Consider the following 56,031-nt stretch of genomic DNA (forward strand, 5'->3'; position numbering starts at 1 on the left):
GTGCTGCGCATGGGCGCCGCCTATGCGGCCGTGTTCCTGGTGGTGCTGCTGGGGGTGGGGCTGGTCAACATGACTTTGTCGGCGCTCATTCGCACCACGGGGCTATCGCCCGCGGATCACGGCCTGGGCGGCCTGTTCGGACTGGTACGCGGCGCGCTGATCGTGCTGGTGCTGGTCACGGCCGCCGGCTACACGCCGCTGCCCCAGGAAGCCTGGTGGCGCGATGCGATGTTTTCCCATACGGCCACAGAAGCCGTCAAACATACCAAAGTGTGGCTTCCGCCGTCGCTGGCGTCGATGCTGCCGTATTGAACGTGGCCGCTTTGCCGCCATATCTCGGATAGAACGCAGTAGGATCAACAGGAAATTGCCATGTGTGGAATCGTAGGGGTCGTGGGGCGCGGGCCGGTCAACCAGCTGCTCTATGACAGTCTGCTGCTGCTGCAGCATCGGGGCCAGGATGCGGCCGGTATCGCCACCGCGCAGGGCAGCCAGTTCAACCTGTACAAGGCGCACGGCCTGGTGCGCGACGTTTTCCGCACTCGCAACATGCGGGCGCTGCCTGGCACCAGCGGCGTCGCGCAGGTGCGCTATCCCACGGCCGGCTCCAGCGCCAGCGAAGAAGAAGCGCAGCCGTTCTACGTCAACGCGCCCTTCGGCATCATGATGGCGCACAACGGCAACCTGACGAACTGGCGCGAACTGCGCGAATCCCTGTTCCGCGTCGATCGCCGCCACATCAACACGAATTCCGATTCGGAAGTCCTGCTCAACGTGCTGGCGCACGAACTGCAGTCGGCGGCCAACGGCATCTCCCTGGACGACGACGCGATCTTCCGCGCCGTCGCGGCGGTGCATCGCCGCGTGCGCGGCGCCTACGCCGTGGTCGCGCAGATCGCCGGTTACGGCCTGCTGGCTTTCCGCGATCCCCACGGCATCCGCCCGCTGTGCATCGGGCGCCAGGAAACGGAACACGGCGTGGAATGGATGGTCGCGTCGGAATCCGTGGCGCTGGAAGGCAGCGGCTTCATCTTCGTGCGCGACGTCGCGCCCGGCGAAGCCGTTTTCGTCGACCTGGACGGCAAGTTCTATAGCCGCCAGTGCGCGGAGAACGCCCAACTGGTGCCCTGCATTTTCGAGTACGTGTATTTCGCGCGTCCGGATTCGCTGATGGACGGCGTCTCCGTCTACGACGCCCGCCTGCGCATGGGCGAATACCTGGCCGACAAGGTGGCGCGCACCTTGCGCCTGGGCGACATCGACGTCGTCATGCCGATTCCCGACTCATCGCGTCCCGCCGCCATGCAGCTGGCCGCGCGCCTGAACCTGGATTATCGCGAGGGCCTGATCAAGAACCGCTACGTCGGGCGCACCTTCATCATGCCGGGCCAGGCCGTGCGCAAGAAATCCGTGCGGCAGAAGCTCAATGCCATCGGCCGCGAATTCCAGGGCAAGAACGTGCTGCTGGTGGATGATTCCATCGTGCGTGGAACGACCAGCCGGGAGATCGTCGACATGGCGCGCGCCGCCGGTGCCCACAAGGTGTTCTTCGCCTCGGCCGCGCCACCCGTGCGTTTTCCCAACGTGTACGGCATCGACATGCCGACGCAGCGCGAACTCATCGCCACCGGCCGCAGCGACGAGGAAATCGCGCGCACCATCGGCGCCGACGCGCTGGTCTACCAGGATCTGGGCGATATGCAACAGGCGGTGCGCGATCTGAACCCCGCGATGTCGCGCTTCGAGGCATCCTGCTTCGACGGCGATTACATCACCGGGGACATCACGCCCGAATACCTGGAACGGCTGGGCCAGAGCCGCGGCGAATCGGACGAGGAGTCCCGCGGCGGCCTGTTGTTCAATATGGGCTACGCCGCCAACGACGCCTGATCCACCGCCGTCCCAATACCCTGCTGTTCAGGCGCGGCGCAGTAGCGCGCGCAGGCTCAGCAGGGCCAGGATCACGAACAAGGCCAGGCTCCACAGGGCGTACTCGACGCCCAGCACCTTCACCGTCGCATCCGCGCAGGTGGCGTAAATGCCGAACACCGACGGCATCGCAGCGTCCAGCCCGCTACCGGCGATGACCTTGTCGGCGAAGGTCTGCGCGCATGACAGCAGCCGCGACGCGACGGTGTACTGGTAATAAGCCGCCCAGATGCCGCACGCCGCCAGTACCAGGCCCAGCAGGGCTCCGAGCCGGCGTAGCGTGGGCCCCAGGAATGCCAGCACCAGGCAGACGACCCCGATAACGACATAGATCAGGCGTTGCAGCACGCACCAGGCGCACGGTTGCAGGCCGAAGGCATATTGGGACACAAGCGCGATGCCGACGGCGCCGAAGGCCAGGACGGCGATCAGGGCCAGGGTGCGTTGCGATGTCGATGGCATGGCGGTTCTATCCTGTGGCGGAAATGGAAGGTAAGGGCAGCCCACGTACACGCCGGGCGCGTACGGTCCAAGGCGCGGGCAGGGCTACTTCACCCCCGCGGCCGACGCATGGTTGACCGCTTCGACCAGCACGCCCAGCAGGAGTTCATGCACGCCATCCCAGACGATCTGTACACCCAGGCACAGCAGCACGAAGGCGGACAGCCGCATGAACACGGCCGTACCGTTATCTCCCAGCCGGTACAGGAACTGGGCCGCGAAGCGCAGGCAGCCGTAAAGGATGATCGCCGTTATCAGGATGCCCGGCAGCGATCCGGCCAGTTTGATCAGGCTGACGAGGCGGTCCGGCTCGCTTAGCGAGGCGCCCACCGTGATGGCGGCCGCGATGGACCCGGGGCCGCAGCTGATAGGGAAGGTCAGGGGGTAGAAGGCCCGCGCCTTGGCCATTTCCGGCGTGAAGGATTCCGCCGCGCGCGCGGCGTTCTGTGCGCCGCCATCAGGCGAATTCACCAGGCGCCACGCGCTGGTGATCACGAGAAGGCCGCCTCCCACGCGCACGATTGCCAGCGACAGGCCGAAGAAGGTCAGAAGCACGTTGCCGGCGACCATCGCGATGGTCAGCATCACGCCCACGTTGATGGCGACGCGCTTGGCCAAGGCCACCCGCGTCGCGCTGGACGCGCCTTCGGTCAATGTCCAGAAGATCGGTGCAACGGCAGGCGGGTTCAGGAAGGGCAGCAGCGTGGCCAGCGCAAAGAGGAAACTGCGGCCAAATACCAGGAGATATTCGTGCACGAGCATGAGAGGGAAGCCTGGCCGATAAAAGGAGCATCGATTGTAAGCGTGCGGCAATATTCCGGGGCATGTCAGCGCGAAGGTAATCCCGCGTCCGATGCGGTAATGTCGCGTCGGATTTCATCCCCATGCTGCCCCGGCATGTGCCGTATCGCGGTTCATGCGGCCGCGCGCTGCGCGCCGTCTCCCGCCAGCGCGTCCAGGATCGCCCGCTCGAATTGCATTTGCGCGCGCGGCCTTTCCAGCGTTTCGCCTTCGATGATGAAAACGTCCTCCACGCGGTCGCCCAGGGTCATTACCTTGGCCATTTGCAGATTCACGCCGTGGCCGACGAAGACCCGCGCCAGCGCATGCAGCAAACCCGGCCTGTCCGTCGCCGTGACGGACAGGCGCCAGGATTTGCTGCGTTCGTCCGGCTGCAGCTCGGCCTGCGGCGGCACGGGAAACACGCGCGACATGCGCGACTGTCGCGATCGGCCATAAGGCGCCGCCACGCCCGCGCCGCCTTGCGAAAACGTCGCGGGGTCCTTCAGTCGGGCGGCTAGTTCGTGTTCCACCAGGGCCGCCTGCGCGCGCAGGTCGCTGGCACCGTCGGGTAGCAGCACGATAAAGCTATCCAGCGCCCAGCCGTGGCGCGTCGTGTGGATGCGCGCATCCTGAATGCTCAGCGATTTGGCGTCGAAATAGCCACAAATGGCGGCGAACAGGTCGGCGGCGTCCCGCGTATAGACCATGACCTGCAAGCCTTCTCCCTGCTCCGTGGGCCGCGCCTTGACCACCGCCTGTTCCGGCGCGGGCCGATAGTACAAATGCCGCGTATGCCAGGCGATATCCGACGCATCGTGGCGAAGGAAGTACGCCACGTCCAGTTCTTTCCAGAAGGCTTCGCGCGCGTCGTCGCGCAGGCCGGCCAGGCGCGTCAGCCGGGCGGCCTCCGCCTTGCGGTGGTTGAGGACGGTATCCGCGTCATGATGGGCGCCGCCCAGGGCGCCCAGCGTCAGGCGGTACAGGTCTTCCAGCAGCTTGCCTTTCCAGGCATTCCAGACCTTGGGGCTGGTGCCACGGATGTCGGCGACCGTCAGCAGATACAGGGCGGTAAGGTGGCGTTCGTCCTTGACCGTGGCGGCGAACGCGCGCACGACTTCGGGATCCGACAGGTCTCGCTTCTGGGCCACCGTGGACATCAGCAGATGCTGGCGGACCAGGAATTCGACCAGCTCCGCGTCCTCGGCTGCCAATCCGTGTTCGTGGGCAAACTTGCGCACTTCACGGGCGCCCAGTTCCGAATGATCGCCGCCGCGGCCCTTGGCGATATCGTGGAACAGCGCGGCGACGTAGAGCAGCCAATGGCGGTCCAGTTCGGAGATCAGCTGGCTGGCGAAGGGATACTCCTGCGCGTGCTCCGGCATGGTGAAGCGGCGCAGGTTGCGGATCACCGTCAGCGTATGCTGGTCCACGGTATAGACGTGGAACAGGTCATGCTGCATCTGGCCCACGATGCGGCGGAACACCGGCAGGTAGCGCGGCAGGATATTCAGCATGGTCATGCGGCGCAGTTCATGCACGATGCCGGCGGGCTGCTGCAGGATTTGCAGGAAAAGCCGCCGATTGACCGGATTGCGGCGAAACTGCGCATCGATGCGGTGGCGCGCGTGCCAGATGGCGCGCAGCGTGCGCGCCGACATGCCTTTCAGGTGCGGATGCTGCTGCATCACCAGGAAGGCGCGCAGCAGCAGGGTGGGATTGCGTTCGAACCCGTCGTCGCGGATGACGTCCAGCCGGTCATGCAGGCTGCGGAAGTCATCGTCGATGTCGCGTGCGTCGGACGCCGGACGGGGAAACAGCCGTTCCTCGATGTTCTGGACCAGGATGGAGTTCAGCTGCGTCACCAGCCGCGCCGCCCAGTAATACCGCTGCATCATCAATTCGCTGGCGCGCCGGGTGGCGGTCGCCTTGATGCCATAGACCTCGGCCAGCGCGGGCTGCAGGTCGAAGAGCACACGGTCTTCGCGGCGCTTGGACATCAGGTGCAGTTCGATGCGCAAGCGCTTGAACGCCTGTTCGGCGCGCCGCAGGCCGCGTGCCTCCGATGCGGTAAGCAGTCCCGCCTTGGAGATTTCGCGCCAGCTCTCGCCGAAGCCCGCGGCGCGCGCCATCCACATGATGACTTGCAGGTCGCGCAGGCCGCCGGGCGATTCCTTGCAATTGGGTTCCAGCGCGTAAGGCGTGTCCTGGTAGCGGGCATGGCGCTGCTGCATCTCGACCCGCTTGGCCCGGAAAAACAACGCCGGATCCAGGCGCGCGCGCATGGCGGTGTCGAAGGTCTTCATCAGGGCGCGATTGCCCGCCAGCCAGCGCGATTCGAGCAGGGCGGTTTCGACGGTGATGTCGGCATCCGCCTCGTGCTGGCAGTCGGCGATGGTGCGCACGCTGTGACCGGGCTCCAGGCCCAGGTCCCAGAGGGCCGCCACCAGCCGTTCGATGGCCGATTCCTCGTCGCGCGACGGGGCATGCGGCAGGAGGATGAGCAAGTCGACGTCGGAGTGCGGATACAGTTCGCCGCGCCCGTAACCGCCCACCGCGGCCAGCACTGCCCCCGCCGGCAGGGGGCACTGCTTGATCAGCTCGCGCAGCGTCTGGTCGGTGATCCGTCGCAGCTCGTGCAGCAGCGGATCGGGCCGTTCGTGTTCGCGGAAGGCCGCGATTGCGGCGTCGCGCCGGGCACGCATGCGGGCGCGCAGCGCCGGCAGGTCGGCGGCGGCCGTGTCGGCGGCGGCCGTGTCGGCCGCTGTCGCGGTGGAAGGTTCGGCTTGCGTACTCATACGGCGGTCCTTCCGGGTTCGGCGGGCGCTAGGCGGCGGGCACGGCGATGCTTTCGGTGACGAAGCTGGGCGGGGCCGGCATCCCCGGCGAGACCGTCAGGACTTCGTAGCCGGATTCGGTGACCAGCACCGTGTGTTCCCACTGGGCCGACAGGCTGTGGTCGCGGGTGACCACGGTCCAGCCGTCCGACAGCTGGCGGATTTCACGCCGTCCGGCATTGATCATCGGTTCGATCGTGAAGATCATGCCCGGGACCAGCTTCACACCCGTGCCCGGCTTGCCGTAGTGCAGCACCTGCGGGTCTTCATGGAAGCGCCGCCCCACGCCATGGCCGCAAAATTCGCGCACCACCGAAAAACCGTTGCCTTCGGCGTGCTTCTGGATGGCGTTGCCGATGTCACCCAGGGTGGCGCCGGCGCGCACCTGGCGGATGCCCAGCCACATGCATTCATAGGTGATGTCGGCCAGGCGGCGCGCCAGGATGGACGGCTCGCCCACATAGAACATGCGGCTGGTGTCGCCGAACCAGCCGTCCTTGATGATGGTGACGTCGATATTCAAAACGTCCCCGTTTTTCAGCACCTTGTCGCCCGGGATGCCGTGGCAGACCTGGTGGTTGACCGAGGTGCAGATGGCGCCCGGGAAGGGGGGGTAGCCCGGCGGCGCGTAGCCGACCGTGGCGGATTTGACCTGCAGCTCCTTGGTCAGGTAGTCCAGCGCCAGGCGGTCCAGTTCGCCCGTGGTGACGCCGGGCTTCACGAAAGGCGCCAGGTAATCCAGTACGCGCGCGGCGTCCTGGCAGGCCAGGCGCATTTTGTCGAGATCGGCGGGGTCGGTGACTATGCCCATGTATCAGCTTGAGGATTGGCTTGGAAAAATAGTAGAATTATAGGCTTCCCTGAAAAAGCAGGGGGAAGTCCCTGGTGCGTGGTGGGTAGTGAAGGTGGATAGTGAAGGTGGATAGTGAAGTGTATGGGTAAGGGTGGAGTGAATAAGCCCCGCCCTGAAAGTTTCCCGAGGTTCACCGACGCCCACCAAGACACACCAAGAGCCAGGTTGTTGAATCTGTTAAGTCTATAGCGACTGCTTTGAATCGCGCGCCACGCCAACGAGGGTGTCGCCGGCAACGCTGGAAACCCGGTCCCAGGACCGATAGCGTGCCGGAGGATGCGGGCCTGGCGCAAGTCCAAACCCTTGGAGATAACTATGTCCCTCATGCGTGAAATGCTGGAAGCCGGCGTCCATTTCGGCCACCAGACCCGTTACTGGAATCCGAAGATGGCTCCCTTCATCTTCGGTCAGCGTAACAAGATCCACATCATCAACCTCGAACAGACGGTCGGCAAGTACGTCGAGGCCACCAAGTTCGTCAAGCAGCTGGCTGCCCGTGGCGGCAACATCCTGTTCGTCGGCACCAAGCGCGCGGCCCGCGAGCTCATCGCCGCCGAAGCCGCCCGTTGCGGCATGCCCTACGTCGATGCCCGCTGGCTGGGCGGCATGCTGACCAACTTTAAGACGGTCAAGACCTCGATCAAGCGCCTGAAGGACATGGAAGCGGTGGTCACCGAAGGCGGCGCCGAGCGCATGATCAAGAAAGAAGGCCTGCTTTTCCAGCGTGAACTGGAAAAGCTGAACAAGTCCATGGGCGGCATCAAGGACATGACCGGCCTGCCGGACGCGATGTTCGTCATCGACGTTGGCTATCACAAGATCGCCATCGCCGAAGCGCGCAAGCTGGGCATTCCGGTCGTGGCGGTGGTCGATACCAACCACTCCCCGGACGGCATCGACTACGTCATCCCGGGCAATGACGACTCCACCAAGGCCATCGCGCTGTATGCCAAGGGCATGGCCGACGCCGTGCTGGAAGGCCGCGAACAAAACCTGAGCGGTCTGGTCGAAGAAGGTGGCGAAGGCCAGGAAGAGTTCGTCGAAGTGCAGGACGGCCAGGCCTGACAGGCCTGATCAGGACAGGGCGCCAGGCGCGTTGCGCCGGCCCGGTCCTGCCGGCGCCCGACGGGCGCGCCCCCGTATCGAAATCACATGCCCCGGCTTGCCGGGGCGTGCTTTAGCAAGAATGGAGCGAACATGGCTGAAATTACCGCCTCGATGGTCAAGGAATTGCGCGAAAAGACCGACGCGCCCATGATGGAATGCAAGAAGGCGCTGACCGAAGCCCAGGGCGATCTGGCTCGCGCCGAGGAAATCCTGCGCGTCAAGCTGGGTAACAAGGCCAGCAAGGCGGCCGCGCGCGTCACCGCCGAAGGGCTGATCGGCCTGTACATCTCGGCCGATGGCAAGCAGGGCGCCGTCATCGAAGTCAATTGCGAAACCGACTTCGTGGCCAAGAACAACGACTTCATCGCCTACGTCAACACCCTGGCCGAAGTGGTCGCGACCAAGAACCCGGCCGACGTCGCCGCGCTGTCCGACCTGCCGCTGGAAGGCGGCACGGTGGAAACCGTCCGTACCGGCCTGATCGGCAAGATCGGCGAAAACATCTCCATCCGCCGCTTCCAGCGCATGGAAACCGCCAACAAGCTGGCCAGCTACGTCCATGGCGGCAAGATCGGTGTGCTGGTCGATTTCAACGGTGCGGACAGCGTCGGCAAGGACCTGGCCATGCATATCGCGGCGACCAAGCCCAAGGCGCTGAATGCCGCCGGCGTGTCGCCCGCGGACATCGCCACGGAGCGCTCCGTCGCCGAGCAGAAGGCCGCCGAATCGGGCAAGCCGGCCGACATCGTCGCCAAGATGGTCGAAGGCTCGGTGCAGAAGTTCCTGAAGGAAGTCACGCTGATGTCGCAGCCCTTCGTCAAGAACGACAAGCAGACCGTTGAGCAGATGTTGAAGGCCGAAGGCGCCGGTATCGCCGGTTTCGCGCTTTTCATCGTCGGCGAGGGCATCGAGAAGAAAACCACCGACTTCGCCGCGGAAGTCGCCGCCGCCGCTGCCGGCCGCGCCTGATAAGCGCCCGTAAGCGCCTTATCCGTTCGCATTGCAGCTTTTTTATTACAGGCCGGCGACTGACCGGCCTATTTCTTGTCTTACACTTCCGTCGGATCGTTTCTAGGGATATCGCTCATGGCCAGCAGATCGTATAAGCGGGTTCTTCTCAAACTGTCCGGCGAAGCGCTGATGGGAGATGATGCATTCGGCATCAACCGCGGCACTATCGCGCGGATGACGGAGGAAATCGCCGAAATCGTCAATCTGGGCGTGGAGCTGGCCATCGTCATCGGCGGCGGGAATATCTTCCGCGGCGTCGCGCCGGGCGCCCAGGGCATGGATCGGGCCACGGCCGACTACATGGGTATGATGGCCACCATCATGAACGCGCTGGCCCTGCAGGATGCCCTGAAACACCGTAGTGTCGATACGCGGGTGCAGTCTGCCCTGAATATCGAACAGGTCGTCGAACCCTATATCCGTCCCAAGGCCCTGCGCTACCTGGAAGAGGGCAAGGTGGTGATCTTCGCCGCGGGCACCGGCAATCCGTTCTTTACGACGGACACCGCGGCGGCGCTGCGTGGCGCCGAAATCGGGGCGGAGATCGTCCTGAAGGCCACCAAGGTGGATGGCATCTACAGCGCGGATCCCAACAAGGATCCCACCGCCACCCGCTATTCCCGCATCAGCTTCGACGAGGCCATCGTGCGCCGGCTCGAAGTGATGGACGCGACTGCGTTCGCGCTATGCCGCGACCAGAAGCTGCCGATCAAGGTCTTTTCCATCAACAAGTCGGGCGCGCTGAAACGCGCGGTGACCGGCGAAGATGAAGGTACCCTGGTACACGTTTGAATTGAAGGAGTCGCAATGAGCGTCGCAGACATCAAAAAATCGGCCGAGTCCCGGATGGCCAAGTCCATCGAAACGCTCAAGGTCAATCTGTCCAAGATCCGTACCGGACGCGCGCACACCGGTATCCTGGATCACGTGCACGTCGAATACTACGGCTCTCCCGTGCCGATCAGCCAGGTGGCCAACGTCAACCTGGTCGACGCGCGCACGATCAGCGTGCAGCCCTACGAAAAGAGCATGGCGGGTCCGGTGGAGAAAGCCATCCGCGAATCCGACCTGGGGCTCAATCCGGTCTCCATGGGCGAAACCATCCGTGTGCCCATGCCCGCGCTGACCGAGGAGCGCCGGCGCGACCTCACCAAGGTCGTGAAGAACGAAGGCGAGGACGCCAAGATCGCGGTGCGCAATCTGCGGCGTGAAGGCAACGAGGCCTTGAAGAAGCTGGTCAAGGACAAGTCCATTTCCGAGGACGAAGAGCGCCGCGCCCAGGACGAAATCCAGAAGCTCACCGATCGCTGCGTGGCAGAGGTCGACAAGCTCATCGCCCAGAAAGAAGCGGAGATCATGACCGTTTGACGCGGATACGCGCGCGGTCTTTCCATCTCATGACTATCAGTTCCACCCAGGCGGTTCCCCAGACGTCGGATATCCCGCAGCATGTCGCCATCATCATGGACGGCAATGGCCGCTGGGCGACGCGGCGGCACCTGCCGCGTACCGCCGGGCATGCCAAGGGCGTACAGGCCGTGCGGCGGGTCGTGGAGGCTTGCGGCCGCCGCGGCGTGCGCTACCTGACCCTGTTCGCCTTCAGTTCGGAAAACTGGCGCCGCCCGGCCGAAGAGGTCTCGCTGCTGATGCGGCTCTTCGTCCAGGCGCTGGAGCGGGAAGTCGACAAGCTGGACGGGCAGGGCGTGCGGCTGCGCGTCGTGGGCGATCTGTCGCCCTTCGAGCCGCGACTGCGCGAACTGATCGAGCAGGCCCAGGCGCGCACCGCGCACAATGATCGCCTGCATCTTTCGGTCTGCGCGAACTACGGCGGGCGCTGGGACATCCTGCAGGCCATGCGCCGCATGATCGTGGAGAACCCGGACCTGGCGCAGGCGCCGGACCAGATCGACGAGGCCACGCTCAGCCGCTATCTTTCCATGGCCTGGGCGCCGGAACCGGACTTGTTCATCCGCACCGGGGGTGAACAGCGCATCTCGAACTATCTTATCTGGCAACTGGCCTATACCGAACTCTTCTTCACGGAGCGCTATTGGCCGGACTTCGGCGGGCCGGAGCTGGAAGAAGCCTTCGAGTGGTATAGAACGCGGGAACGCCGCTTCGGGCGCACCAGCGCCCAGGTCAGCGCGGCCGGAAAGCGCTGACTGGTACCGTTCCGATAAAAAAACGGCAGAATACCCTGTCCCCGCCACGGCGGCGGGCCGCCGCCCCAGACCAGGAGACCCCATGCTGCGCCAGCGTATCGTCACAGCCGTCATCCTTCTTGCCGTCCTGGCCGCCACGATGGCGGCGCCCACGCCGTGGCCCTTCATGGCGTTGCTGGCCCTGGCCACCGCCTGTGCCGGCTGGGAATGGGCGCGCCTGACGCTCCCCGCGCCAGGCGGGGCCGGTGCCGTGGCTGTCGGCGTCCTGCTCGGCATCGCCGCCTTGTGCGTGACGGTGTGGTGGACGGGCGGCGACCGCTACGAATTCGCGGATGAAGCCTCCCGGGCCCTGCTGTTCAATTGGATCGTGCCCCTGTCGGCGCTGCTGTGGGTGGTCGGGGGCACCATCGCGGTGGTGCGCGGGCGCAGCGACGCGCCGCCGGCCAGCCTGTCGCTGACCCTGTTCGCCCTGCTTGCCCTGATGGCGGCCTGGGCCGTGCTGGCCTTGTTCTTCATGGCGCGCGGCGCGGTCTTCCTGCTGTCCCTGCTTGCCCTGGTGTGGGCGGCCGACATCGCGGCGTACTTCGGCGGGCGCGCCCTGGGCCGCCACAAGCTGGCCCCGCGGGTCAGTCCCGGCAAGACCATCGAAGGCGCCGCATGCGGCATCCTGGCCGCCGTCGTATGGGTAGGGGTCAGCAGCTATTGGGACGGCACTTTCGGCCATGCCCTGGTCCAGCGCTGGACCGTATGGGGCGCGCTGCCTATCGCGGCGTTGCTGGCCGTCCTGTCCATCGTCGGCGACCTGTTCGAATCGCTGCTCAAACGGCGCGCCGGGCGCAAGGATTCCAGTAATCTGTTGCCAGGCCACGGCGGCGTCTACGATCGCATCGACGCCATCCTGCCGGTGGCGCCGGTGGCCTTGCTTCTCAGTGGAGTACTGTTTTGACTGCGTTTCAGCGTATCGCCGTGCTGGGATCCACGGGATCGATCGGCGAAAGCACCCTGGACGTGATCGCCCGCCACCCGGAGCGACTGGGCGTCCATGCGCTGTCCGCCCATAGCCGCATGGATAAACTGGCGGAACAGGCACGGGCCAGCGGCGCGCGCGTGGTCGTCGTGCCCGACGCGGCGGCCCAGGCGCGTTTCCAACAGGCGTGGGGCGGCGGTGCGCCGATGCCGGAAATCCGGGTCGGCGCCCAGGCCCTGGCCGATACGGCCGCCGATCCGGATTGCGATACCGTCATGGCGGCCATCGTCGGGGCCGCCGGCCTGCCGTCCGCGCTGGCGGCCGCCCGTGCCGGCAAGCGGGTCCTGCTGGCCAACAAGGAAGCCCTGGTGGCCGCCGGTTCGCTGTTCATGGGCGCGGTGCGCGACCACGGCGCCGAACTACTGCCCATCGACAGCGAGCACAATGCCATCTTCCAGTGCCTGCCGCACGGCGAGCGCGCCTCGGCGCCCACGCGTCCGGCCGCGGGTGTGCGCCGGCTGATCCTGACCGCGTCCGGGGGGCCTTTCCGCCAGCACGACCCGGAACACCTGCACGGCATCACCCCAGCCCAGGCCTGCAAGCATCCCAACTGGAGCATGGGGCGCAAGATCTCCGTCGATTCCGCCACCATGCTCAACAAAGGGCTGGAAGTCATCGAGGCCTACTGGCTGTTCGCCATGCCGCGGGACCGCATCGAGGTGCTGATCCATCCGCAAAGCGTCGTGCACTCCATGGTGGAATACGAGGACGGCTCGGTCCTGGCCCAATTGGGGCAGCCCGACATGCGCACCCCCATCGCCTACGCGCTGGGCTTTCCCGAGCGGCTGGCCAGCGGGGTGGGGCTGCTGGACCTGGCCCGCCTGGGCCGGCTGGACTTCGAAGCCCCGGACCTGCGTCGCTTTCCCTGCCTGGGCCTGGCCTTCGACGCCTTGGCCTCGGGGCAGGGCGCCTGCATCGCGCTGAACGCCGCCAACGAAATCGCCGTGGATGCCTTCCTGCGCGAACGGCTGCCCTATACCCGCATTGCCGCCGTCATCGCCGAGACCCTGGAGTGGCATGCCGGTCGGCCATCTGTTACCCTGAATCACCTCGACGACGTCCTGGCCGAAGATGCCGCGGCGCGCGCCCAGGCGGAGCGTATCCAGGCGCGTTCCGCTTCCGCCGGCCGCTGATCCCGCCGCGTCGCCAGCCGCACCGCGCCGGGATCCCGCGCGGGCGGCGGGTTGGCCTCACCCATTCGGTACACGCCCCATGCTTTTCACCTTGCTGGCCTTCGCCGTCGCGCTGGGCATTCTGATCACTTTCCATGAACTCGGGCACTATTGGGCGGCGCGCCTGTGCGGCGTGCGGGTGCTGCGGTTCTCCATCGGATTCGGCAAGGTTCTCCTGCGCCGGGTAGACCGTCATGGCACCGAGTGGGCGGTATCGGCGATTCCGCTGGGCGGCTACGTCAAGATGCAGGACGATCCGCCACCCGGCGCCACCCCGGAGGAGGCCGCCACGGCTTTCCATCCGCAGCCGGTGGGCAAGCGCATCCTGATCGTCGTGGCGGGCCCGGTCTTCAACCTGATCCTCGCCGTTTTCCTCTATGCCGGCCTGAACCTGGCCGGCGTGGACGAGCCGGCCGCCTACGTGGCACAGCCGGCCGCCGGTACGGCGGCGGCCCGGGCCGGTTTCCAGGCGGGTGACGAGATCGTGTCGATCGACGGCCAGGCCGTGAATTCGTGGAACGATGCCCGCTGGCAACTGATGGATCAGATTTCCACCGGCGGCCGCGTCCAGATCGGCGTGAAGACGGCGCATGGCGTCGCGCAGGAGCGCGATCTGACGCTGGGCGAAAGCCGCCTGGATCCGGCGCAGGGCGATCCGCTCGCGGTGGCCGGCTTGCGCCTGCAGGAACCCAAGCCCGTCGTGCGCGGCGTGATTGCCGGTGGCGCGGGCGAGCAGGCCGGCCTGCGCCCCGGCGATATCATCGTGGATGTCGGCGGCAGGCCCGCCCAGGACGTCGGCACGGTGGTGCGGGATGTGCAGCAGCGCACCGGACAGACCGTCCCGCTGCGCGTGCGGCGCGACGGCGCCGACGTCACCCTGACCGTGACGCCGCGGGCCGAGCGCGCCGAAAACGGCGAACTCGTGGGCCGCATCGGCGTGCAACTGGGCGGCGACGTCCCCATGGTGACGGTGCGCTATGGCCCGCTCGATAGCCTGTGGCAGGGCGCGACCCGCACGGCCGATACGGCGTGGTTCTCGCTGCGCATGATGGGCCGCATGGTGACGGGCGCTGTATCGTGGCGCAATATCAGCGGCCCGGTCACCATCGCCGACTACGCGGGCCAGACCGCGCGCGTGGGCCTGGCGGCGTACATCGCCTACCTGGCCTTGATAAGTATCAGCCTGGGCGTGTTGAACCTGCTGCCCATTCCCATGCTGGATGGTGGACACCTGCTGTACTACCTGATCGAAATCGTGCGCGGCAGCCCGCCGCCCTCGCGTTGGCTGGACATCGGCCAGCGCGCCGGCCTGGGCCTGCTGGCCGGGCTCATGGGCCTGGCGCTTTTCAATGATTTCGCCCGCCTTTTTACCTAGCGGATTTGCGTGCGGCCCGCGCGGGGCCGTCTGCGCCTTTCACTTAGGCGGGTTCTGCCTTAAAATCCTCCGCCATTTGCACCAATAACTCCGCCTTTTGGACCATCAAGGATCCCCCAGGATGTTTTTCCGCTGGATGTTTAAGCCCAACAAGGGTATTTGGGCGGGCATTATCGCCATGCTGCTGCTGTTGCCGGCACTGGCGCACGCCTTCGAACCCTTTGTCGTCAAGGACATTCGCGTGGAGGGCATTCAGCGTATCGATGCCGGCACGGTCTTCGGCTATCTGCCCTTCAAGGTCGGCGATACGTTCACCGAGGACACCGCCACCGAGGCCGTGCGGCGCTTGTACGGCAGCGGCTTCTTCAGCGACGTACGCATCGATACCAATAACAACGTCGTCGTTGTCGTGGTGCAGGAGCGCGCCACCATCGCCTCCATCACCTTCAATGGCATGCGCGAATTCGACAGCAAGGCGATCCTGGAGTCGCTGCGCAACGTCGGCTTCGCGGAAGGGCGCATCTTCGACCGGTCCATGCTCGAACGCGCCGAACTCGAACTCAAGCAGCAGTACATGTCCAAGGGCAAGTACGGCGTGGAGGTCACCTCCACGGTGACCCCGTTGCCGCGCAACCGCGTCGGTATCAGCTTCGACGTCTTCGAAGGCGACGTGGCCAAGATCCGCGAGATCCATTTCGTCGGCAACAAGGCCTTCTCGCAGAGCGAACTGCTGGACCAGATCCAGATGACCACGCCCGGCTGGCTGACCTGGTACACCGACACCGACAAGTATTCGCGCGAAAAGCTGGAGGGCGACGTCGAACGCATCCGCTCCTTCTACCTGGATCGCGGCTATCTGGAAGTGGCCATCGAACCGCCGCAGGTGACGATCTCCCCGGATCGCAAGAACATCTACATTACCTACACGGTGCACGAAGGCGAGCCCTACAAGGTCCGCAGCGTCAAGCTGGCCGGCAATCTGCTGGGCCTGGACAAGCAGATCGACGCGCTGTTGCAGATCAAGCCGGGTGAAACCTTCTCCGCCGCCAAGACCAACGATAGCGCGAAGGCCATCACGGATTACCTGGGCGAACTCGGCTATGCCTTCGCCAACGTCAATCCGAACCCGCAGCTGGACCGCGCCAAGCACGAGGCGGACCTGACGTTCTACGTCGATCCGAGCCGGCGCGTGTATGTGCGCCGCATCCAGATCGGCGGCAATACCCGCACGCGGGACGAAGTCATCCGCCGCGAAATGCGCCAGGAAGAAGCCGCGTGGTACGACGCCGGCGACATCAAGATGTCGCGCGACCGTATCGACCGCCTGGGGTATTTCAACGACGTCAACGTCAAGACCGATCCGGTGCCGGGTTCGCCCGACCAGGTCGACGTCAACGTGGACGTCAAGGAAAAGCCCACCGGCATGGTCAACCTGGGGGTGGGCTACGGCTCCACGGACCGCGCCATCTTCAGCGCCGGCATCAGCGAGGACAACGTATTCGGCAGCGGCACCAACCTGACGCTGCAGCTGAACACCAGCAAGACCAACCGCGCCGCGGTGCTGTCGCATACCGACCCGTATTGGACCAAGGACGGCATCAGCCGGACCACCTCGCTGTACTACCGCCAGACCCGCCCGTTCATCGACAACGACGGCGAGTACCGTGTGGACACGATGGGCCTGGGCATGAACTTCGGTGTGCCCATCTCGGAATACGACCGCATCATCCTGGGCGCGTCCTTCGAGCGTAACCGGGTCCACCTGAACGGCGATTCGCCGCTGGCCTACCAGCAGTATGTTGACCAGTACGGCGACTCGACCAACGCGGTGCTGCTGACGACCGGCTGGAACAAGGACACCCGCGACAGCGCCCTGGCGCCCACCAAGGGCTACTTCACCAAGTTGCAGGCCAACGTGTCCACGCTGGACCTGAAGTACACGATGCTGTCCGCGCAGCAGCAGTACTACCTGCCGCTGGGCCGCAGCTATACCCTCGCGCTGAACGGCATGGTCGACTGGGGCACCGCCTACGGCGGCAAGGATTTCCCGGTCATCAAGGACGTGTACGCCGGGGGTATCGGGTCGGTGCGCGGCTACGAGGGCGCCTCGCTGGGCCCGCGCGATTCCCTGACGGGCGACTACCTGGGCGGCGCGCGCCGTATGGTGGCCAACGCGCAGCTGTACCTGCCGTTCCCCGGGGCAACCAAGGACAAGACGCTGCGCTGGTTCCTGTTCACCGACGCGGGGCGGGTGCAGCCGGGTAACGGCATGACCTGCACGGGCGGCAAGAACAACGAAGTCGAGGATCCCTGCGGATGGCGCTATTCGGCCGGTGTCGGCCTGTCGTGGCAATCGCCCCTTGGCCCGCTGCAACTGTCCTACGGCCATCCGCTCAACGCGAAGCCGGGCGATGACACCCAGACGTTCCAGTTCCAGATCGGCACTGGTTTCTAAACGCAAGTCAAAGGTGGCCGGATGTTTCCGGCCGTCCATGACGGCGCAAGTTTAGTGGCACAATAGCGCTTTGCTTGACCTTATCGGAAGGTGAAATTTTCATGATGTCTATTTTCGTACGCAAATTGTCCCGTTCATCGCGCAAAAGCCCCGTCTCCCTCGCGGCTGTGCTGGCGCTGGCGGGCGCGCTGCTGCTGGGCGCGTCGTACGCGGCGCCCGCTGCTGCGCAAGGGACGAAAATCGGCTTCGTCAATACCGAGCGCATCCTGCGCGAATCGGGTCCGGCCCGTGCCGCCCAGGCGAAGATCGAAGCGGAATTCAAGTCGCGCGACGCGGATCTGCAGCGCATGGCGACCAACCTGCGCACCCAGGCAGAGAAATTCGACAAGGACGCGCCGGTGCTGTCGGAATCCGATCGCGCGAAGCGCCAGCGCGACCTGAGTAATATGGACGGAGACCTGCAACGCCGTCGCCGCGAATTCCAGGAAGATTTCAACCGCCGCCGCAACGAAGAGTTCTCGGCCATCGTGCAGAAGGCCAATGCGGCCATCAAGAACATCGCCGAAAAAGAGAACTATGACTTGATCGTGCAGGACGCGGTAACGGTCAGCCCGCGCGTGGATATCACGGATAAAGTGATCCAGGCCCTTGGCAAGTAAGCGTCGCCCATGCCGGTTCTGCTAGATCCCACTCGCGCGCCGTTACTTGACGAGCTGTTGGCGGATACCGACACCCAAGGCCTCACGTGGCACATCAGCGTCCCGCCCGGCGGGACGCCTCCCCGGATACAAGGGTTGGGCACGCTGGCTTCCTCGGGACCGGCTGAAATCAGTTTTCTTTCCAATCCCCGCTACCAGAGCCAACTGCCCGCGACGCACGCGGGCGCGGTCATCGTCACGCTGGACGTGGAGCAGGCGCTAGCGGCTCAGTCTCCCGCGCCCGGGTTCGCCCGGGTCGTCACCGGCAATCCCTATCTGCTGTATGCCCGCATCGCCCAGTGGTTCGATCGCGCGCGCCAGCCGGCCTTGCCGGCCGGGGTTCACGCGTCGGCCGTGGTCGCGGATGACGCGGTACTCGAAGCCGGCGTGCGCATCGGCCCGCATTGCGTGATCGAAGCGGGCGTGCGCATCGGGCGGGATAGCGTGCTCGGTCCGGGTTGCGTCATCGGCGCCCGCTCGTCCATCGGTGCCGGCGCGCTGCTGCACGCGCGGGTGACCTTGTATGCAGGCGTAACGGTCGGAGCGCGTGCCATCATCCATGCCGGCGCCGTCCTGGGCGCCGACGGCTTCGGTTTCGCCCCCGACCCGGCACGGGGCAGGGGCGCCTGGGGCAAGATTCCGCAGTTCGGCGGGGTGAAGGTGGGCGACGATGTTGAAATCGGCGCCAACACGACCATCGACCGGGGCGCGCTGGAAGACACCGTCATCGGCGACGGCGTCAAGCTGGACAACCAGATCATGGTCGCGCACAACGTGCGGATCGGGGCCCACACCGCGGTTGCCGCCTGCGTCGGCATCGCCGGGTCCACGACGATAGGCGAGCGCTGCACCATCGGCGGCGCATCCATGCTGTCCGGCCATCTTACGCTGGCCGACGACGTGCATATTTCGGGTGGCACCGCCATTACGTCGAATATTTCCAAACCTGGGCGCTACACAGGGGTGTATCCGTATGCGGAACACGGCGACTGGCAGCGCAACGCCGCTGTCATCCAGCAGCTGGGACAGCTGCGGCGCCGCGTGCGGACACTCGAACAGGGATAACACCACGTGCATGGCTGTCGCGGCATGCCGTAAAAGAATTGCAATGCAGGAACATACTCATGGAACTCGACATTAAGGGGATCCTGGATCGCTTGCCGCATCGGTATCCGATGCTGTTGATCGACCGCGTGATCGACATTCAGCCCGGCAAATCCATCGTCGCCTTGAAGAACGTTTCGATCAACGAACCGTTCTTCACCGGACATTTCCCTCATCATCCCGTCATGCCTGGCGTCCTGATACTGGAAGCCATGGCGCAGGCGGCCGCGCTGTTTTCGTTTTCGGATGAATCCGCGCTGAAGAACGACGACGCGTCGGGGGTGTCCACGGTCTATTACTTCGTCGGCATCGACGGCGCGCGCTTTCGCCGTCCCGTCCTTCCGGGCGACCAGCTGCGTATCGAAGTCGATGCCGAGCGGCTGAGCCGCAGCATCTGCAAGTACGCGGGACGCGCCCTGGTAGACGGGCAGTTGGTCGCCGAAGCCAAGCTCATGTGTGCCATCCGCAGCCTGGAAGCATAAATGACCGGTCACATCCATCCCACCGCCGTCGTCGACCCGGCCGCCGAGATCGACACTTCCGTTGTCATCGGCCCTTACAGCGTGATCGGGCCGCAGGTTCGCATTGGTGCAGGGACAGAGATCGGATCGCATTGTGTCATCGACGGCGCCACGACCATCGGGCGGGATAACCGCTTCTACCGGTTCTGCTCCATCGGCGGCATGCCGCAGGACAAGAAATACGACGGCGAGCCCACCCGGCTGGAAATCGGCGACCGCAACATGGTGCGTGAATACACCACGTTCAACACCGGTACGGTCCAGGATGGCGGGGTCACCACCGTGGGCAGCGACAACTGGATCATGGCCTATGTGCACATCGCGCATGATTGCCATGTAGGCAGCAACACCATCCTGGCCAACGGCGTGCAGCTGGGCGGGCATGTGCGGGTGGGCGACTGGGCGATCCTGGGCGGCCTGACCGGCGTGCACCAGTTCAGCACCATCGGCGCACACAGCATGACCGGTGGGAACAGCTCGCTGATGCAGGATACGCCGCCCTATGTGCTGGCGGCGGGCAACCCCTGCCGGCCGGTCGGCGTCAACGTCGAAGGGCTGAAGCGCCGCGGTTTTTCGCCGGCGGTCATATCGGCGCTGCGCGATGCCTACAAGGCCATCTACCGGCGCGGCCTGTCGCTGGAGGAAGCGCGGGCAGAGCTCCGCGCACGCCAGGAAAGCGAACCGGAAACGCGCGAAGTCCTGCAGGTCATGCTGGACTTCCTGGATCAATCGCGCCGCGGCATCATCCGGCCGTGACGGTGCGCATCGGCATGGTCGCCGGCGAACCCTCCGGGGACCTGCTGGCCGGCCGCATCATCGAAGGCCTGCGTGCCCATGATCCCTCGGTGGCCTGCGCGGGCATCGGCGGTCCGCGCATGCAGGCCCGCGGATTCGAAAGCTGGCATCCCATGCATGCGCTGACCGTCTTCGGCTATGTCGACGCGCTCAAGCGCATTCCCAGCCTGCTGGCAATCTACGGCGACGTGAAGCGGCGCATGCTGGCCGAACCGCCCTCGGTATTCGTGGGCATCGACGCGCCGGACTTCAACCTGAAGCTGGAACTGCAGTTGCGGCAGGCGGGTGTTCCGACCGTGCATTTCGTCGGGCCGTCCATCTGGGCATGGCGCTACGATCGCATTCACCGGATCCGCCAGGCCGTTTCCCATATGCTGGTGCTGTTTCCCTTCGAAGTCGACATCTATCGCAAGGAAGGCATCCCGGTCACCTATGTGGGACATCCCCTGGCCGGGACCATTCCCGTGACGCCGGATCGCGGTGCCGCGCGCGCCCGCTTGGGCATTGCGGGTGGCGCCCGCGTCCTGGCCATGCTGCCGGGCAGCCGTTCATCCGAGATCCGCGTGCTGGCCCCGCGTTTCCTGCAGGCGCTGCAACGCCTGCAGGCGCGCGATCCCGCGCTGCAATGCGTGGTGCCTATGGTCAATGCCGCGCGCCGCGCGGAATTCGAGCATTTTCTGCGGCAGCACCCGGTAAAGAACCTGCGCATCGTCACGGCCGAAGACCTCCTCCCGGCGGCCCAGGGCAGTGCTGCGCCCGCCTCGGGCGGCAACGCTTCCGCTGCGGCGGACGCGCGCGAGCCAGCCCCGGCGGCCAACCCTGCCGCGCCGGCGCTGGGCGGCGGCCTTGCCGCCACGCCGGGTGCGGTGTCCGGCCACGACGGCGGCACTTCGGCGCCGCCGGTGGCGTGGACGGTGATGGAGGCCGCGGACGCGGTCCTGGTGGCCAGCGGCACGGCGACGCTGGAAGCCGCGCTGTACAAGCGCCCCATGGTTATCTCTTATGTGCTGTCGCCCTGGATGCGACGTATCATGGCGTGGAAATCCGGGCAGCAGCGTCCCTATCTGCCTTGGGTAGGCCTGCCGAATGTGCTGCTGCGCGACTTCGCGGTCCCGGAGCTCCTGCAGGACGACGCCACGCCCGACAAACTGGCGGAAGCCACCTGGCGGGCGCTTACCGACGAGGCGGCGGCGGCGCGGATCCAGGCACGCTTCACGACCCTGCACGCGGACCTGCTGCGCGACACGCCGGCACTGGCGGCGCAGGCCATAAGCGAGGTAGCGCATGGCGCAACATGACATGTTCGGCGACGAAGGCCTGCGCGACGTCATCATTACGGGGGTCGATGAGGCTGGCCGGGGCCCGCTGGCGGGTGCCGTCTATGCCGCCGCCGTCATTCTGGACCCGGCGCGTCCCATCGACGGGCTGGCGGATTCCAAGGTGCTGACGGCGCCACGCCGCGAAGAACTGGCCCTGGAGATCAAGGAGTACGCCCTGGCCTATTGCGTGGCCAGCGCCAGCGTCAAGGAAATCGACTCGCTGAACATCCTGCGCGCCTCGCTGCTGGCGATGCGGCGGGCGGTGCTGGGCCTGGGCATCAAGCCCGGGCTTGCGCTGGTGGACGGCAACCAGCCGCCGCGCCTGCCGTGCGGGGTCAAGACCGTGATCCAGGGTGACGCCCTGGTGCCGGCGATCTCCGCGGCGTCCATCCTGGCCAAGACCGCGCGCGATGCCGACCTGGTACGGCTGCACGGCGTGTATCCCAATTATGGTTTCGACCAGCACAAGGGCTACGGTACCGCGATGCATCTGGAGCGCCTGCGCGAGCATGGCCCATGTCCGGAACATCGGCGCAGCTTTTCGCCGGTCCGGGATCTGTTGATCGATACATGAAGCACATCGCCTCGCGCGACAACCCGCTGGTCAAGTCCTTGCATCGCATCGCCGCGACGGGCGGACGGCGCGAATCCCAGGTGTTGCTGGATGGCGTGCATCTGTGCCAGGCATGGCTGCGACACCATGGCGCACCGCAGCGCGCGCTGTTCGATGCCGCGCGGCTGGCGCAGCCGGAAATCGCCGAGCTTGTCTCGGCATTGCCCACCGACATCTGCGTCGGCCTGGAAACCCGCCTGCTGAGCGGCCTGGCCAGCGTGGAAAGCGACCAGGGCGTGGCTTTCCTGGTGCAGCCGCCGCAACCGGCGCTGCCGCCCCGGATCGATGAAACCTGTGTCCTGCTGGACCACGTGCAGGATCCCGGCAACGTCGGCACGTTGATACGCACCTGCGCCGCCGCCGGCATACGCCGCATCCTGCTGTCCGAGGGCTGTGCCGCGGCCTGGTCGCCCAAGGTGCTGCGCAGCGCCCAAGGCGCGCATTTCGCGGTCGAGCTGCACGAACGGCTCGACCTGGCGCAGGTATTGCCGCGTCTGGACGTGCCGCTCGTCGCCACCGCGCTGCAGGAATCGATTTCGCTCTACGACGCCAATCTGCCCCCGTGTTGCGCCTGGGTCTTCGGCCACGAAGGGCAGGGCATCGATGCCGCGCTGCTGGGCGCGGCGGATTTGCGGGTGCGCATCCCGCATGACGTTCAAGCCGTCGAATCGCTGAACGTCGCGGTCGCCGCCGCCATCTGCCTGTTCGAGCAGCGGCGCCGCTTTCCGGGCGTACCCGCCGCGGAGTAGCGCGGCAGACCCGGGCCGGCGCGGTTCAGTAGGCGCCGCGGTCCAGTCCCACTTCCTGCAGTACCGTCGTGGAGATCTCCTCGATGGACTTGGTGGTCGTGGACAGCCATTCGATACCTTCGCGGCGCATCAGGCGTTCGGCTTCCGCGACCTCGTAGCGGCACTGCTCGATCGACGCGTACTGACTGTTGGGCCGGCGCTCGTGGCGCACCTCCGCCAGCCGTTCGGGCTGGATCGACAGACCGAAGAGCTTGGCCCGGTGCGGGGCGAGGGTGCTGGGCAGGACCCCGCGTTCGAAATCGTCGGGGATCAGGGGGAAGTTGGCGGCCTTGATCGCGTACTGCATCGCCAGGTACAGGCTGGTGGGCGTTTTGCCGCAGCGTGAGACGCCGACCAGGATGACGTCGGCCTGGCCCAGGTTTGTAACGAATTGACCGTCATCGTGGGACAGGCTGAAATTGATGGCGTCGATGCGGTTCCGATATTTCTCGCTGTTGGCCGCCATGTGCGAGCGGCCGATGGAATGGCTGGACTTCAGGCCCAGTTCCTGTTCGATGTGGCTAACAAACGTTCCAAACAGATCCAGGAAGATACCGTTGGCCTGACGTACCCGCGCCATGATTTCCGGGTGCACGAGCGTACTGAACACGATGGGCTGCATGCCGGTTTCGGCCGCATTGCGGTCGATCCGCAGGGCAGCTTCCTCGGCCTTCTGCAGCGTGTCCACGAAGGGCAGGCGGATTTGCCGGAAATTCACGTTCTCGAACTGGGCCAATACGGAATGGCTGAAGGTCTCGGCCGTGATGCCGGTGCTGTCCGAGACGATGTATACAGTCCGTTCGAGCGGTGTGCTGGTCATATGTAAAAAATTCCGACGAGGCTGGAGGGGAGGCGGATCCTACCGAGTACAATCAGGCCCCGATAAGTCACCCCAATGCGGTCCCAAGGCCAGTTTGGCCAGCGCGCGTTTCGCGCCCTGACCAAACTCGCTTTCTTTCCATTGTAAAAGGTGACTTCAATGTCGTACGTCGTTTCGTTCGAGCAGCTCCGCATGGCGGATGTGGACTCGGTAGGAGGCAAGAACGCATCACTCGGAGAAATGATCAGCCAGCTGGCGGGCGCAGGTGTGCGTGTGCCCGGCGGCTTCGCGACCACGGCCGAGGCCTTCCGCGATTTCCTGAAGTCGTCGGGCCTGGACAAGCGCATCGCCGATCGTCTCGTCTCCCTCAATCCCGAAGATGTGCGTGAACTGGCGACGGCCGGCGCGGAAATCCGCCAGTGGCTTATCGACGCCCCGTTTTCCGCCGAATTCGAACAGCAGATTCGTACCGCCTTCGCCGCGCTGGACGCCGACGGCAAGGGCTCGTTCGCGGTCCGTTCGTCGGCCACCGCCGAGGACCTGCCGGACGCTTCCTTTGCCGGCCAGCAGGAAACCTTCCTGAACGTGGTGGGCATCGAAGACGTGCTCGACAAGATCCGCCACGTCTTTGCCTCGCTGTACAACGATCGCGCCATCTCCTATCGCGTGCACAAGGGCTATGCGCACGCCGACGTGGCCTTGTCCGCGGGTGTGCAGCGCATGGTGCGCTCGGACAAGGGCAGCGCCGGCGTGATGTTCACCATCGACACCGAATCCGGGTTCAAGGATGTGGTGTTCATCACCTCGTCCTACGGCCTGGGCGAGACCGTCGTGCAGGGCGCCGTCAACCCGGACGAGTTCTATGTGTTCAAGCCCACGCTGGAAAAAGGCCTGTACCCCATCGTCGGCCGCCGCATCGGTTCCAAGCTGATCAAGATGGAATTCGATCCGGAGCGTCCGCAGGGTCGTGCCGTGCGCACGGTGGATGTGCCGGTGTCGGAGCGCAACCGCTACTCGCTGACCGATGAAGAGGTCACCGAACTCGCGCGCTATGCGGTGATCATCGAAAAGCACTACGGCCGTCCCATGGATATCGAATGGGGTCGCGACGGCGTGGATGGCAAGCTGTACATCCTGCAGGCACGTCCGGAGACCGTGAAGTCGCAGCAGAACGGCAACGAGGTGCAGCAGCGCTACCGCCTGAAGGCCACCGGCCGCGTGGTGGTGACCGGCCGCGCCATCGGCCAGAAGATCGGAGCGGGGCCGGTGCGCATCGTCGCCGACGTGTCGGAGATGGACAAGGTGCAGCCGGGCGACGTGCTCGTGACCGACATGACCGATCCCAACTGGGAGCCGGTGATGAAGCGTGCCGCCGCCATCGTGACCAACCGCGGCGGCCGCACTTGCCATGCCGCCATCATCGCGCGCGAACTGGGCATTCCGGCGGTGGTGGGATGCGCCACGGCCACCGACGACCTGAAGGAAGGCCAGGCGGTAACCGTCTCGTGCGCGGAAGGCGATGAAGGCCGCATCTACGACGGCCTGATCGAGACCGAGGTCGAGGAAGTGCGCCGCGGCGAAATGCCGGCGATCGACGTGAAGATCATGATGAACGTCGGCAACCCCCAGCTGGCCTTCGACTTCGCGCAGATTCCCAACGAGGGCGTGGGACTGGCGCGCCTGGAGTTCATCATCAACAACAACATCGGCATCCATCCCAAGGCGGTGCTGGACTATCCCAACGTCGATCCCGAGCTGAAGAAAGCCGTGGAATCGGCGGCGCGCGGCTATGCCAGCCCGCGTGCCTTCTTCGTCGAAAAACTGGCCGAAGGCATCGCCACCATCGCTTCGGCGTTCTGGCCCAAGCCCGTCATCGTGCGCCTGTCCGACTTCAAGTCCAACGAATACCGCAAGCTGGTCGGCGGTTCGCGCTACGAGCCGGAAGAGGAAAACCCCATGCTGGGTTTCCGCGGCGCGTCGCGCTACATCGCCGAGGAATTCGGCGAGTGCTTCCGCATGGAATGCGAGGCCCTGAAGCGGGTGCGCGGCGACATGGGGCTGACCAATGTCGAGATCATGGTTCCCTTCGTGCGCACCTTGAACCAGGCCGCGCGCGTGGTGGACTTGCTGGGCAAGAACGGCCTGAAGCGTGGCGAGAATGAGCTGAAGCTCATCATGATGTGCGAAGTCCCGTCCAACGCGATCCTGGCCGATCAGTTCCTGGATTACTTCGACGGCTTCTCCATCGGCTCGAACGACATGACCCAGCTGACGCTGGGCCTGGACCGCGATTCGGGCATGGAACTGCTGGCGGCCGACTTCGACGAACGCGACGAGGCCGTCAAGTTCATGCTGCGTCGTGCCATCCAGGCTTGCCTGGCGAAGGGCAAGTACGTCGGCATTTGCGGGCAGGGCCCCAGCGATCATCCGGATTTCGCTCAGTGGCTGAAGGATGAAGGCATCCTGTCGATGTCCCTGAACCCGGATACGGTGGTCGATACCTGGCAGCGCCTGGCCGGCTGATCGGTCCCTGCGGCGCGGCCTTGTGGCCGCGCCGGCCATGCTTCTCCTGGATGGCAGGCCGCAGCGCGGCGGCCCGTCTATCAATAATGGAGTAATCATGGTCTTGCCTATCGGTACCGCTACCCCCACTACTGTGGCGGTGGATCCTCAATCGAATTGGACAGCTTGGAACAGGTGGGCCCCCCCCATTGGACGCACCACACCCGTTCGCCCTTTCATGGTCCGTGGTGGAGAGCCATACGGTGCTGGGTTCGGCAGACGGGCAGCCTGGGCAAGAAGGCTCCATGGCGACGTTTGGCGTTAGGGATATCGATCGCTCCCCTTGTATCTGGCCCTGACGGACGCCTTTGTCGCCATATTCCGGCCATCGGCCTTGTCTACCAAGGGAAAGCAGCCGCCAGAGGACGTAGTCGGTATTCCCGTGTAATCGTCGCCGGTACATCCAGCGCGGGGATCAAGCTTTGTTGGCCTGGTCCTCCCGCTTGAGCAGTTCGGCCTTGCGCGCGATTCCCCATCGATATCCGGCCGGCAGGCCGTCGGTGCGGACGACGCGGTGGCAAGGAATGGCCAGGGCGATTGCGTTGGTGGCGCAGGCGCGCGCCACCGCGCGCACGGCGGTCGGGGCGCCGATACGCCGCGCGATATCGGCGTAGGATGCCGTGCTGCCCATCGGGATATCGCGCAGGGCTTCCCAGACCCGTTGCTGGAAGGCCGTGCCGCGCACGTCCAGGGGTAAGGAAAGCCCCAGGCCGGGGTTCTCGACGAAGCCCACCACCTGGGCCACCCACTGTTCGAATTCTTCATCGCCGCCCTCCAGGGTGGCGAGTGCGAACCGGTCCTGCAGGTTCTTCACCAGCGCCTGGGGATCGTCGTCCAGGGCAATCTGGCATATGCCCTTGTCCGTGGCGGCCACCAGCAGCGCACCCAGCGAGCATTGCGCGACGGCGAAACGGATGCGCACACCCGCGCCGCGCCGCCGAAATTCCGTCGGCGTCATGCCCAGCATGGCGGGCATGCTTTCGTAGAATCGGCCGCTCGAATTGAAGCCCGCTTCGTAGATGGCGTCGGTCACCGACCGGCCGTGGTCCAACTCCTTACGGGCCCGCGATGCCCGCACGGCCTTGGCGTAAGCCTTGGGCGTGATTCCTGTGACGGCCTTGAAGACGCGATGGAAATGGAAACGGCTCATGCCGGCCTGTTCGGCCAGGGCGGCAAGGTCCATCGCCTCGCCCGATTCCATGGCGCGGCAGGCCTGCTCGACCAGGGCCGCGTGGGGATGCACGGGTGGAGCGGGATGGTTCATGGAACGCGCCGTGGGAGGAGGTGCCATCATCGTACCTCGCATCGCTGTGTCCTTTATTCACCGTCACGGCCACAGGATGACGGATGCGGACGCCGCCCGCACTCCGGTTTTTGCGGTGTCCCGTCCCAGCTCACGGCGCCGCACCGCCCGCACCACAAAAATCCGCCATATCCCGATCCAGGACACCGCGGATCCGGCTCCGCCAGTCCGCGAGCGTCGCCCCCTTGAGGGGGGAAGCGCGCAGCGCTTCGGGGGGTGACTACCTCTACCCGTGCAGTTCCAGGAAGCGGCGCAACAGGGTGGCTGCTTCCGGCGTGGGGCGGACATCCCGCTTCAGCGCGGCGACGTCGAGGTTTTCGGCGGCGTACTTGGCCGTGTTGCGCTCCAGGTTGGCCAGCACGAATTCCGGGGGAAATTCCGGGTGGAACTGGGTGGACACGATGGCGGGGCCCAGGCGCAGCATCTGGTGCGCATCCAAGGCGGAACTGGCCAGCACGATTGCGCCGGGCGGCGGCTGGATGACGGACTGCATGTGCATCGTCTGCGCGGCAAAGGGGCGCGGCAGGTCCGCCAACAGGGGATCTTCGGCCAGGTGCTGGATCATGTGGGTGCCCACCTCGCGGCCGGCGGGGTTGTAGCCCACTTGGCCGCCCAGGGCATGCGCCAGCAGTTGATGGCCGTAGCAGATGCCGAACATGGGCAGGCCCTGGGCGGCCGCCTTGCGCAGCCACAGCGCGGTCTGCTCGCTCCAGGGCGCGCGGTCCGTCACCATGGCGGGAGAGCCGGTAATGAAGGCGGCGCGGTAGCGCGCGGGGTCCTCGGGTTGTTCGCCCAGGTAGACGGGGACGACGCGGACGTCGTCCGGCGCCAGGCCGGCGGCCCGGCGCACGAAACCGGCATAGCTGTCGTGGACGGTTTTGACGGCGTCTTCGGGATCGCCGGTATGGATGATGAGAACGGGCAGGTCGATAGCGGTCATGATGGTGTCGTCGCCACGAAAGGACGGGCGGTGGACGATGATAATGTAGTGCGGACGAGGACCCGTTGAAGCAGCGTTGAGGCGGCTTTTTTGCGGAGTACCCCGCGCCATGCGCCAATATGCTGTTCCATGCTCCCTAATCTCTGCAAAATCGTACAATCGGTCGCTAACTGCAAGAAAGGGCGCGTGCGATGTGGATATGGTTCGGGCTGGCGGTGCTGGCGCTCATCGGGGAAGTCGCCACGGGCACGTTTTATCTGCTGCTTGTCGCCACCGGCCTGGCGGCGGGCGGCGTTGCCGCGGTGGGCGGTCTGGCGCTGGAAGGCCAGTTGATCGTCTGCGGGGCGATCGTGATCGCCGGCCTGCTAGTGCTGCGCGCCAGCGGCGTGTTGACCAGACGCGGGGTCGATGCCCATCGCAATGCCGACGTCAACATGGACATCGGCCAGGTCGTGACGGTGGCCGACTGGGGCGGCGCGCGCACGGCAAGAGTCGCGTATCGCGGCGCCCGCTGGGATGTCGTGCTGGCGCCCGGCTGCGACCCCGTCGCTGGCGAACAGGTTATCACGGAGGTGCGGGGCAGCCGGTTGATCGTCAAGCCGCGACGCCTCCATTCTTCTTCTTCCGTACAAGGCTGAGGCCATGCTAGATTTTTCCACCATCGTCCTGATCATCGTCGTCCTTCTCGCCATCCTCATCGTCGTGAAGTCGATCGCGATCGTGCCCCAGCAGCATGCGTGGGTGGTGGAGCGCCTGGGCAAGTTCGACCGTGTCCTGTCGCCGGGCGCGGGTTTCGTCATCCCCTTCGTCGAACGCGTTGCCTACAAGCATTCGCTGAAGGAAATCCCGCTGGATGTGCCCAGCCAGGTGTGCATCACGCGAGACAATACGCAGCTGCAGGTGGATGGCGTGCTGTATTTCCAGGTCACCGACCCGATGCGCGCCTCGTATGGTTCGTCCAACTATATTTCCGCGATTACGCAGCTGTCGCAGACGACGCTGCGTTCGGTCATCGGCAAGATGGAACTCGATCGTACTTTCGAAGAACGTGAGTTCATCAATACGACCATCGTCGCTTCGCTGGACGAGGCCGCGCTCAACTGGGGCGTGAAGGTGCTGCGCTACGAGATCAAGGACCTGACGCCGCCCAATGAAATCCTGCGCTCCATGCAGGCGCAGATCACGGCGGAGCGCGAAAAGCGCGCGCTGATCGCCGCGTCCGAGGGCCGCCGGCAGGAACAGATCAATATCGCCACCGGCGAGCGCGAAGCCGCAATTGCCCGTTCCGAAGGCGAAAAGCAGGCGCAGATCAACCAGGCCCAGGGCGAGGCCGCCGCGGTGCTGGCGATTGCCGAAGCCACCGCGCGCGCGGTGACCCAGGTGGCCGAAGCCATACGCCAGCCCGGCGGCATGGAGGCGGTCAACCTGCGCGTGGCCGAACGCTATGTCGAGGCCTTCGGCAACGTGGCCCAGAAGGGCAACACGCTGATCCTGCCGGCCAACCTGGCCGACGTGGGCGGGCTGATCGCATCGGCGATGTCCATCGTCAAGTCGACCCAGAAATAGGGCAGCGGCCGGCTTACCCACGCCGATTCCCGCGCGGCGCGCTTGTCCATGTCCCCCTCCGTCGTTCTGCTCATACTTACGGCGCTGACCAACTGCCTGATGCTGGCGGTGCTGGGATCGTTGGCGCGCAGCGGTATCCGGGGCATACGCGAAGCGATACGCGGGGCCTTGCTGGTTTTTGTGTCGCTGGTCGGTTTTGCGGCGCAGGCGGCGCTGCCGCCCATCCTGGGCATCGTGCTGGCCAATTTCCTGATGGCGACCGGCGTCGCGTATTTCTACGCGGCGGTCCTGCTTTTCTTCGGTCGCAAGGTGCCGTATCGGTTGCTGGTGGCCGGGGTGGCCGCCACGACGCTGGGCATCGTCCTGTTCTGGTATGTCTGGCGCGATACCGATGCGCGCATCCTGATCGTATCGATCCTGCACAGCGTACTGATGGGGGCCACGGCCCTTGCCATCCAGCGCGAACGTCCGCGGCATCGTCCCGTCTATCCGTATGGATTCGCGCTGGCGGTGGCGTGGTTCGAGGCGATAGGCCATGCGGTGCGCGGCGTGGTCTACGGCATCCGTTGGGAAGTCATGCCCGAACTGTCCGTCGATACCCCGCTGCACATGGTGTTCCTGTCCATCGGCGTGCTGGTGGTGCCGAGCCTGACGCTGGGCATGGTGATGATGGTGCACGACCGCATGCTGGAAGAACGGGAAAGCGAGGCCAATACGGATTCCCTGACCGGCATGCTGGCGCGCAAGGCCTGGTGGCTGTTGGCGGACAAGACGCTGGTCCGCGCCCAGCGCGCCGACCAGCGTCTATCGCTGCTGATGCTGGACATCGACCATTTCAAGGACGTGAACGATACGCATGGACACGCCCTGGGCGACGCGGTGCTGAAGCAGTTCGGCAAGCTCGCCGTCACGGCGCTGCGGCAGGAAGATATCGTCGGCCGGTTGGGCGGCGAAGAATTCGCGGCGCTGTTTCCCGGCACACGCATCGATGCGGCGGCGTTCGCGACGAATCGCCTGCTGGACGCGGTGCGCGGCGCCCCGTGCACCCATGGCGAAGGGGTGATTCCCTATACCTTCAGCGGCGGCCTGGTGGAGTGGGACGGCGAGGAAACCCTCGAGGCGCTGGTGCAGCGCGCCGATCGCGCGCTCTATGCGGCCAAACTGGACGGCCGCGATCGCGTGGTGGTGGTCCGGTAGGCAAAGCCCGGCGCCGCGTGGTGGTGGGTCAGGCAGGCGGACGGCCGTGACCGTGGGTGGTGGTCCCGTCCATGCAGGCGCTCATGCCCCTGCGACCCCTGTCAGGACTCCGTGCGGCGCGGACCGCGGGTGTCGTGCTTCATTATGCGTTCCTTTTCGCGCGCCCAGTCCTTGTCCCGTGCCGTATCGCGCTTGTCGTGCAGCTTCTTGCCGCGGCCCAGCGCGAAATCGAGTTTGACGCGTCCCGCCTTGTAGTGCAGGTTCAGGGGCACCAGGGTGTAGCCGCGCTGTTCCACTTTGCCGATCAGCTTGCTGATTTCCTCGCCATGCAGCAGCAGCTTGCGGGTGCGTGCCGCGTCCGGGTGGATGTGCGTGGACGCCGTGGGCAGGGGGCTGACGTGCATGCCGATGATGAACAACTCGCCGTCGCGCACGATGACGTAGCTTTCGCTGAGCTGGACGCGTCCCTCGCGTATCGCCTTCACTTCCCAACCCTGCAGGACCAGGCCGGCCTCGTAGCGGTCTTCGATGAAATATTCGTGGGATGCCTTGCGGTTTTCGATAATGCTCATTTGGCTCCGGCGCGGAACGCCGCGGATGGGATCTTGCGGAACGCCGCGGGATAGGGCGTTGTTGCGTGGGGCCTGTGGGGGCCGCGCGGGTAGACGGCTTGCCGCCCCTTGCCGGCTGGTCGCGGCGCCGTCCGCGTATAGCCGGTAAAATCTTGCCATTCTAGCGATTTGCGACCGTCGATGCACAAAGTCCAGCGTTCCGTTCTTGTCCCTTACAGCGATGCCCAGATGTTCGAGCTGGTTGCCGGTGTGGAACACTACCCGGAATTCATGCCGTGGTGCGGGGGAGCCGAAGTCCTGTCCCGCGACGAACACGGCATGCAGGCGTCCATTACCATCAGCTTCGCGGGCATCAAGCAGCGCTTCACGACGCGGAACACGCATGTGTTTCCCGAGCGCATCGATCTTGCGCTGGTGGATGGGCCGTTTTCCATGCTGGAGGGCCATTGGCAGTTCCAGTCGCTGGCGGCGGACGCCTGCAAGGTGTTGTTCACCATGGAATACGAGTTTTCGAACCGCGCGCTGGAAGCGCTGGTCGGCCCTGTGTTCAACCGCATCGCGAGCAGCTTCATCGATTCCTTCACCAAGCGCGCCCAGGCGGTCCATGGGGAATGAGACGCCCGCGATGACGGTGTGGGTGGTTTACGCGCGGCCGCACCAGGCATGGCGCCGCCAGGTCGACCTGCCAGCCGGGGCGACGGTCGCCCAGGCCTTGGCCGCCAGCGGTTTTACCCAGGCATTTCCGGACGTGGACCCATGGCAGGCGGGGGTCGGCGTGTTCGGCCGCCGCGTGCAGCCGGGGCACTCCCTGTCCGGCGGGGATCGCGTGGAAATCTACCGAGCCCTGGTTTTCGATCCCATGGAGTCGCGTCGCCGGCGGGCGGCGCACCGGGCGCGCAAATCCCCCGGCGCGCGGCCGCCGCGCACGCCCAAGGCACCGCGCTAGGGGCTGTCGACGCCAGAAGGAACCGCGCACGGCGATCCCGCCCGACAGGCGGGTCAATTCGGTCTTACAGCGGACAACGGCGCGTGGACCGTCGAGGATCCCCGCATTGCGGGGGGCTCGATGCCACCGGCATTTCTGCGTCGATCGGCGAACCAGGTATTGTCATTGCCTTTCCGTTTACGTTAACGTAAAGAGATCGATAACGTCGGGCCGCACGCGTACCCCGCGGGCCGCGGCCGGCCGCTTGGAGGAGACCGGGATCATGGACATGCAATTGAGCGACGAGCAGCAGGCCTTTGCCCAGGCGGCACGCGAATTCGCCATGGGAGAGCTGGCGCCGCACGCGGCCCGTTGGGACGCCGAAGGCATCTTCCCGAAATCGACCTTCCACCGTGCGGGCGAACTGGGTTTTTGCGGTCTGTACGCGCCGCAGGACATCGGCGGACTTGGACTGCCGCGCCTGGACGCCACGCTGGTGTTCGAGGAAATGGCGGCGGTCGATCCGTCGACGACGGCCTTCCTGACCATCCACAACATGGCGGCCTGGATGGTCGGTACCTGGGGGCAGCCGGCATTGCGCCAGACCTGGGGGCCGCTGCTGTGTTCCGGCAGCCGCCTGGCCTCGTACTGCCTGACGGAACCCGGATCGGGTTCGGACGCGGCGTCGCTGCGCACGCGCGCGGACGAAGACGGTGCCGAGTACGTCCTGAACGGATCGAAGGCATTCATTTCCGGTGGCGGCGATACGGACCTCCTGATTGTCATGGCGCGTACCGGCGGCGGTGGCGCGGGCGGCGTCAGTGCCTTCGCCGTGCCGGCGGACAGCGCCGGCATTGCCTACGGGCGCAAGGAAGAAAAGATGGGGTGGAACAGCCAGTCCACGCGCGCCATCACCTTCGAGAATGTGCGCGTGCCGGCGGACCATATGCTGGGCGAGCCCGGGCAAGGCTTCAAGATCGCCATGCGTGGGCTGGACGGCGGCCGCATCAATATCGCGACGTGTTCGGTGGGCGCGGCCCAGGGGGCGCTGGACGCGGCGCGCCGCTATATGCGCGAGCGCCGGCAGTTCGGCGCGCCGCTGGCTGACTTCCAGGCGCTTCAGTTCAAGCTCGCGGACATGGCGACGCACCTGGTGGCGGCGCGCCAGATGGTGCGCCTGGCGGCCTGCAAGCTGGACAGTGGTTCGCCCGACGCTGGTGCGTATTGCGCGATGGCCAAGCGCTTCGCCACCGACATGGGGTTCCAGGTGTGCCTGGACGCGCAGCAGATACACGGCGGTTACGGTTATCTGAAAGACTATCCATTGGAACGCCTCGTGCGCGATACTCGCGTGCATCAGATCCTGGAGGGCACCAACGAGATCATGCGTGTGATCGTGGCCCGCCAGCTGTTGGAGAAGGGAGCAGACTTGCGATGAACGAGCCGGTGCTTTTCGAGGAACGTCCGACCGAAAACGGGATGCGCATAGGCGTGGCCACGCTGAATGTGCCGCAGACATTGAATGGCCTGTCGCTGGACATGGCCCACATGCTGGACCAGCGCCTGGCGGCCTGGGCGGCGGATCCGCGCGTGGCGGTGGTGGTGCTGCAGGGCGCGGGCGACAAGGCCTTCTGCGCGGGCGGCGATCTGCACGGCCTGTATCGCAGCATGCGCGAAGCACCGCCCAGCGATCCGTGGGCAAACCGCTACGCGCGGGAGTTCTTCGAAGTCGAATACCGGTTGGATTACCGCATCCATGCCTATCCGAAACCGGTCCTGTGCTGGGGTAATGGTTTTGTCATGGGCGGTGGCATCGGCCTCATGATGGGCGCGAGCCATCGCGTGGTCAGCGAGACCGCCAAGCTGGCCATGCCGGAAATCAGCATCGGCCTTTTCCCGGACGTCGGCGGCAGCTGGCTGCTGAATCGCATGCCGGGCAATGCGGGGGTGTTCCTGGCCCTTACCGGCGCGCAGCTGAATCCTGCCGATGCCTTTTTTGCCGGGCTGGCGGATTTCCATGTCCGGCAGGCCGACTGGCCGCATCTGCTGGACCAGCTGCAGACGCTGCCCTGGGCAGGCAGCGCGGGGTCCATCGGCGTCGGCGAGGAAGGGCGGAACTTCGCGCCGCGCTCCATCAACGACGGCCTGCTGCGCCAGGCCTTGCTTGCCCTGGAGCCGGCGGAGGGCCTGGCGCCCGGTCCGCTGAAGCAGCATTCCTTCCAGATCAACCAGCTTTGCGCCGGTACCGATCTGGAGGAAATCTACGAGAACATTGCCTCCCTGGCCGAGCATGACACTCCCTGGCTGTCGAAGGCCGCGCGCACGATGCTGGCCGGGTCGCCGGGCACGGCGCGGCTGGCCTTCACGCTGCTGCTGCGCATGCGGCAGCGATCACTGGAGGACGTGTTCCGCGCCGAATACGTGGCGGCGCTGCAGGCGGCCGCGCACGGTGACTTCGCGGAAGGCATCCGCGCCTTGCTGATCGACAAGGACCGCAAGCCGCGCTGGAACCCGGCGACCATCGAAGCGGCGGACAAGCAATGGGTGCTGAAGTTCTTCGAGGAGCCCTGGCCGGAAGGCCAGCCGCATCCCCTGGCGGACCTGGGCGAGCCATAGGCAGGATGCGCCGGATCGCCGGACAGATGGGATGACGCGCGGCGGCCGGATGCCGATAACCAAGCAAAGGAGACAGCCGTGAGCAAGATCGCATTCATCGGGTTGGGCAACATGGGCGCGCCGATGGCCTTGAACCTGGTCAAGGCGGGCCGCGAACTGGCGGTTCACGACCTGGTTCCGGCCAGCATGGACAGGCTGGCGCAGGCCGGCGCGCAGGCCGCGGCGTCGGCCCGCGACGCGGTGTCGGGCGCCGACATCGTCATCACCATGCTGCCCGCCAGCCAGCACGTCGACAGCCTGTACCTGGGCGACGATCTGCTGGCACACATCGATCCGCAGGCCTTGGTGATCGAGTGCAGCACCATCGCGCCGGAGACTGCGCGCAAGGTGGCGGCCGCCGCGCGGGCACGCGGCATATCGATGCTGGATGCGCCGGTGTCGGGCGGCACCGCCGGGGCGGCCGCGGGCACGCTGACCTTCATCGTGGGCGGCGAGGCGGACGCGCTGGCGCGCGCGCGGCCCGTGCTGGAGCAAATGGGCAAGAACATCTTCCACGCGGGGCCGGCGGGCGCGGGTCAAGTGGCAAAGATATGCAACAACATGCTGCTCGGCGTCCTGATGGCCGGCACCGCCGAAGCGCTGGCACTGGGCGTGGCCAACGGCCTGGACCCCAAAGTGCTTTCAGACATCATCGCCAAGAGCTCGGGCCGCAACTGGGCCACCGAACTGTACAACCCCTGGCCAGGGGTGATGGATCATGCGCCGGCGTCCAAGGGCTATGCCGGAGGATTCGGCAGCGATCTCATGCTGAAGGACCTGGGCCTGGCAGCGGAGGCCGCGCAGGCTACCCGTGCCGCCATTCCGCTGGGTGCGCTGGCCCGGAATCTGTACGCCATGCATGGGTCCGCGGGGCATGGCAAGCTGGATTTTTCCAGCATCCTGAAACTGTACAAGCCGGATTGAGCGGTTCGGCGTAGTATCTCGGCGATTCGTCCGCTTGCCCCTGCCGGGTCACGGCCCCGGGAGGGCAACGCTCGTTTTCGTATCGACAGGTCCGAGGTACCCATGCCGGCTTCGCATTTTCATCGTATCCATCGCAGCGGGTGGCTGCGCGCCGCCGTGCTCGGGGCCAATGACGGCATCGTCTCGACGGCCAGCCTGATCGCCGGCGTGGCCGCCGCCCAGGGCAGCCATGGCGCCATCCTGACGGCCGGCCTGGCCGGTCTCGTCGCCGGCGCGCTGTCCATGGCGGCGGGCGAATACGTTTCCGTCAAGTCACAGTCGGACGTCGAACGCGCCGATCTGCAGCTGGAACAGAGTTCGCTGTTGCGCAATTCGGCGGTGGAACTGCAGGAACTGGCGGATATCTACGTCAACCGCGGGCTGCCGCCCGCCCTGGCGATGCAGGTCGCCCAGGCCTTGACCGCCCATGATGCCCTGGATGCGCATGCGCGCGACGAACTGGGTATTTCCAAAGTCACGCGCGCGCGTCCCGTGCAGGCCGCCGTGGCATCGGCGCTGAGCTTCGCGACGGGCGCGGCGTTGCCCCTCGTCCTGGCCTTGCTGGTGCGGCGGCCTGATTGGCAGTTGCCCGCGGTCGCGCTAGGGTCGGTGGCGTGCCTGGCCTTGCTGGGCGCGGTGGCGGCGTGGGCGGGCGGCGCGCCCAAGACGAGGGCGGTGGCGCGGGTCTCGCTATTGGGCATCGCCGCGATGGGAGTGACCGCTGGGGTGGGGTCGCTTTTCGGGGTGGCCGGCTAGGGCTTGTCGACGCTGGAAGGCCTTAACAGCGCTGGCGCATCGCCAGGCGCCGGCGGCGTCGCAGCGGGATGCCGCGCAGGCTGCAAGGAGCCGTTACCTTCAGCTGTTATGAGTGTGTGCAACTGCTGTATCCTTGCTCCGTCACCGAGCCCATACAGTTTCAGCGATATTGGGGAATACACCCAGTGACAGCCCGTATGGCAGCTTTCAGAATACGCGCCACATCGTGGTTTGCCCAAGAAGCCGGTGATGCACGATAGGCGGCCAGGAACATCCTTCCGGACGGCCGGTACGTGCAGAGTCGCTCAACCCTAGCGGAGATCTCTCGCATGAATAAGCTGCAACGCCTGACCCCGATCGCGCTCACGCTGGGGGCGCTAATGCTCGCCGGCGCCGCGCATGCCGCCGATACCATCAAGATCGGCATTCCCCAACCCATGACGGGTGCCAACACGCAGTACGGCGACCAGATCCAGGCCGGCGCGTTGACCGCCATCGAGACCATCAACGCCAAGGGCGGCGTCAAGGGCAAGAAGCTCGAACCCATCCTCATCGACGACGGCTGCGAGCCCAAGCAGGCCGTGCCGGCCGCCAACCGCGTCGTCAATTCCGGCGCCAAGTTCGCCGTGGCCCATGCCTGTTCGGGCGTGACGGTTCCTGCCGTGAACGTCTACGAACAGGAACATATCGTCGGCATCACCCCGGGCGCCACTTCGCCGCTGGTCACGGACACCATCAAGCCGCATTACTTCTTCCGCACGATCGGCCGCGACGACCAGCAGGGGCCGTTCGCCGCGAACTACATCGCCAAGAACGTCAAGCCGAAGAAGGTTGCGGTGCTGAATGACAAACAGACGTACGGCGCCGGCGTGGCCAAGCAGGTAGAGGAAACGCTGAGGAAAGACGGTGTGAACGTCGTCATGGTCGAGGGCATCAATGTCGGCGACAGCGATTATTCCGCCGTCATCACCAAGCTGAAGTCGGCCGGCGTGGACTTCGTCTATTTCGGCGGTTATCACCCGGAGCTGGGCCTGCTGCTGCGCCAATCGCGTGAACAGGGCCTGAATGTGCAGTTCATGGGACCTGAAGGCACGGCCAACCAGGACCTGGTCGCCATCGCCGGCCCGGCCATCGACGGCCTGCTGGTGACCCTGCCGTCGGACTTCACCAAGCTGCCCGGCAACGAGGGCATCGTGAAGGCCTTCCAGGACAAGAAGCGCGATCCGGACGGCGCCTTCCAGATGCCGGCCTACGCGGCGGTGCAGATCCTGGCGGACAGCATCAACGCCGTGGGCGAGGATCCGAACAAGGTCGCGGACTACATGCATCAACACCCTTTCAACACCGCCATCGGCAAGGTCGAATACGATGCGAAGGGCGACCTGAAAAACTTCGAATTCGCGGTATTCAAATGGGACAAGAACGGTAAGAAAACGCCGTTGTAATGGTGACTGCCCCGTGCCAGGGGCCCTCATTCGAACGCCCAGGTTTCCGGCTCCGGGTCGTATTACCGGGGCCGGTGCTATTTGGAGCCTACATAAGACATGTCTGATCTTCTTCCCCAACTGACGCAACAGTTCTTCAATGGACTGTCGCTGGGCGCCATCTATGCCCTTATTGCCATCGGCTACACGATGGTGTACGGCATCATCGGCATGATCAACTTCGCGCATGGCGAGATCTACATGATCGGCGCCTATGTCGGCCTGGTGACGCTGACCGCCATCGGCACGCAAAGCGGGGCCCCGGTGCCGCTGATCGTGGCGGCGATGCTGATCGCCGCGATGGCCGTCACGGGGATCTACGGGTTCGCGGTCGAACGGGTGGCGTACCGGCCCTTACGCGGCAGCCCGCGCCTGGTGGCGCTGATCTCCGCCATCGGCATGTCGATCTTCCTGCAGAACTGGATGGCGCTGGGGCAGGGCGCGCGCGACATGGCGGTGCCCAATATCATCTTCGGCGCGGTGAATTTCACGATGGGCAGCAAGTTCGACGTGACGGTGCCGTACTCGCGCATCATGATCATCGTGGTGACCATCGTGCTGATGATCGTGCTCTCGCTGTTCATCAAGTATTCGCGCATGGGGCGCGCCTCGCGTGCGTGTTCGCAGGACATGCACATGGCCAACCTGCTGGGCATCGATACCAACCGCGTCATTTCGTTCACCTTCGTGCTGGGCGCGGTGCTGGCGGCCGTGGGCGGCGTGCTGATCGCGCTCACCATCGGCAAGCTCAATCCCTTCATCGGCTTCATCGTCGGCATCAAGGCCTTCACGGCCGCGGTGCTGGGCGGCATCGGCAGCATTCCCGGCGCCATGCTGGGCGGCGCCTTGCTGGGGCTGGTCGAAACGTTCGCCGCGGCCTATATCTCGTCACAGTACAAGGACATCATCGCCTTCTTGCTGCTGGTCCTGATCCTGCTGTTCCGCCCCACCGGCTTGTTGGGCAAACCCGAGGTGGAAAAAGTCTGATGGCGAATCACATCAAGAATGCATTCATCGCGGCCATCCTGACCGCCTTCATCGTCACGCCGGTGTTCGGCCTGCAGCTGGTGCGCCAGGGCGCGCGCACGCTGATGAATCCGCACTGGAGCAACGTGCTGATCGCCATGGCGGTCGTCTTCGTCGGGCAGTTGCTGCGCCCCTGGCTGGCGCTGCCGTTCAAGCGCTTGAAGCGCGAGCTGCCGACCTTGCCCGCCGCGCCGGCGCAGCGGCACAAATGGCTGATGGTGGCCATCGTGGTCGTCGCGATCGTCTGGCCGTTCTTCAGCGATCGCGGCGCGGTGGATATCGCCACGCTGGTGCTGATCTACGTCATGCTGGGCCTGGGCCTGAATATCGTCGTGGGTTTCGCCGGCCTGCTGGACCTGGGATTCGTGGGCTTCTACGCGGTGGGCGCCTATACCTACGCGCTGCTGTATCACTGGGGCGGCTGGAGCTTCTGGGAATCGCTGCCGTTTTCCGGTGCGGTGGCGGCGCTGTTCGGCTTCGTGCTGGGTTTTCCCGTGCTGCGCCTGCGCGGCGACTACCTGGCCATCGTGACGCTGGGCTTCGGCGAGATCATCCGCCTGCTGCTGATCAACCTGAACTGGCTGACCGGCGGCCCGGACGGCATTTCCGGCATCCCGAAGCCCTCGGTATTCGGTTTCGAGATGGCGCGCACGGCCAGCGTGGAAGGGCAGAAGACCTTCCATGAGCTGCTCGGCCTGACTTTCCAGAACCAGCACGTCATCATCTACTTGTACCTGACGGCGCTGATGCTGGCGCTGATCACGCTGTTCGTCGCCACGCGGCTCAAGCGCATGCCCGTGGGCCGCGCGTGGGAAGCCTTGCGGGAGGACGAAATCGCCTGCCGCTCCCTGGGCCTGAATCCGACGCGGATCAAGCTGTCCGCTTTCACCCTGGGCGCCATGTTCGCCGGCTTCGGCGGTGCGTTCTTCGCCGCGCGGCAGGGCCTGGTCAACCCCGAGTCCTTCACCTTCATCGAATCCGCGTTGATCCTGGCCATCGTCGTGCTGGGCGGGATGGGCTCGCAGGTGGGCGTCATCCTGGCGGCCATCCTGCTGACGGTACTGCCGGAACTGGCACGCGAATTCGCCGAATACCGCATGCTGATGTTCGGCCTGGTGATGGTCCTGATGATGATGTGGCGTCCGCAGGGGCTGCTGCCGATGAAGCGTCCTCACGTGGAGCTGGGCAAATGAGCGACGTGCTATTGAAAGTATCCGGCCTGCGCATGCGCTTCGGCGGCCTGCTCGCCGTGGACAACGTCGAATTCGACGTCAAGAGCGACGAAGTATTCGCCATCATCGGCCCGAACGGCGCGGGCAAGACGACGGTGTTCAACTGCGTGGGCGGCTTCTACAAGCCGACCGACGGCGACATCGTCATGGACGGCCAGCGCATCACCGGCCTGTCCAGCCATGTGGTCGCGCGCCATGGCCTGGTGCGCACCTTCCAGAACGTGCGCCTGTTCAAGCAGCTGACGGTGCTGGAAAACCTGCTGGTGGCCCAGCACACCCAGGTCGAAACCCGTCTGTTGCCCGGCCTGCTGAAGCTGAAATCCTATCGGCAGGCGGAAGTCGATGCCCTGTCGCGCGCCGCCCAGTGGCTGGATTTCATGGGGCTGCGGCAATATGCCAACCGCGAAGCGGGCAACCTGGCCTACGGCCACCAGCGCCGGCTGGAAATCGCGCGTTGCATGATCACCAAGCCGCGCCTGCTGATGCTGGACGAGCCGGCCGCCGGCCTGAACCCCCAGGAAAAGCAGGAGCTGCAGCGCCTGATCGACCGGCTGCGCCGGGAATTCGGCGTGGCGGTGCTGCTGATCGAACACGACATGAGCCTGATCATGGGCATTTCGGATCGCATCCTTGTCATGGAGCATGGCAAGCCCATCATGACCGGCACGCCCCAGGCGGTGCGTAGCGACAAGCGCGTCATCAAGGCGTACCTGGGAGAAGAGTAATGCTGAAGCTGGAAAACGTGCACACCTACTACGGCGCGATTCAGGCGCTCAAGGGTGTGTCCGTGACCGTGGAGGAAGGCGAGATCGTCACGCTGATCGGCGCCAACGGCGCGGGCAAGACGACGATGCTGATGACCGTATGCGGCAATCCGCAAGCCAAGTCGGGGGCGATCACCTTCCAGGGACGCGATATCACGCGGATGGAGACGTCGCGCATCATGCGCGGCGGCATCGCGATTTCTCCCGAGGGCAGGCGGGTGTTCAAGGACCTGACCGTGGCGGAAAACCTGATGATGGGCGGGTTCTTTTCCAGTCGGACGGAGATCCAGAAGGGCCTGGAATACGTGTACGACCTGTTCCCGCGCTTGCAGGAGCGGGCCGAGCAGCGCGCCGGCACGATGTCCGGGGGCGAACAGCAGATGCTGGCCATCGGGCGCGCGCTGATGTCGCGGCCGCGCCTGCTGCTGCTGGACGAACCCACGCTGGGCCTGGCGCCCCTGATCATCGCGCAGATCTTCGAGATCGTGCGCACCATCCGCGACCAGGGCGTGACCGTATTCTTGGTGGAGCAGAACGCCAACAAGGCGCTGCAGGTGGCCGATCGCGGCTATGTGCTGGAAAACGGCAAGGTCGTGCTGCACGACACGGGCGCCAACCTGCTGGCCAACGCGGACGTGCGCAAGGCGTATCTGGGCGGGTAAGGCGATGGGCCAGGGATGACGGCGGCCGCCGATCGGCGCGCGCCCGCCGGTGCGGGACACCGGCGGGCGCGCCGTTGCGCGGCTCAGGCCGCCCGCGACTGACCCGTGGCCTGGTCCGCCTGATAGCGCTGGATGACGGCCAGCGCCAGCGCGTCGATGGAATCCGTCATCGGTACATCGAATTCCTGGCGGCGGTCGTGCGGGATCGCCAGGGGCAGCTCGGTGCAGCCCAGGGCGACCGCCACGGCGCCGCGCGATTCCAGGAGGCGTACGCAGGCGGCGGCGGGCTCGTAGGCCTCGGACAGCCGGTTCGCCTTGACCGCCAGAATGGACTTGGTGCAATAGGCGACCTGTTCTTCCTCGGTCGGCACCACGCATTCATAGCCGTGGCGCTCCAGGTGGCGCTGGTACAGGCCCAGGCGCAGCGTGGCCTCGGTGCCCATCAGCCCGATCCGGCCCGCGCGGATGCCGCGCCGGTGCAAATCCTCGACGACGGATTCAATGATATGCAGCACCGGCGCACGCGAGGCCTGCACCATCTGGTCGTACCACAGGTGCGCGGTATTGCAGGGAATGGCGATCAGGCGCGCGCCGCTGTCGTTCAGGAACCGGATGCCGCGCAGCAGATAGGGCAGGGGATCCTCGCCGCCTCGTGTGGCGGCGGTACGGTCGGGCACACGCGGATCGTTCAGCAGCACGGCCGGGATATGGTCCTGGTCGCGGTCGGCGGGGGTAAGGGCGGACAGCCGCAGGGCGAAGGCGGCGCCGGCCATCGGGCCCATGCCGCCCAGGATGCCCAGATAGCAGCCGGGATGCGCGTCGTTCACTGCAATGACTCCGGTTTTCGGGTAGGCGCCAGGACCTTGCCGGGACGTTCAGCGCCCGCGGCGCCGTCGTTCCAGACCCGGCGTCCGTTGACCCAGACGCCCTCGATGCCCTGGCTGACCTGGACAGGCTGTTCGAAGGTGGCGCGGTCGGAGACGCGGTCAGGGTCGAACAGGACCAGATCGGCATAATAGCCCGGTTGCAGCAGGCCGCGCTCGGCCAGCCCATAGTTGCGGGCGGCCTGGCCCGTCATTTTGTGGACGGCTTCTTCCAGGGAAAGCAGGGACTGCTCCCGCACCAGGGTGCGCAGCACATTGGTGAAAGTGCCCCATTGCCGGGGGTGCGGATGCGGATCGAACGGCAGGCCGTCCGAGCCCACCATCGCCAGCGGATGGGTCATGATGCGCTTGACGTCCTTTTCGTCCAGCAGGAAATAGATCGCGCCGGCGGGGGACAGCTTTTTCAGCGTTTCCTCGTCGCTCAGCCCCAGTTCCTGCATGACGTCCGCGAAATCGCGCCCCTTCGCCTCCGGGTAACCCTTGGACCAGGTGATCATCGTGCGACGCGAAATGCGCACGCGATCCAGGCGCAGCATGGTCGACGTGGCGGGATAGGGGTGGCAGTCCAGGCAGACCGGCTGCATGGCGCCCGCGCGCTCCATCAGGGCCAGGGTCTCGGCAGAGCGCCCATGGTTCTTTTCGCCGGCCAGCTTGTGATGCGAAAACACCACCAGGCAGTCCAGCGCCTGGCCGATCGCCAGGGCTTCCTCCATGGCGGGGACGATGTGGTCGGCCTCGTCGCGCAAGTGCGTCGCGTACAGTCCGCCGCGCGCGCGGATGGGCGCGCCCACCTCGATGATCTCGTCCGTGGGCGCGTGCGCGGCCGGCGGATAGAAGGTGCCGGTGGACATGCCGAAGGCGCCGGCCGCCATGGCTTCTTCCATCATCGCGCGCATGGCCGCGATCTCTTCGCCGGTGGCCGCACGCCCGGTATCGCTCATGGCCGCCACGCGCAGCGTGGTGTGGCCGACCAGGGGGATGACGTTGACCGCCGCCGGCGCCGCGCGCAGTGCCTGCAGCCAGTCGGCGAAGCGCTTGAAGCGGAACAGCGACGGCGGTCCCAGCAGGTCCAGCGGCTGGGGAATCTGCTCCGCGACCAGGGGCGCCAGGCTGACGCCGCAGTTGCCCGTGACGACGGTGGTGATGCCCTGCGACACCTTGGGCGTCATGTCCGGATGCGCCAGCAGGTAGCCGTCGTCGTGGGTATGGGAATCGATGAAGCCGGGGGCGAGAACCCGACCCCGCGCGTCCAGCGCCGGAACGTCCGGCGCGTCGAAGCTGCCGATGCCGGCGATGCGCTCGCCGGCGATGGCGACGTCGGCGACATAGCGCGCCTTGCCGCTGCCGTCGATCACGGTGGCGTTGCGCAGGATTAAGTCAGCGTTCATATCAGTACTCCACAGCGCTACGCGCATCGCATGAAAGGGTCTAGCCCGACCGGGGACGCCGCGGAGCCGGCTTTGCCGGTCCGCCGGCGTCGCCCCCTTGAGGGGGAGCGCGTAGCGCTCGGGGTGGGTTTCCCCCCGGTCCGCTGGCGTCGCCCCCTTGAGGGGGAGCGCGTAGCGCTTCGGGAGTGGGTTCCACCCGTTACACCCTCTAGTCCAGTTTCTCGATCTTGGCGGTTTCGATGATTTCGCGCCACTTGGCGGTTTCGCTGTTCATCAGCTTCTTGAAGTCCTCCGGGCTGCCGCCGGCGGGCACGGCGCCCAGGGTGGCCAGGCCTTCGCGGACTTCCGGTGCCTTCAGCGCCTGTTCGATATCGGCGTTGATCTTGGCAACGACGTCCTTGGGCGTGCCGTGGGGCGCGACCACGCCGCCCCAGGCGACGGTCTCGTAGCCCTTCAGGCCGGCCTCGTCCAGCGTGGGCACATCCGGGAACAGGTCCAGGCGCTTCAGGCTGCTGACGCCGAGGGCGCGCACCTTGCCGCTCTTGACCAGGGGGCCGGCTTCGGAGGAGTTGGCGAACAGGTAGTCGATGCGTCCGCCCAGCAGGTCCTGGATGGCCGCGGGGCCGCCGTTGTAGGGAATGAACATGACGTCGATCTTGGCCATGCTCTTGAACAGCTCGCCGCCCATATGGCCGGTGGTGCCGACGCCGGGCGCGCCGTAGGAAAGCTTGCCCGGGTTCTTGCGGGCGAGGGCGATCAGGTCCTGCACGCTGTGGGCGGGCGAGCTCTCCGGCACGATCAATACGTTGTACAGGTCGAACATGTGGATGACCGGCTCCAGGTCCTTGTCCACGTCATAGGGCAGTTTCTTGAACAGCGACAGATTGACGGCCAGCGTGTTGATGTTGCCGTAGCCGATCGTATAGCCGTCCGGCGCCGCGCGCTTGATCAGGTTGATGCCGATGTTGCCGGCCGCGCCGGGACGGTTTTCCACGATGATCGACGCATTGGTCTGCTTGGACAGCTGCGTGGTGATCAGGCGCGACAGGACATCCGGCGATCCACCCGCGGCGGACGGGACGACGAAGGTGACCGTATGATCCGGCCAGTTGGCGCCCGCGGCGGCTGCGCTGCCGGCGACGGTGGCCAGGGCTGCCGCGACGGCCCAGCGGCGGAACTGCGTGAACGTGGACATGGTCCATTCCCCTTGTTTGGTTTGGGTGTGCGTGGTTGGGTGAAACCCGACACCGTACCACCGCCCGCGTGCCGGCCGCATATCAAAAAATATGGAAAACCTATAATCGCGCGTTATCCAACCAAGCCTGGGCGTGGCCCCGCGGCATCGCCGCGGCGGCGCGGCCGTCGAACCGGGACAGGGCATGCACGAAGACGATCCCATGCTGGAAGGCAGCGCGCCGCGCGGCGGCGATGCCGGGACACGTCCGCCGCTGAACCTGCGCCAGATCGAAGTCTTCCGCGCCATCATGTTGTCCGGTTCCATCAGCGGCGCGGGCCGCATGCTGCATGTGTCGCAGCCGGCCATCAGCCGCGTGCTGGCGCTGATGGAAAGCCGGCTGCGCTATCCGCTGTTCGAGCGCTCCCGCAGCCGCCTGACGCCAACGGCCGAAGCGCGCCGCCTGTATGCGGAAGTGGAGCAGGTGTACGGCGGGATCCAGCGCGTCAACGAGCTGGCGACCAGCCTGGGCGAGGCCGGCGCGGGCATGCTGCGGGTGGTGTCCAGCGCCAGCTTCGGCCAGCGCATGATCCCCATCGCCCTGCGCGAGCTGCGTGCGGCCAAGGCCCACGTCCGCGTCGATTACCGCAGCGCCACCTTCGACGAACTGGCGGGGCATTTCCTCGGCGGCCATGCCGACATCGCCGTGTCGATGCGGCCCCCGGATCATCCCAACCTGGTTGCGGTGGAGCTGGGGCGCACGGACGTCGTCTGCATCCTGCCGCCTGGCCATGCGCTCGCCGCGCGGCCCGTGGTGCGGCCGCAGGATTTCTGCTCGGTGGATTGGGTAGGCTATCCCGCCGAAGCGCCGCTGGGCCGGGTGCTGGCGGAATTCTTCGGCGGCACGCCGCCGCACGCGGCAGCGGTGGAAGTGCATTCGCCCGTGATGGCCGCAGCCTTCGTGCAGCAGGGCCTGGGGCCGGCCATGGTGGATGCCTGGTGCGTCGGTCCCGAATTGCGGCGCTCGGTGGCCGTGCGGCCGATCGCGCCCGCGGCCCAGGTAGGCATCTGGGCGACCTATTCCGACCTGCAGCCCTTGCCGCTCATGGCGCGCCGCTTCCTGGCGGTGCTCCGGACGGTCATCGCCGGCGAACCGGCGCCGGTTTTCGGTAATCCGGTTACGTCCTGATGCGCCCGCCGGCGCGGCGGCGGTGTACAGTTTTCTCAGCATTTGCCGCCACGCGGGCCGCGGGGGAATACTCGCAGGGGAGCGCCGCCATGACGCACTACGAATTGATCGGTTCGCGCGGTTGCGGTTCGGCGATCGTCGAGGCCGCGCTGCGGCTGGCCGGGCTGGACAGCCGCATCACCGATGTCCCTTACCTGAAACCCGGCCCGGGGCGCGACCGGCTGCTGCGGCTCAATCCGCTCGGCCAGGTGCCCACGCTCATCCTGCCCGGCGGCGCCGTGATGACGGAAAGCGCGGCCATGATCCTGCACCTGAACGACGCCGCGCCGCATGCCAACCTGGCGCCCGCGGCGGGCAGCCTGCAGCGTGCGCGGTTCTTCGAAATGCTGGTGCGGCTGGCCGCGGCCATTTATCCCACCTTCACCTACGGTGACGATCCCGCGCGCTGGACCGGCGACGGCGAGGCGGCGCGCAAGCTGCGCGCAAATACCGATGCGCGGCGCGAATTGCTCTGGCGCAGCCTGGAGGAGCAAGTCAGCGAACCCCACATCCTGGGTGACCAGCTCAGCGCGCTGGACCTGTACGTGACCGTCATGACCCACTGGCGCCCACGCCGTCCCTGGTTCGACGAGCATTGTCCCCGGCTGGCGGCGGTGGCCGACCAGGCCGCCGGCCACCCGCGCATCCGCGACGTGCTGCATCGGCACTTTTCCGGCGCGGGCGACTGAGGACGCGGCGTTGCGCCGCCCCTCCGGCCTCGCGCCGCGACAGTCGCGCGGCGATGTCCTTCCATGGGCTCGACAACGCCTGGTCTGCCAGCGCGCGATTGGACAACGAGGGCGGATTCGTCCTACTGTAGCGCCTGGCGCCGCGCCGTTTTTTTTTGCCTTGGGGCCGCCCCAGGGCCCAAAAAGCCCCCTTGGGGACAGCAAGCCGAGTTATCGGGGCGGCGCGGGGTTTTTTCGGTCCGGGGAGGTCTTCGGGCCGGTGGGTATGCCGTTTTTTCCTCCTCATGACTTCGCCATCGACCACGCGTAGCGCGCCGCAGGGCGCGGATGCGCCGCCGCGCCACAGGCGCGGCACCCCGGGTTACCGCAACACCAACTGGGCGCTGTTCGCCGCCGGCTTTTCCACCTTTTCGCTGATGTATTGCGTGCAGCCGCTGCTGCCGCTGTTCACCACCCACTTCGGCATCACGCCCACGCAGAGCAGCCTGTCGCTGTCGCTGACGACGGGGTTGCTGGCGGTGGCGATCTTCATCGTGGGCTTCTGGTCCAGCCGCCTGCCGCGCAAGGGGATCATGGCCGCCTCGCTGTTCGCATCGGGCATCCTGACCCTGCTGGTCGCACTGACGCCGACGTGGCACGCGCTGCTGGCGGTGCGGGGCTTGCAGGGCCTGGTGCTGGGCGGCGTGCCGGCGGTCGCCATGGCCTACCTGGCGGAGGAAGTCGCGCCGTCGGACCTGGGGTTCGCCATGGGGCTGTACATCGGCGGCAGCGCCTTCGGCGGCATGGCGGGCCGCGTGATGACCGGCCTGGTGGCCGACTACTTCGATTGGCGCGTCGCGATGATGGTGGTCGGCGCGCTAGGTATCGGTTCAGCCCTCCTGTTCGTCATGAGCCTGCCCGCATCGCGCCATTTCACGCCCCAGCGCGGTGGCGGGTGGCAGGCCGCGCGTACCGGCATCATGACGCACCTGGTCGACGTCAACCTGCTGTCGCTGTTCGCGCTGGCGTTCCTGCTGATGGGCGGCTTCGTCACCATCTACAACTATGCCGGCTTTCGCCTGCTGGCGCCGCCGTACTCGCTCAGCCAGGCCGCGATCAGCGCCATCTTTACCGTCTACGTGGTGGGCATATTCGCCTCGGCGCTGTTCGGCCGCCTGGCCGACCGTCACGGGCGTGGCCTGATGCTGTGCCTGGGCGTGGGCACCATGTTGGTGGGAACGCTGCTGACGCTATCGCCCGCGCTGTTGCTGGTGATTGCCGGCGTGATCCTGGCGACCTTCGGTTTTTTCGCGGCGCATGCCGTCGCCAGCGGCTGGGTCGGCCAGCTGGCGCGCGGCTACAAGGCGCAGGCGGCCTCGCTGTATCTGCTGGCCTATTACCTGGGCTCCAGCGTGTTGGGATCCGTCGGCGGCAAATGCTGGGAAGTTGCCGGCTGGAATGGCGTCGCGGGATTGATCGCGACGCTGCTGGTCCTGGGATTGGGCCTGGCGTGGCGGCTGTATGCGGTTATTGGCGCGCCTTGCGCCTCGGCCGCATCGTCTCGCGCAGGATGATGGACAAGCCGGCGGCCACGATGACGGCCGCGCCGATACAGGTGGTGGCGTCCGGTGTTTCCTGCCAGAACACCCAGCCCAGCAGGGTGGCCCACAGCAGTCCCGTGTAATCGAAGGGCGCCACCACCGAGGCGGGCGCGATCCGGAAGGCCTGGGTGATCAGGGACAGGCCCAGCGTACTGAACAGCGCGACGCCGGCGAAGAAGGGCCAATGGGCGGGATCGGGCCTGTGCCAGAACCACGGCAGGGTCGTCGCGGTACACACCAGCTGCGCCACGACGATATACAGGGCCATTGTCAGGAAACTTTCGCCGGGGCCGATGGCCCGCGCGGTGAGCATCATCGCGGCGTAGAGCACGGCCGTCACCAGGGGCAGGAGGGCCGCGGGCTGGAAGCTCGCCGTGCCGGGACGCACGATCAGCAGCACGCCGACGAAGCCCAGGCCGATGGCGCCCCAGCGCAGGGCGTCGACGCGTTCCTTCAGGACGAAGACGGACAGCAGCGTGACGCACAGCGGCGCCGCATAGGAAATGGCCGTGGCTTCCGCGAAAGGCAGATAGCGCAGGCTGGCGTAGAAGGCGCTGGCGGAGACCACATTGATCGCGCCGCGCAGCAGATGGATGCCGGGGTGGCGCGTGCGCAGCGCCTGCCTGCCACCCAGCGCCAGCACGATGGCCGCGACGAAAGGCAGGGCGATGGCGCAGCGCAGGAACAGGATCTGGGTGGGCGGGTAGCTTGCACCCAGCCACTTGGCGATGGCGTCGCTGATCGTCAGGCACAGCATGCCGCACAGGATGCAGAGGATCCCCGCGCTCGCCGGGCGGCGGGCCGTGGCAGGTGGCGGCATGGCAGTGCTCAGTCAGGGGCGATCGTGCGCCAGGCCTGCCACGCAACCAGGGCCCATGCCGCCAGGAACGCCGCGCCGCCCACTGGCGTGACCGCGCCCAGCCAACGGATGCCGGTGCCCGAAAGCACGTACAGGCTGCCGCTGAAGAGCACGATCCCGGCGAACATCAGCCAGCCGGCGGCGGTCCAGATGCCCGTGCCGTGCCCGTAGCGCGCGCTCAGGGCGCCGATGGCCAGGAGACCCAGCGCGTGGGCGATGTGGTAAGTCACGGCGGTTTGCCAGACGGCCAGCATGTCGGGGGACAGGACGCGGCGCAGACCATGCGCGCCGAAGGCCCCCGCGCCGACAGCCAGGAACATATTCAGGGCGCCGAGGAAAACGAATACGCGATCGGTCATGGCGGGCACTTTGCGGGAAAGGGCGGGAATCGTCCGTCCCCGATTCTACAACGGGCCACGCCGCGCCCGCACGGCGCCGCCAGCCGGGCCGGCGCGGGTCGCCGGCATGGCTGCGTGGCGCTTCAGTGATGCGGCACGTCGTCCAGCGAACGCAGATTGCGCAGCTCCGGATACCACCACATCCACAAGCCGGCCACAGCGATGGTGCCGAAGCCCCCCAGCACCACGGCCGCCACGGCGCCGGTGGCCTCGGCCATGACGCCCGCGCGGAATTCCCCCAACTGGTTGGACGTCCCAATGAACAGCATGTTGATCGCGCTGACGCGCCCAAGCATGTCGTTGGGCGTATTCAACTGCACCAGCGAGGAACGCACCACCACGCTGATGGAGTCGGCCGCGCCCAGCAGCACCAGCGCCGCCACGGAAACCGGGATGGACCTTGAATAGCCGAAGACGACCGTGGCCAAGCCGAACAGGAACAGTGCGCCGAACAGCGTCATGCCGATGTTGCCGCCCAGGCTTTTGCGGCCCAGGACCAGGGCGGTCGCCGCGGCGCCGACGGCGGGCGCGGCGCGCAGCGCGCCCAGTGCCCAGGGCCCGGCCTGCAGGATGTCCTTGGCGAACACGGGCAGCAGCGCGGTGGCGCCACCCAGCAGAACGGCGAACAGGTCCAGCGACAGCGTGCCGAGCAGGATGCGGCGGCTGGCGATGAAGGTGAAGCCGGCGAACAAGGTCTGCCACGTGGTCGGTTCCTTGCGTGCGGGCGCGCCTTCCGTCTTCATGCTTAGCATGGACCAAAGCCCCACCACGTAGCACGCCGCGGCCGCGGCATATACCCACCCCGCGCCCAGCGCATAGCCGACGCCGCCCAGGGCCGGGCCGGCGATCTGCGCAACCTGGTTGGAGGACGTCGACAGCGCGGTGGCGCGCGGAATCAGCCCGCGGGGCACCACAGCCGGGATCAGGGCGGGCAGGGTGGGCGATTCGAAGGCCCGCGCGGCGCTGATCGCGATGATGGCCACATACACGATCTGGTGATTCGCATGGCCCGTCAGGGACACCGCGGCCAGCACGAGGGCCGCCAGCGCCTCCACCGCCATGCAGATCGCGACGATCTTGCGCCGGTCGTAGCGGTCGGCGACGTGGCCCACCACCAGCGTCAGGGCCAGCATGGGGCCGAACTGCGCCAGGCCGATCAGGCCCAGGTCCAGCGCGCTGCCGGTCAGGGCATAGATCTGCCAGCCGACCGCGACGGAAACCATCTGGAAGGCCAGCGAGGCCGCGAAGCGCGCCGCCAGAAAATGGGCGAAGGCCGGCCGCGTGACCAGGCGATCGGTATTGTCAGGCGTGGCCATGCAGTCGGCATCGCTCGTGTAAGAAGAAGCCGACGATCGTAAACGAAAAATCAACGCATCGCCGTGTCGCGGGCCGTTGTACTGCACCCCATAGGCCTGGCGCGTCGCATTCAGAATGGCGTCAAGTTTTCACGGTGGACGCTGTTGCGCCGTCGTGATACCGTGCGCACGCCTTTGCGGGCGCGCATGCCGCGCCTCGGTCCGTCATCCTGTCTTTGCCTGCGGGAGCAGGGATGTACCCGATTTTTGTTTCCAAGCCGGCGGTCCGATCCGCCGACGGCCGCGGTCCCAATCGATGGGACTGGGCTTTGCTGCCCCTGATCCTGGGCGTGCTGGCGGCGCTGGCCTTCGGGGCTTCGCAAATGGCCAAGCCTTATGCGGTCGGTACGCCCCTGCCGATCTCGCTCGATCCTGCCTATCTGCCGTATTACCTGCTGCGGACCACGCTGCGCATGTTCATGGCGCTGGGCGCGTCGCTGGTGTTCAGCTTCGTCTTCGCGGCGGTCGCCTCCAAGTCCCGCACCGCGGAGAAGATCCTGGTGCCCATGGTGGACATCCTGCAGTCCATTCCCATCCTGGGTTTCCTGTCGATCACGGTCACGGGTTTCATCGCCCTGTTTCCGGGCAGCCTGCTGGGGGTGGAGTGCGCCGCCATCTTCGCCATCTTCACGTCCCAGGCCTGGAACATGGCGCTCAGCCTGTACCAGTCCATGCGCACGGTGCCGTCGGAACTGAACGAGGCGGCGCGCGTGTTCCGCCTCAGCGCGTGGCAACGCTTCTGGCGGCTGGAGCTGCCCTACGCCACGCCGGCGCTGCTATGGAACATGATGCTGTCGATGTCCGGCGGCTGGTTCTTCGTGGTGGCGTCCGAAGCGATCACCGTCTCCAACCAGGACATCAAGCTGCCTGGCATCGGTTCGTACATCGCGGTCGCCATCGATGCGCAAAACGTGCATGCGATCGTCTACGCCATCGTCGCCATGGCGATCGGCATCCTGCTGTACGACCAGCTGTTCTTTCGCCCGCTGCTGGCCTGGGCCGACAAATTCCGCTTCGAGGATACGCAGGGCAATACCGCGCAGCAGTCCTGGGTGCTGGATTGGCTGCGGCGCGGCCGGCTGACGCGGGCGTGCAGCGAAGCGCTTGCGCAGCAGGCGCAACGCGTGCTGGGCTGGTTTCGCCGCGAATACGATGGGACGTCGGTACGCGCCCGCGTGCGCACCCGCAGCACGTATGTCGAGCGCGCGGTGGACGCCGTGCTGACGGCGCTTGCGCTGATCGCCGTGTGGCGGCTGGTGTTGTTCGTGCACGCCGAGGTGGGTTGGTCCGAAGTGCTGCGCGTGTTCGGCCTGGGCCTGATCACGCTGCTGCGCGTGCTGGTGTTGATCGCGCTGGCCTCCCTGGTGTGGGTGCCCGTGGGCATCATGATCGGCCTGCGGCCCAACTGGTCCCAGCGTGTGCAGGCGGTGGCGCAGCTGCTGGCGGCTTTCCCGTCCAACCTGCTTTTCCCGCTGGCGGTCATCTTCATCGTCGCCTTCCGGCTGAACCCGGAAATCTGGCTCAGCCCGCTGATCATCTTCGGCACCCAGTGGTATATCTTGTTCAACGTGGTGGCCGGCGCGACCACCATTCCCAGCGAGCTGCGCTATGCCGCCGACAACCTGGGCCTGAAGGGATGGCTGAAGTGGCGGCGCTTCTATCTGCCCGCGGTCTTTCCCAGCTTCGTGACCGGCGCCATCACGGCCAGCGGCGGCTCGTGGAACGCCAGCATCGTCGCCGAGGTCGTGACCTGGGGCAAGACCACGCTGACCGCGACCGGGCTGGGTGGCTATATCGCCGACATGACCTCGCGCGGCGATTTCCCGCGCATCGCGCTGGGCATCGGCGTGATGTGCGTGTTCGTGATGGGCTTGAACCGGTTGCTGTGGCGCCGGTTGTATGTATTGGCGGAAAAGTGGAGCAGATAGCGATGATGGTCCAGAACAATCTGCTGGAGCTGACCGGAGTCAGCAAAATGTTCCGCACGGCCGACGGCGCGACCCGCTCGGTGCTGGAGGGCGTCGATTTTCATTTGCGGGAAGGCGAGATCGTGGCGCTGCTGGGCAAATCGGGCTCTGGCAAGTCGACGCTGCTGCGCATCATGGCCGGCCTGATCCCGGCCGACCACGGCACCATCCGCTATCGCGGGCAGCCGCTGTATGGTCCGGCCGCCGGCATCGCCATGGTGTTCCAGTCCTTCGCGCTGTTTCCCTGGCTGACCGTGCGGCAGAACGTCGCGCTGGGCCTGGAGGCGCAGGGCGTGGCGCCCGCCGAACGCGAACAGCGCGCCGAGGCCGCGCTTGAGCTGATCGGCCTGGCCGGCTTCGGCGGCGCCTTGCCGCGCGAACTGTCCGGCGGGATGCGGCAACGGGTGGGCATCGCCCGCGCGCTGGCCACCAATCCCGACGTGCTGCTCATGGACGAAGCCTTCTCCGCGCTGGACGTGCTGACCGGTGAATCCCTGCGCGACGACATGCTGGAACTGTGGGAAGAACGCCGCATGGGCACGCGCGGCATCCTGGTGGTGTCGCACAACATCGAGGAAGCGGTCATGATGGCCGACCGCATCCTGATCTTTGCCAGCGATCCCGGCCGCGTGCGCGATGAAATCCACGTCACGCTGCCGCGCCCGCGCAACGCCGACTCGCCGGAAGTGCGCGCGCTGGTGGACCAGGTTTATTCGCTGATGACGGCCAAGCCGCTGCCCGCGACGGCCGCCGGGGCGCCGCCCACGCCGGTGCACCAGGCCTATCGCCTGCCCGACGCCAATGTTGGCACCATGGAAGCCGTGCTGGAGCTGCTGGCCGAGCCGCCCTTGAACGGCAGGGCGGACCTGCCGCGCCTGGCAGAGGAAGCCGGCCTGCCCGACGAGGAATTGTTCCCGGCCTACGAGGCGCTGGGCCTGCTGGGCCTGGCGGTCGTCGAACAGGGCGATATCGCGCTCACCGCGGTGGGCCGCCGCTACGCTGGCGCCGAACAGCAGGAGCGCCAGGAAATCTTCGGCCGGCAGTTGCTGGCGCATATCCCCCTGGCCGCCAACATCTGCCATTCGCTGCAGCAGGAACCCACCGGCGAACTGCCGGACAAGCAGTTCCTGGACATGCTGGAGGAATTCCTCAAGGCGGACGAGGCCGAGCGCGTGCTGAAGGTAGCCGTCGAATGGGGTCGCTACGGCGAGGTCTACGCCTACGACTACCACACGGGGCGGCTGCATCTGCCGTCCCCGCCGGCGGAGTGAACTCAGCCGCCGCGCGCCGGCACCAGCCGGATGCGGGTGATTTCCGACGGCGCGCCCACGCGCTTGGGGGGACCCCAATAACCCGTGCCGCGGCTGGTATAGACCCAGAGGCGGCCCATTTTCCGCAGCCCCGCGGTGAAGGGCTGCTGCAAGCGCACGAAGAAATTCCAGGGCAGGAACTGGCCGCCGTGGGTATGCCCGGATATTTGTAGCGTATAGCCGGCCGGTTCGGCGGCGATCGCCGTGCGCGGCTGGTGGGCCAGGAGGATGCGCACGGCCGCGTCGGCCGGCGCGCCCAGCAGGGCGCCGCGCGGGTCGCTGCGCTGCGCGGGATCGAACTGCCCCGCGGTGTAGTCCGTGACGCCGGCCAGCACCAGCCGCGCGCCGTTGTGCGAAATGACCACGTGGCGGTTGGACAGCACCTGCAGGCCCAGGCGCTGGAATTCGGCCACCCATTCGCGCGCGCCGGCGTAGTACTCGTGATTGCCGGTCACCAGATAGGTGCCGTAGCGGCCGGCCAGGCCGGCCAGTGGCGCCGTATGTGGGGACAGTTGGTCCACCGGGCCGTCGACCACGTCGCCGGTGATGGCGACGACGTCCGCGCTCAGCGCGTTGACCGCCGCCACGATGGCTTCGACATAGGGCCGGCGGATCGTCGGGCCGACATGCACGTCGCTGATCTGTGCGATGGTGAAGCCGGCCAGGGCGGGGGGCAGGCCGGCGATGGGCACGTCGACGGTGACCACGCGTGCCAGGCGCCGCGC

53 protein-coding genes (2 of these 53 running past the window's edge) are annotated in these 56,031 nt (G+C 66.2%); 38 read left to right on the forward strand and 15 right to left on the reverse strand.

All coding sequences use genetic code 11. The features are described 5' to 3' along the window. Both AKI39_RS10745 and purF read left to right on the forward strand, forming a co-directional pair. Window positions 1-312, forward strand: partial view of a CvpA family protein gene (locus AKI39_RS10745; protein WP_066635442.1) — the 3' portion only. It extends 177 nt beyond the left edge of the window; the window shows 312 of its 489 coding nt (coding positions 178-489); its start codon lies off the left edge, out of view; the stop codon is at window positions 310-312. Window positions 313-372: 60 nt separating this feature from the next. Further along, window positions 373-1,890: an amidophosphoribosyltransferase gene (gene purF, locus AKI39_RS10750; protein WP_066635443.1), complete on the forward strand. Its 1,518-nt coding sequence runs from the start codon at window positions 373-375 to the stop codon at window positions 1,888-1,890. Between the two features lie 27 nt (window positions 1,891-1,917). On the opposite strand, the gene AKI39_RS10755 is transcribed toward purF, so the two are convergent. The 4 genes from AKI39_RS10755 to map form a co-directional block, all read right to left on the reverse strand. After that, complete coding sequence (locus tag AKI39_RS10755) at window positions 1,918-2,391, reverse strand: disulfide bond formation protein B (RefSeq protein WP_066635444.1); 474 nt, start codon at window positions 2,389-2,391, stop codon at window positions 1,918-1,920. 84 nt (window positions 2,392-2,475) lie between these two features. Next, window positions 2,476-3,192, reverse strand: a complete 717-nt coding sequence (locus AKI39_RS10760; protein ID WP_066635445.1) for a MarC family protein — start codon at window positions 3,190-3,192, stop codon at window positions 2,476-2,478. A gap of 152 nt (window positions 3,193-3,344) precedes the next feature. After that, on the reverse strand, window positions 3,345-5,915 hold the full coding sequence (locus AKI39_RS10765; protein ID WP_066642717.1) for a [protein-PII] uridylyltransferase: 2,571 nt from the start codon (window positions 5,913-5,915) through the stop codon (window positions 3,345-3,347). A gap of 121 nt (window positions 5,916-6,036) precedes the next feature. Then, a complete protein-coding gene (gene map / locus AKI39_RS10770; RefSeq protein WP_066635447.1) occupies window positions 6,037-6,858 on the reverse strand; it encodes a type I methionyl aminopeptidase in 822 nt (273 codons plus the stop codon). Window positions 6,859-7,215: 357 nt separating this feature from the next. Between map and rpsB the strand changes: the two genes are divergently transcribed. The 16 genes from rpsB (at window position 7,216) to AKI39_RS10850 (ending at window position 23,008) form a co-directional block, all read left to right on the forward strand. After that, window positions 7,216-7,965, forward strand: coding sequence for a 30S ribosomal protein S2 (gene rpsB / locus AKI39_RS10775; RefSeq protein ID WP_066635453.1), 750 nt, complete (start codon window positions 7,216-7,218; stop codon window positions 7,963-7,965). Between the two features lie 132 nt (window positions 7,966-8,097). Then, window positions 8,098-8,976 carry a translation elongation factor Ts gene (tsf, locus tag AKI39_RS10780; RefSeq protein ID WP_066635456.1) on the forward strand — a complete coding sequence of 293 codons (879 nt, stop codon included), beginning with the start codon at window positions 8,098-8,100 and terminating at the stop codon, window positions 8,974-8,976. Between the two features lie 117 nt (window positions 8,977-9,093). Continuing rightward, window positions 9,094-9,810: a UMP kinase gene (pyrH, locus tag AKI39_RS10785; protein ID WP_066635459.1), complete on the forward strand. Its 717-nt coding sequence runs from the start codon at window positions 9,094-9,096 to the stop codon at window positions 9,808-9,810. A gap of 15 nt (window positions 9,811-9,825) precedes the next feature. Then, window positions 9,826-10,386 carry a ribosome recycling factor gene (gene frr, locus AKI39_RS10790; protein WP_066635462.1) on the forward strand — a complete coding sequence of 187 codons (561 nt, stop codon included), beginning with the start codon at window positions 9,826-9,828 and terminating at the stop codon, window positions 10,384-10,386. Between the two features lie 29 nt (window positions 10,387-10,415). Beyond that, window positions 10,416-11,180 carry a polyprenyl diphosphate synthase gene (uppS, locus tag AKI39_RS10795; protein WP_066635464.1) on the forward strand — a complete coding sequence of 255 codons (765 nt, stop codon included), beginning with the start codon at window positions 10,416-10,418 and terminating at the stop codon, window positions 11,178-11,180. Between the two features lie 82 nt (window positions 11,181-11,262). Further along, the gene (locus AKI39_RS10800) at window positions 11,263-12,126 is read left to right on the forward strand and encodes a phosphatidate cytidylyltransferase (RefSeq protein ID WP_066635466.1); all 864 of its coding nucleotides are present in this window, start codon (window positions 11,263-11,265) and stop codon (window positions 12,124-12,126) included. Further along, window positions 12,123-13,340, forward strand: coding sequence for a 1-deoxy-D-xylulose-5-phosphate reductoisomerase (locus tag AKI39_RS10805; protein WP_066635468.1), 1,218 nt, complete (start codon window positions 12,123-12,125; stop codon window positions 13,338-13,340). Before AKI39_RS10800 ends, AKI39_RS10805 begins: the two co-directional genes overlap by 4 nt. Window positions 13,341-13,419: 79 nt before the next feature. Continuing rightward, the gene (gene rseP, locus AKI39_RS10810) at window positions 13,420-14,754 is read left to right on the forward strand and encodes an RIP metalloprotease RseP (RefSeq protein ID WP_066635470.1); all 1,335 of its coding nucleotides are present in this window, start codon (window positions 13,420-13,422) and stop codon (window positions 14,752-14,754) included. Between the two features lie 121 nt (window positions 14,755-14,875). After that, a complete protein-coding gene (gene bamA, locus AKI39_RS10815; protein ID WP_083228768.1) occupies window positions 14,876-17,209 on the forward strand; it encodes an outer membrane protein assembly factor BamA in 2,334 nt (777 codons plus the stop codon). Between the two features lie 101 nt (window positions 17,210-17,310). After that, window positions 17,311-17,868 (forward strand): OmpH family outer membrane protein, encoded by a 558-nt coding sequence (locus tag AKI39_RS10820; protein ID WP_066635472.1) that lies wholly within the window; start codon window positions 17,311-17,313, stop codon window positions 17,866-17,868. 9 nt (window positions 17,869-17,877) lie between these two features. After that, entirely contained in the window at window positions 17,878-18,972 is a 1,095-nt protein-coding gene (gene lpxD / locus AKI39_RS10825) for a UDP-3-O-(3-hydroxymyristoyl)glucosamine N-acyltransferase (protein ID WP_066635474.1), read from the forward strand. A 59-nt stretch (window positions 18,973-19,031) separates the two neighbouring features. Further along, window positions 19,032-19,493 (forward strand): 3-hydroxyacyl-ACP dehydratase FabZ, encoded by a 462-nt coding sequence (gene fabZ, locus AKI39_RS10830; RefSeq protein ID WP_066635476.1) that lies wholly within the window; start codon window positions 19,032-19,034, stop codon window positions 19,491-19,493. Next, the gene (gene lpxA / locus AKI39_RS10835; RefSeq protein ID WP_066635483.1) at window positions 19,494-20,288 is read left to right on the forward strand and encodes an acyl-ACP--UDP-N-acetylglucosamine O-acyltransferase; all 795 of its coding nucleotides are present in this window, start codon (window positions 19,494-19,496) and stop codon (window positions 20,286-20,288) included. Beyond that, window positions 20,285-21,625, forward strand: a complete 1,341-nt coding sequence (lpxB, locus tag AKI39_RS25815; RefSeq protein WP_066635486.1) for a lipid-A-disaccharide synthase — start codon at window positions 20,285-20,287, stop codon at window positions 21,623-21,625. Before lpxA ends, lpxB begins: the two co-directional genes overlap by 4 nt. Beyond that, window positions 21,612-22,220 (forward strand): ribonuclease HII, encoded by a 609-nt coding sequence (gene rnhB, locus AKI39_RS10845; RefSeq protein WP_066635489.1) that lies wholly within the window; start codon window positions 21,612-21,614, stop codon window positions 22,218-22,220. The genes lpxB and rnhB overlap by 14 nt, the downstream gene beginning before the upstream one ends. Beyond that, window positions 22,217-23,008, forward strand: a complete 792-nt coding sequence (locus tag AKI39_RS10850) for a TrmH family RNA methyltransferase (RefSeq protein ID WP_066635491.1) — start codon at window positions 22,217-22,219, stop codon at window positions 23,006-23,008. Before rnhB ends, AKI39_RS10850 begins: the two co-directional genes overlap by 4 nt. Before the next feature lie 25 nt (window positions 23,009-23,033). On the opposite strand, the gene ppsR is transcribed toward AKI39_RS10850, so the two are convergent. Continuing rightward, window positions 23,034-23,867, reverse strand: coding sequence for a posphoenolpyruvate synthetase regulatory kinase/phosphorylase PpsR (ppsR, locus tag AKI39_RS10855; protein ID WP_066635492.1), 834 nt, complete (start codon window positions 23,865-23,867; stop codon window positions 23,034-23,036). Window positions 23,868-24,026: 159 nt separating this feature from the next. Here ppsR and ppsA point away from each other — a divergent pair, with 159 nt between their 5' ends. Then, the gene (ppsA, locus tag AKI39_RS10860) at window positions 24,027-26,390 is read left to right on the forward strand and encodes a phosphoenolpyruvate synthase (protein ID WP_066635496.1); all 2,364 of its coding nucleotides are present in this window, start codon (window positions 24,027-24,029) and stop codon (window positions 26,388-26,390) included. 454 nt (window positions 26,391-26,844) lie between these two features. Here the strand turns inward: ppsA and AKI39_RS10865 are convergent, their stop codons facing one another. Both AKI39_RS10865 and AKI39_RS10870 read right to left on the reverse strand, forming a co-directional pair. Then, window positions 26,845-27,693, reverse strand: a complete 849-nt coding sequence (locus AKI39_RS10865; RefSeq protein WP_066635502.1) for a bifunctional transcriptional activator/DNA repair enzyme AdaA — start codon at window positions 27,691-27,693, stop codon at window positions 26,845-26,847. A 265-nt stretch (window positions 27,694-27,958) separates the two neighbouring features. Next, on the reverse strand, window positions 27,959-28,672 hold the full coding sequence (locus tag AKI39_RS10870) for a glutamine amidotransferase (protein WP_066635505.1): 714 nt from the start codon (window positions 28,670-28,672) through the stop codon (window positions 27,959-27,961). A 191-nt stretch (window positions 28,673-28,863) separates the two neighbouring features. On the opposite strand from AKI39_RS10870, the gene AKI39_RS10875 reads away from it, so the two are divergent. The 3 genes from AKI39_RS10875 to AKI39_RS10885 are packed head-to-tail and all read left to right on the forward strand — an operon-like array spanning window position 28,864 to window position 31,435. Then, complete coding sequence (locus AKI39_RS10875; protein ID WP_066635507.1) at window positions 28,864-29,310, forward strand: NfeD family protein; 447 nt, start codon at window positions 28,864-28,866, stop codon at window positions 29,308-29,310. 4 nt (window positions 29,311-29,314) lie between these two features. Continuing rightward, window positions 29,315-30,238, forward strand: coding sequence for an SPFH domain-containing protein (locus AKI39_RS10880; RefSeq protein ID WP_066635508.1), 924 nt, complete (start codon window positions 29,315-29,317; stop codon window positions 30,236-30,238). A 48-nt stretch (window positions 30,239-30,286) separates the two neighbouring features. Further along, entirely contained in the window at window positions 30,287-31,435 is a 1,149-nt protein-coding gene (locus AKI39_RS10885; protein ID WP_066635510.1) for a GGDEF domain-containing protein, read from the forward strand. A 101-nt stretch (window positions 31,436-31,536) separates the two neighbouring features. Here AKI39_RS10885 and smpB read toward each other — a convergent pair whose 3' ends face one another. Further along, window positions 31,537-32,007 carry an SsrA-binding protein SmpB gene (smpB, locus tag AKI39_RS10890; protein ID WP_066635512.1) on the reverse strand — a complete coding sequence of 157 codons (471 nt, stop codon included), beginning with the start codon at window positions 32,005-32,007 and terminating at the stop codon, window positions 31,537-31,539. Window positions 32,008-32,187: 180 nt separating this feature from the next. On the opposite strand from smpB, the gene AKI39_RS10895 reads away from it, so the two are divergent. The 11 genes from AKI39_RS10895 to AKI39_RS10945 all read left to right on the forward strand — a co-directional run bounded on the left by AKI39_RS10895 (window position 32,188) and on the right by AKI39_RS10945 (window position 42,474). Further along, window positions 32,188-32,622: a type II toxin-antitoxin system RatA family toxin gene (locus tag AKI39_RS10895; protein WP_066635515.1), complete on the forward strand. Its 435-nt coding sequence runs from the start codon at window positions 32,188-32,190 to the stop codon at window positions 32,620-32,622. Next, on the forward strand, window positions 32,612-32,953 hold the full coding sequence (locus AKI39_RS10900; protein WP_066635526.1) for an RnfH family protein: 342 nt from the start codon (window positions 32,612-32,614) through the stop codon (window positions 32,951-32,953). The genes AKI39_RS10895 and AKI39_RS10900 overlap by 11 nt, the downstream gene beginning before the upstream one ends. A gap of 262 nt (window positions 32,954-33,215) precedes the next feature. Continuing rightward, window positions 33,216-34,370 (forward strand): acyl-CoA dehydrogenase family protein, encoded by a 1,155-nt coding sequence (locus AKI39_RS10905; protein ID WP_066635529.1) that lies wholly within the window; start codon window positions 33,216-33,218, stop codon window positions 34,368-34,370. Next, entirely contained in the window at window positions 34,367-35,548 is a 1,182-nt protein-coding gene (locus AKI39_RS10910; RefSeq protein WP_066635531.1) for an enoyl-CoA hydratase/isomerase family protein, read from the forward strand. The genes AKI39_RS10905 and AKI39_RS10910 overlap by 4 nt, the downstream gene beginning before the upstream one ends. A gap of 78 nt (window positions 35,549-35,626) precedes the next feature. Further along, on the forward strand, window positions 35,627-36,511 hold the full coding sequence (gene mmsB / locus AKI39_RS10915; protein ID WP_066635533.1) for a 3-hydroxyisobutyrate dehydrogenase: 885 nt from the start codon (window positions 35,627-35,629) through the stop codon (window positions 36,509-36,511). Window positions 36,512-36,613: 102 nt separating this feature from the next. Next, the gene (locus AKI39_RS10920; RefSeq protein WP_066635535.1) at window positions 36,614-37,306 is read left to right on the forward strand and encodes a VIT1/CCC1 transporter family protein; all 693 of its coding nucleotides are present in this window, start codon (window positions 36,614-36,616) and stop codon (window positions 37,304-37,306) included. Between the two features lie 329 nt (window positions 37,307-37,635). Beyond that, window positions 37,636-38,751, forward strand: a complete 1,116-nt coding sequence (locus tag AKI39_RS10925; RefSeq protein WP_066635537.1) for a high-affinity branched-chain amino acid ABC transporter substrate-binding protein — start codon at window positions 37,636-37,638, stop codon at window positions 38,749-38,751. A gap of 99 nt (window positions 38,752-38,850) precedes the next feature. Continuing rightward, window positions 38,851-39,777 (forward strand): high-affinity branched-chain amino acid ABC transporter permease LivH, encoded by a 927-nt coding sequence (gene livH, locus AKI39_RS10930; RefSeq protein ID WP_066635539.1) that lies wholly within the window; start codon window positions 38,851-38,853, stop codon window positions 39,775-39,777. Further along, window positions 39,777-41,009, forward strand: a complete 1,233-nt coding sequence (locus AKI39_RS10935) for a high-affinity branched-chain amino acid ABC transporter permease LivM (RefSeq protein ID WP_066635541.1) — start codon at window positions 39,777-39,779, stop codon at window positions 41,007-41,009. The genes livH and AKI39_RS10935 overlap by 1 nt, the downstream gene beginning before the upstream one ends. Then, the gene (livG, locus tag AKI39_RS10940; protein WP_066635544.1) at window positions 41,006-41,773 is read left to right on the forward strand and encodes a high-affinity branched-chain amino acid ABC transporter ATP-binding protein LivG; all 768 of its coding nucleotides are present in this window, start codon (window positions 41,006-41,008) and stop codon (window positions 41,771-41,773) included. Before AKI39_RS10935 ends, livG begins: the two co-directional genes overlap by 4 nt. Next, window positions 41,773-42,474 (forward strand): ABC transporter ATP-binding protein, encoded by a 702-nt coding sequence (locus AKI39_RS10945; protein WP_066635546.1) that lies wholly within the window; start codon window positions 41,773-41,775, stop codon window positions 42,472-42,474. The genes livG and AKI39_RS10945 overlap by 1 nt, the downstream gene beginning before the upstream one ends. Window positions 42,475-42,557: 83 nt before the next feature. Here the strand turns inward: AKI39_RS10945 and AKI39_RS10950 are convergent, their stop codons facing one another. The 3 genes from AKI39_RS10950 to AKI39_RS10960 all read right to left on the reverse strand — a co-directional run bounded on the left by AKI39_RS10950 (window position 42,558) and on the right by AKI39_RS10960 (window position 45,941). Further along, entirely contained in the window at window positions 42,558-43,256 is a 699-nt protein-coding gene (locus AKI39_RS10950) for an aspartate/glutamate racemase family protein (RefSeq protein ID WP_235610820.1), read from the reverse strand. Between the two features lie 41 nt (window positions 43,257-43,297). Next, window positions 43,298-44,746: an N-acyl-D-amino-acid deacylase family protein gene (locus tag AKI39_RS10955; protein ID WP_066635550.1), complete on the reverse strand. Its 1,449-nt coding sequence runs from the start codon at window positions 44,744-44,746 to the stop codon at window positions 43,298-43,300. Between the two features lie 208 nt (window positions 44,747-44,954). Continuing rightward, window positions 44,955-45,941 carry a Bug family tripartite tricarboxylate transporter substrate binding protein gene (locus AKI39_RS10960; RefSeq protein WP_066635552.1) on the reverse strand — a complete coding sequence of 329 codons (987 nt, stop codon included), beginning with the start codon at window positions 45,939-45,941 and terminating at the stop codon, window positions 44,955-44,957. A 202-nt stretch (window positions 45,942-46,143) separates the two neighbouring features. Here AKI39_RS10960 and AKI39_RS10965 point away from each other — a divergent pair, with 202 nt between their 5' ends. From AKI39_RS10965 to AKI39_RS10975, 3 genes are all read left to right on the forward strand, one after another. Beyond that, window positions 46,144-47,109, forward strand: coding sequence for a LysR family transcriptional regulator (locus AKI39_RS10965; protein WP_066642722.1), 966 nt, complete (start codon window positions 46,144-46,146; stop codon window positions 47,107-47,109). Between the two features lie 89 nt (window positions 47,110-47,198). Further along, window positions 47,199-47,837 (forward strand): glutathione S-transferase family protein, encoded by a 639-nt coding sequence (locus tag AKI39_RS10970; RefSeq protein ID WP_066635554.1) that lies wholly within the window; start codon window positions 47,199-47,201, stop codon window positions 47,835-47,837. A gap of 284 nt (window positions 47,838-48,121) precedes the next feature. After that, entirely contained in the window at window positions 48,122-49,390 is a 1,269-nt protein-coding gene (locus AKI39_RS10975; protein ID WP_066635556.1) for an MFS transporter, read from the forward strand. Here the strand turns inward: AKI39_RS10975 and AKI39_RS10980 are convergent. From AKI39_RS10980 to AKI39_RS10990, 3 genes are all read right to left on the reverse strand, one after another. Continuing rightward, complete coding sequence (locus AKI39_RS10980; RefSeq protein ID WP_066635558.1) at window positions 49,344-50,237, reverse strand: DMT family transporter; 894 nt, start codon at window positions 50,235-50,237, stop codon at window positions 49,344-49,346. The genes AKI39_RS10975 and AKI39_RS10980 overlap by 47 nt on opposite strands. A gap of 8 nt (window positions 50,238-50,245) precedes the next feature. Next, window positions 50,246-50,635, reverse strand: a complete 390-nt coding sequence (locus AKI39_RS10985; RefSeq protein ID WP_066635560.1) for a DUF423 domain-containing protein — start codon at window positions 50,633-50,635, stop codon at window positions 50,246-50,248. A 122-nt stretch (window positions 50,636-50,757) separates the two neighbouring features. Further along, the gene (locus AKI39_RS10990; protein WP_066635572.1) at window positions 50,758-51,990 is read right to left on the reverse strand and encodes an MFS transporter; all 1,233 of its coding nucleotides are present in this window, start codon (window positions 51,988-51,990) and stop codon (window positions 50,758-50,760) included. A gap of 233 nt (window positions 51,991-52,223) precedes the next feature. On the opposite strand from AKI39_RS10990, the gene AKI39_RS10995 reads away from it, so the two are divergent. Continuing rightward, a complete protein-coding gene (locus tag AKI39_RS10995) occupies window positions 52,224-53,957 on the forward strand; it encodes an ABC transporter permease (protein ID WP_066635582.1) in 1,734 nt (577 codons plus the stop codon). Window positions 53,958-53,962: 5 nt separating this feature from the next. After that, window positions 53,963-55,267: an ABC transporter ATP-binding protein gene (locus tag AKI39_RS11000; protein ID WP_066642724.1), complete on the forward strand. Its 1,305-nt coding sequence runs from the start codon at window positions 53,963-53,965 to the stop codon at window positions 55,265-55,267. A gap of 2 nt (window positions 55,268-55,269) precedes the next feature. Here AKI39_RS11000 and AKI39_RS11005 read toward each other — a convergent pair whose 3' ends face one another. After that, window positions 55,270-56,031: the 3' portion of a metallophosphoesterase gene (locus tag AKI39_RS11005; protein WP_066635585.1), read on the reverse strand. The gene runs 399 nt beyond the window's last position; 762 of the gene's 1,161 nt are visible here — the last part of the coding sequence; its start codon lies off the right edge, out of view; the stop codon is at window positions 55,270-55,272.

It is taken from the genome of Bordetella sp. H567 (genome assembly GCF_001704295.1).
In the GTDB taxonomy this organism is placed as follows: domain Bacteria; phylum Pseudomonadota; class Gammaproteobacteria; order Burkholderiales; family Burkholderiaceae_B; genus Bordetella_C.

Bases quoted from the DNA above. Each gene is read 5' to 3' on its own strand.
- AKI39_RS10765 (WP_066642717.1), bottom strand. From the start codon at position 5,915: ATGCGTGCCCGGCGCGACGCCGCAATCGCGGCCTTCCGCGAACACGAA.
- AKI39_RS10980 (WP_066635558.1), bottom strand. From the start codon at position 50,237: ATGCCGCCACCTGCCACGGCCCGCCGCCCGGCGAGCGCGGGGATCCTC.
- AKI39_RS10920 (WP_066635535.1), top strand. From the start codon at position 36,614: ATGCCGGCTTCGCATTTTCATCGTATCCATCGCAGCGGGTGGCTGCGC.
- rseP (WP_066635470.1), top strand. From the start codon at position 13,420: ATGCTTTTCACCTTGCTGGCCTTCGCCGTCGCGCTGGGCATTCTGATC.
- AKI39_RS10895 (WP_066635515.1), top strand. From the start codon at position 32,188: ATGCACAAAGTCCAGCGTTCCGTTCTTGTCCCTTACAGCGATGCCCAG.
- livG (WP_066635544.1), top strand. From the start codon at position 41,006: ATGAGCGACGTGCTATTGAAAGTATCCGGCCTGCGCATGCGCTTCGGC.
- AKI39_RS10990 (WP_066635572.1), bottom strand. From the start codon at position 51,990: ATGGCCACGCCTGACAATACCGATCGCCTGGTCACGCGGCCGGCCTTC.
- AKI39_RS10960 (WP_066635552.1), bottom strand. From the start codon at position 45,941: ATGTCCACGTTCACGCAGTTCCGCCGCTGGGCCGTCGCGGCAGCCCTG.
- AKI39_RS10865 (WP_066635502.1), bottom strand. From the start codon at position 27,693: ATGAACCATCCCGCTCCACCCGTGCATCCCCACGCGGCCCTGGTCGAG.
- AKI39_RS10910 (WP_066635531.1), top strand. From the start codon at position 34,367: ATGAACGAGCCGGTGCTTTTCGAGGAACGTCCGACCGAAAACGGGATG.
- AKI39_RS10965 (WP_066642722.1), top strand. From the start codon at position 46,144: ATGCTGGAAGGCAGCGCGCCGCGCGGCGGCGATGCCGGGACACGTCCG.
- AKI39_RS10800 (WP_066635466.1), top strand. From the start codon at position 11,263: ATGCTGCGCCAGCGTATCGTCACAGCCGTCATCCTTCTTGCCGTCCTG.
- frr (WP_066635462.1), top strand. From the start codon at position 9,826: ATGAGCGTCGCAGACATCAAAAAATCGGCCGAGTCCCGGATGGCCAAG.
- rnhB (WP_066635489.1), top strand. From the start codon at position 21,612: ATGGCGCAACATGACATGTTCGGCGACGAAGGCCTGCGCGACGTCATC.
- AKI39_RS10995 (WP_066635582.1), top strand. From the start codon at position 52,224: ATGTACCCGATTTTTGTTTCCAAGCCGGCGGTCCGATCCGCCGACGGC.
- AKI39_RS10900 (WP_066635526.1), top strand. From the start codon at position 32,612: ATGGGGAATGAGACGCCCGCGATGACGGTGTGGGTGGTTTACGCGCGG.
- AKI39_RS10955 (WP_066635550.1), bottom strand. From the start codon at position 44,746: ATGAACGCTGACTTAATCCTGCGCAACGCCACCGTGATCGACGGCAGC.
- AKI39_RS10975 (WP_066635556.1), top strand. From the start codon at position 48,122: ATGACTTCGCCATCGACCACGCGTAGCGCGCCGCAGGGCGCGGATGCG.
- ppsA (WP_066635496.1), top strand. From the start codon at position 24,027: ATGTCGTACGTCGTTTCGTTCGAGCAGCTCCGCATGGCGGATGTGGAC.
- AKI39_RS10905 (WP_066635529.1), top strand. From the start codon at position 33,216: ATGGACATGCAATTGAGCGACGAGCAGCAGGCCTTTGCCCAGGCGGCA.
- AKI39_RS10985 (WP_066635560.1), bottom strand. From the start codon at position 50,635: ATGACCGATCGCGTATTCGTTTTCCTCGGCGCCCTGAATATGTTCCTG.
- AKI39_RS10820 (WP_066635472.1), top strand. From the start codon at position 17,311: ATGATGTCTATTTTCGTACGCAAATTGTCCCGTTCATCGCGCAAAAGC.
- bamA (WP_083228768.1), top strand. From the start codon at position 14,876: ATGTTTTTCCGCTGGATGTTTAAGCCCAACAAGGGTATTTGGGCGGGC.
- AKI39_RS10755 (WP_066635444.1), bottom strand. From the start codon at position 2,391: ATGCCATCGACATCGCAACGCACCCTGGCCCTGATCGCCGTCCTGGCC.
- fabZ (WP_066635476.1), top strand. From the start codon at position 19,032: ATGGAACTCGACATTAAGGGGATCCTGGATCGCTTGCCGCATCGGTAT.
- AKI39_RS10760 (WP_066635445.1), bottom strand. From the start codon at position 3,192: ATGCTCGTGCACGAATATCTCCTGGTATTTGGCCGCAGTTTCCTCTTT.
- pyrH (WP_066635459.1), top strand. From the start codon at position 9,094: ATGGCCAGCAGATCGTATAAGCGGGTTCTTCTCAAACTGTCCGGCGAA.
- AKI39_RS10880 (WP_066635508.1), top strand. From the start codon at position 29,315: ATGCTAGATTTTTCCACCATCGTCCTGATCATCGTCGTCCTTCTCGCC.
- ppsR (WP_066635492.1), bottom strand. From the start codon at position 23,867: ATGACCAGCACACCGCTCGAACGGACTGTATACATCGTCTCGGACAGC.
- rpsB (WP_066635453.1), top strand. From the start codon at position 7,216: ATGTCCCTCATGCGTGAAATGCTGGAAGCCGGCGTCCATTTCGGCCAC.
- AKI39_RS10875 (WP_066635507.1), top strand. From the start codon at position 28,864: ATGTGGATATGGTTCGGGCTGGCGGTGCTGGCGCTCATCGGGGAAGTC.
- lpxA (WP_066635483.1), top strand. From the start codon at position 19,494: ATGACCGGTCACATCCATCCCACCGCCGTCGTCGACCCGGCCGCCGAG.
- AKI39_RS10870 (WP_066635505.1), bottom strand. From the start codon at position 28,672: ATGACCGCTATCGACCTGCCCGTTCTCATCATCCATACCGGCGATCCC.
- map (WP_066635447.1), bottom strand. From the start codon at position 6,858: ATGGGCATAGTCACCGACCCCGCCGATCTCGACAAAATGCGCCTGGCC.
- livH (WP_066635539.1), top strand. From the start codon at position 38,851: ATGTCTGATCTTCTTCCCCAACTGACGCAACAGTTCTTCAATGGACTG.
- AKI39_RS10925 (WP_066635537.1), top strand. From the start codon at position 37,636: ATGAATAAGCTGCAACGCCTGACCCCGATCGCGCTCACGCTGGGGGCG.
- AKI39_RS10970 (WP_066635554.1), top strand. From the start codon at position 47,199: ATGACGCACTACGAATTGATCGGTTCGCGCGGTTGCGGTTCGGCGATC.
- AKI39_RS10945 (WP_066635546.1), top strand. From the start codon at position 41,773: ATGCTGAAGCTGGAAAACGTGCACACCTACTACGGCGCGATTCAGGCG.
- smpB (WP_066635512.1), bottom strand. From the start codon at position 32,007: ATGAGCATTATCGAAAACCGCAAGGCATCCCACGAATATTTCATCGAA.
- AKI39_RS11000 (WP_066642724.1), top strand. From the start codon at position 53,963: ATGGTCCAGAACAATCTGCTGGAGCTGACCGGAGTCAGCAAAATGTTC.
- uppS (WP_066635464.1), top strand. From the start codon at position 10,416: ATGACTATCAGTTCCACCCAGGCGGTTCCCCAGACGTCGGATATCCCG.
- purF (WP_066635443.1), top strand. From the start codon at position 373: ATGTGTGGAATCGTAGGGGTCGTGGGGCGCGGGCCGGTCAACCAGCTG.
- AKI39_RS10935 (WP_066635541.1), top strand. From the start codon at position 39,777: ATGGCGAATCACATCAAGAATGCATTCATCGCGGCCATCCTGACCGCC.
- tsf (WP_066635456.1), top strand. From the start codon at position 8,098: ATGGCTGAAATTACCGCCTCGATGGTCAAGGAATTGCGCGAAAAGACC.
- lpxD (WP_066635474.1), top strand. From the start codon at position 17,878: ATGCCGGTTCTGCTAGATCCCACTCGCGCGCCGTTACTTGACGAGCTG.
- AKI39_RS10885 (WP_066635510.1), top strand. From the start codon at position 30,287: ATGTCCCCCTCCGTCGTTCTGCTCATACTTACGGCGCTGACCAACTGC.
- AKI39_RS10850 (WP_066635491.1), top strand. From the start codon at position 22,217: ATGAAGCACATCGCCTCGCGCGACAACCCGCTGGTCAAGTCCTTGCAT.
- AKI39_RS10950 (WP_235610820.1), bottom strand. From the start codon at position 43,256: ATGGGCCCGATGGCCGGCGCCGCCTTCGCCCTGCGGCTGTCCGCCCTT.